Annotated in this window: 62 protein-coding genes and 2 riboswitches; of the genes, 44 read left to right on the top strand and 18 right to left on the bottom strand. The window is 36.3% G+C overall.

Features of this window, described 5'->3' with window-relative positions; translation table 11 throughout:
* The first annotated feature begins 127 nt into the window (after positions 1-127).
* Positions 128-289, top strand: coding sequence for a protein YkzP (ykzP, locus tag ACX9YW_RS17200; protein ID WP_460348692.1), 162 nt, complete (start codon positions 128-130; stop codon positions 287-289).
* Entirely contained in the window at positions 289-435 is a 147-nt protein-coding gene (locus ACX9YW_RS17195; RefSeq protein ID WP_460348690.1) for a hypothetical protein, read from the top strand. The genes ykzP and ACX9YW_RS17195 overlap by 1 nt, the downstream gene beginning before the upstream one ends.
* 22 nt (positions 436-457) lie before the next feature.
* Here the strand turns inward: ACX9YW_RS17195 and ACX9YW_RS17190 are convergent, their stop codons facing one another.
* A complete protein-coding gene (locus ACX9YW_RS17190; RefSeq protein ID WP_460348688.1) occupies positions 458-2,200 on the bottom strand; it encodes a B12-binding domain-containing radical SAM protein in 1,743 nt (580 codons plus the stop codon).
* Positions 2,201-2,531: 331 nt separating this feature from the next.
* Here ACX9YW_RS17190 and ACX9YW_RS17185 point away from each other — a divergent pair, with 331 nt between their 5' ends.
* The 4 genes from ACX9YW_RS17185 to ACX9YW_RS17170 all read left to right on the top strand — a co-directional run bounded on the left by ACX9YW_RS17185 (position 2,532) and on the right by ACX9YW_RS17170 (position 7,738).
* Entirely contained in the window at positions 2,532-3,545 is a 1,014-nt protein-coding gene (locus ACX9YW_RS17185; RefSeq protein WP_460348686.1) for a 2-oxoacid:acceptor oxidoreductase family protein, read from the top strand.
* The gene (locus tag ACX9YW_RS17180) at positions 3,545-5,839 is read left to right on the top strand and encodes a thiamine pyrophosphate-dependent enzyme (protein WP_460348684.1); all 2,295 of its coding nucleotides are present in this window, start codon (positions 3,545-3,547) and stop codon (positions 5,837-5,839) included. The genes ACX9YW_RS17185 and ACX9YW_RS17180 overlap by 1 nt, the downstream gene beginning before the upstream one ends.
* A 166-nt stretch (positions 5,840-6,005) precedes the next feature.
* A complete protein-coding gene (locus tag ACX9YW_RS17175) occupies positions 6,006-7,076 on the top strand; it encodes an ATP-binding protein (protein WP_460348682.1) in 1,071 nt (356 codons plus the stop codon).
* An 83-nt stretch (positions 7,077-7,159) separates the two neighbouring features.
* Positions 7,160-7,738: a DUF2087 domain-containing protein gene (locus tag ACX9YW_RS17170; RefSeq protein ID WP_460348680.1), complete on the top strand. Its 579-nt coding sequence runs from the start codon at positions 7,160-7,162 to the stop codon at positions 7,736-7,738.
* Between the two features lie 113 nt (positions 7,739-7,851).
* Here ACX9YW_RS17170 and mtnK read toward each other — a convergent pair whose 3' ends face one another.
* Positions 7,852-9,018: an S-methyl-5-thioribose kinase gene (gene mtnK / locus ACX9YW_RS17165; RefSeq protein ID WP_460348678.1), complete on the bottom strand. Its 1,167-nt coding sequence runs from the start codon at positions 9,016-9,018 to the stop codon at positions 7,852-7,854.
* 94 nt (positions 9,019-9,112) lie between these two features.
* A riboswitch (SAM riboswitch) is annotated at positions 9,113-9,264 on the bottom strand.
* Positions 9,265-9,341: 77 nt separating this feature from the next.
* Positions 9,342-10,130, bottom strand: a complete 789-nt coding sequence (locus tag ACX9YW_RS17160) for a carbon-nitrogen family hydrolase (protein ID WP_460348676.1) — start codon at positions 10,128-10,130, stop codon at positions 9,342-9,344.
* 102 nt (positions 10,131-10,232) lie between these two features.
* On the opposite strand from ACX9YW_RS17160, the gene ACX9YW_RS17155 reads away from it, so the two are divergent.
* The 11 genes from ACX9YW_RS17155 to ACX9YW_RS17105 all read left to right on the top strand — a co-directional run bounded on the left by ACX9YW_RS17155 (position 10,233) and on the right by ACX9YW_RS17105 (position 19,547).
* Positions 10,233-11,405 (top strand): pyridoxal phosphate-dependent aminotransferase, encoded by a 1,173-nt coding sequence (locus ACX9YW_RS17155; RefSeq protein WP_460348674.1) that lies wholly within the window; start codon positions 10,233-10,235, stop codon positions 11,403-11,405.
* Positions 11,406-11,509: 104 nt separating this feature from the next.
* Positions 11,510-11,619: riboswitch (SAM riboswitch) on the top strand.
* Positions 11,620-11,700: 81 nt separating this feature from the next.
* Positions 11,701-12,921, top strand: coding sequence for a 2,3-diketo-5-methylthiopentyl-1-phosphate enolase (gene mtnW / locus ACX9YW_RS17150; RefSeq protein WP_460348672.1), 1,221 nt, complete (start codon positions 11,701-11,703; stop codon positions 12,919-12,921).
* Complete coding sequence (locus tag ACX9YW_RS17145) at positions 12,914-13,588, top strand: 2-hydroxy-3-keto-5-methylthiopentenyl-1-phosphate phosphatase (protein ID WP_460348670.1); 675 nt, start codon at positions 12,914-12,916, stop codon at positions 13,586-13,588. The genes mtnW and ACX9YW_RS17145 overlap by 8 nt, the downstream gene beginning before the upstream one ends.
* The gene (locus ACX9YW_RS17140) at positions 13,578-14,207 is read left to right on the top strand and encodes a methylthioribulose 1-phosphate dehydratase (protein WP_460348668.1); all 630 of its coding nucleotides are present in this window, start codon (positions 13,578-13,580) and stop codon (positions 14,205-14,207) included. The genes ACX9YW_RS17145 and ACX9YW_RS17140 overlap by 11 nt, the downstream gene beginning before the upstream one ends.
* Before the next feature lie 12 nt (positions 14,208-14,219).
* Positions 14,220-14,753 (top strand): cupin domain-containing protein, encoded by a 534-nt coding sequence (locus tag ACX9YW_RS17135; RefSeq protein ID WP_460348666.1) that lies wholly within the window; start codon positions 14,220-14,222, stop codon positions 14,751-14,753.
* 199 nt (positions 14,754-14,952) lie between these two features.
* Positions 14,953-15,219 carry a Spo0E family sporulation regulatory protein-aspartic acid phosphatase gene (locus ACX9YW_RS17130; protein ID WP_460348664.1) on the top strand — a complete coding sequence of 89 codons (267 nt, stop codon included), beginning with the start codon at positions 14,953-14,955 and terminating at the stop codon, positions 15,217-15,219.
* A gap of 313 nt (positions 15,220-15,532) precedes the next feature.
* A complete protein-coding gene (locus ACX9YW_RS17125) occupies positions 15,533-16,357 on the top strand; it encodes an electron transfer flavoprotein subunit beta/FixA family protein (RefSeq protein WP_460348662.1) in 825 nt (274 codons plus the stop codon).
* A 34-nt stretch (positions 16,358-16,391) separates the two neighbouring features.
* Complete coding sequence (locus ACX9YW_RS17120) at positions 16,392-17,423, top strand: electron transfer flavoprotein subunit alpha/FixB family protein (protein WP_460348660.1); 1,032 nt, start codon at positions 16,392-16,394, stop codon at positions 17,421-17,423.
* The gene (locus ACX9YW_RS17115) at positions 17,416-18,714 is read left to right on the top strand and encodes an FAD-dependent oxidoreductase (protein WP_460348658.1); all 1,299 of its coding nucleotides are present in this window, start codon (positions 17,416-17,418) and stop codon (positions 18,712-18,714) included. Before ACX9YW_RS17120 ends, ACX9YW_RS17115 begins: the two co-directional genes overlap by 8 nt.
* Positions 18,714-18,998, top strand: a complete 285-nt coding sequence (locus ACX9YW_RS17110) for a ferredoxin family protein (RefSeq protein ID WP_460348656.1) — start codon at positions 18,714-18,716, stop codon at positions 18,996-18,998. Before ACX9YW_RS17115 ends, ACX9YW_RS17110 begins: the two co-directional genes overlap by 1 nt.
* A 135-nt stretch (positions 18,999-19,133) precedes the next feature.
* On the top strand, positions 19,134-19,547 hold the full coding sequence (locus ACX9YW_RS17105) for a hypothetical protein (protein ID WP_460348654.1): 414 nt from the start codon (positions 19,134-19,136) through the stop codon (positions 19,545-19,547).
* A 158-nt stretch (positions 19,548-19,705) separates the two neighbouring features.
* On the opposite strand, the gene ACX9YW_RS17100 is transcribed toward ACX9YW_RS17105, so the two are convergent.
* Positions 19,706-20,056, bottom strand: coding sequence for a hypothetical protein (locus ACX9YW_RS17100; protein ID WP_460348652.1), 351 nt, complete (start codon positions 20,054-20,056; stop codon positions 19,706-19,708).
* A gap of 243 nt (positions 20,057-20,299) precedes the next feature.
* Here ACX9YW_RS17100 and ACX9YW_RS17095 point away from each other — a divergent pair, with 243 nt between their 5' ends.
* Together ACX9YW_RS17095 and ACX9YW_RS17090 are read left to right on the top strand one after the other, a co-directional pair.
* Positions 20,300-20,737: a MarR family winged helix-turn-helix transcriptional regulator gene (locus tag ACX9YW_RS17095; protein ID WP_460348650.1), complete on the top strand. Its 438-nt coding sequence runs from the start codon at positions 20,300-20,302 to the stop codon at positions 20,735-20,737.
* Between the two features lie 111 nt (positions 20,738-20,848).
* The gene (locus tag ACX9YW_RS17090; protein WP_460348763.1) at positions 20,849-22,543 is read left to right on the top strand and encodes a M3 family oligoendopeptidase; all 1,695 of its coding nucleotides are present in this window, start codon (positions 20,849-20,851) and stop codon (positions 22,541-22,543) included.
* Between the two features lie 98 nt (positions 22,544-22,641).
* Here ACX9YW_RS17090 and ACX9YW_RS17085 read toward each other — a convergent pair whose 3' ends face one another.
* Positions 22,642-24,777 (bottom strand): ATP-dependent Clp protease ATP-binding subunit, encoded by a 2,136-nt coding sequence (locus tag ACX9YW_RS17085; protein WP_460348647.1) that lies wholly within the window; start codon positions 24,775-24,777, stop codon positions 22,642-22,644.
* Positions 24,778-24,991: 214 nt separating this feature from the next.
* Between ACX9YW_RS17085 and ACX9YW_RS17080 the strand changes: the two genes are divergently transcribed.
* The gene (locus tag ACX9YW_RS17080; RefSeq protein WP_460348644.1) at positions 24,992-26,035 is read left to right on the top strand and encodes a YkvI family membrane protein; all 1,044 of its coding nucleotides are present in this window, start codon (positions 24,992-24,994) and stop codon (positions 26,033-26,035) included.
* A gap of 40 nt (positions 26,036-26,075) precedes the next feature.
* Here ACX9YW_RS17080 and ACX9YW_RS17075 read toward each other — a convergent pair whose 3' ends face one another.
* Both ACX9YW_RS17075 and ACX9YW_RS17070 read right to left on the bottom strand, forming a co-directional pair.
* Positions 26,076-26,705: a DUF8580 domain-containing lipoprotein gene (locus ACX9YW_RS17075; protein WP_460348642.1), complete on the bottom strand. Its 630-nt coding sequence runs from the start codon at positions 26,703-26,705 to the stop codon at positions 26,076-26,078.
* Positions 26,706-26,786: 81 nt separating this feature from the next.
* On the bottom strand, positions 26,787-27,398 hold the full coding sequence (locus ACX9YW_RS17070; RefSeq protein ID WP_460348640.1) for a CPBP family intramembrane glutamic endopeptidase: 612 nt from the start codon (positions 27,396-27,398) through the stop codon (positions 26,787-26,789).
* Between the two features lie 131 nt (positions 27,399-27,529).
* On the opposite strand from ACX9YW_RS17070, the gene ACX9YW_RS17065 reads away from it, so the two are divergent.
* Positions 27,530-27,649 carry a DUF6254 family protein gene (locus ACX9YW_RS17065; RefSeq protein ID WP_460348638.1) on the top strand — a complete coding sequence of 40 codons (120 nt, stop codon included), beginning with the start codon at positions 27,530-27,532 and terminating at the stop codon, positions 27,647-27,649.
* A gap of 30 nt (positions 27,650-27,679) precedes the next feature.
* On the opposite strand, the gene ACX9YW_RS17060 is transcribed toward ACX9YW_RS17065, so the two are convergent.
* Entirely contained in the window at positions 27,680-27,868 is a 189-nt protein-coding gene (locus tag ACX9YW_RS17060; RefSeq protein ID WP_460348636.1) for a YkvS family protein, read from the bottom strand.
* 270 nt (positions 27,869-28,138) lie between these two features.
* On the opposite strand from ACX9YW_RS17060, the gene ykzS reads away from it, so the two are divergent.
* The 5 genes from ykzS to ykzE all read left to right on the top strand — a co-directional run bounded on the left by ykzS (position 28,139) and on the right by ykzE (position 30,933).
* Positions 28,139-28,333: a protein YkzS gene (ykzS, locus tag ACX9YW_RS17055; RefSeq protein WP_460348634.1), complete on the top strand. Its 195-nt coding sequence runs from the start codon at positions 28,139-28,141 to the stop codon at positions 28,331-28,333.
* Between the two features lie 276 nt (positions 28,334-28,609).
* A complete protein-coding gene (locus tag ACX9YW_RS17050; protein WP_460348632.1) occupies positions 28,610-29,212 on the top strand; it encodes a cell wall hydrolase in 603 nt (200 codons plus the stop codon).
* A gap of 160 nt (positions 29,213-29,372) precedes the next feature.
* Positions 29,373-29,741: a cytochrome-c oxidase gene (locus ACX9YW_RS17045; RefSeq protein WP_460348630.1), complete on the top strand. Its 369-nt coding sequence runs from the start codon at positions 29,373-29,375 to the stop codon at positions 29,739-29,741.
* Positions 29,742-29,821: 80 nt separating this feature from the next.
* Positions 29,822-30,694, top strand: coding sequence for an NAD(P)-dependent oxidoreductase (locus ACX9YW_RS17040; protein WP_460348627.1), 873 nt, complete (start codon positions 29,822-29,824; stop codon positions 30,692-30,694).
* Positions 30,695-30,756: 62 nt separating this feature from the next.
* Entirely contained in the window at positions 30,757-30,933 is a 177-nt protein-coding gene (ykzE, locus tag ACX9YW_RS17035) for a protein YkzE (protein ID WP_460348625.1), read from the top strand.
* A gap of 11 nt (positions 30,934-30,944) precedes the next feature.
* Here ykzE and ACX9YW_RS17030 read toward each other — a convergent pair whose 3' ends face one another.
* On the bottom strand, positions 30,945-32,114 hold the full coding sequence (locus ACX9YW_RS17030) for an aminotransferase A (protein WP_460348623.1): 1,170 nt from the start codon (positions 32,112-32,114) through the stop codon (positions 30,945-30,947).
* A gap of 135 nt (positions 32,115-32,249) precedes the next feature.
* Between ACX9YW_RS17030 and ACX9YW_RS17025 the strand changes: the two genes are divergently transcribed.
* Entirely contained in the window at positions 32,250-32,714 is a 465-nt protein-coding gene (locus ACX9YW_RS17025; RefSeq protein WP_460348621.1) for a DinB family protein, read from the top strand.
* A gap of 37 nt (positions 32,715-32,751) precedes the next feature.
* On the opposite strand, the gene ACX9YW_RS17020 is transcribed toward ACX9YW_RS17025, so the two are convergent.
* The 4 genes from ACX9YW_RS17020 to ACX9YW_RS17005 form a co-directional block, all read right to left on the bottom strand.
* A complete protein-coding gene (locus ACX9YW_RS17020; protein WP_460348619.1) occupies positions 32,752-32,931 on the bottom strand; it encodes a small, acid-soluble spore protein, H family in 180 nt (59 codons plus the stop codon).
* A gap of 112 nt (positions 32,932-33,043) precedes the next feature.
* Positions 33,044-33,523, bottom strand: a complete 480-nt coding sequence (locus tag ACX9YW_RS17015) for a YkyB family protein (protein ID WP_460348761.1) — start codon at positions 33,521-33,523, stop codon at positions 33,044-33,046.
* 113 nt (positions 33,524-33,636) lie between these two features.
* A complete protein-coding gene (locus ACX9YW_RS17010; RefSeq protein WP_460348617.1) occupies positions 33,637-34,512 on the bottom strand; it encodes a metallophosphoesterase in 876 nt (291 codons plus the stop codon).
* 110 nt (positions 34,513-34,622) lie between these two features.
* On the bottom strand, positions 34,623-35,393 hold the full coding sequence (locus ACX9YW_RS17005; protein WP_460348615.1) for a C39 family peptidase: 771 nt from the start codon (positions 35,391-35,393) through the stop codon (positions 34,623-34,625).
* Positions 35,394-35,529: 136 nt separating this feature from the next.
* On the opposite strand from ACX9YW_RS17005, the gene ACX9YW_RS17000 reads away from it, so the two are divergent.
* The 12 genes from ACX9YW_RS17000 to ACX9YW_RS16945 all read left to right on the top strand — a co-directional run bounded on the left by ACX9YW_RS17000 (position 35,530) and on the right by ACX9YW_RS16945 (position 47,023).
* Entirely contained in the window at positions 35,530-36,741 is a 1,212-nt protein-coding gene (locus tag ACX9YW_RS17000; RefSeq protein WP_460348613.1) for an EAL domain-containing protein, read from the top strand.
* A 138-nt stretch (positions 36,742-36,879) separates the two neighbouring features.
* Positions 36,880-37,389, top strand: a complete 510-nt coding sequence (locus ACX9YW_RS16995; RefSeq protein WP_460348611.1) for a DUF3993 domain-containing protein — start codon at positions 36,880-36,882, stop codon at positions 37,387-37,389.
* Positions 37,390-37,572: 183 nt separating this feature from the next.
* On the top strand, positions 37,573-37,809 hold the full coding sequence (locus ACX9YW_RS16990) for a YkuJ family protein (RefSeq protein ID WP_460348609.1): 237 nt from the start codon (positions 37,573-37,575) through the stop codon (positions 37,807-37,809).
* A 149-nt stretch (positions 37,810-37,958) separates the two neighbouring features.
* The gene (gene cbpB, locus ACX9YW_RS16985; RefSeq protein ID WP_460348759.1) at positions 37,959-38,393 is read left to right on the top strand and encodes a cyclic-di-AMP-binding protein CbpB; all 435 of its coding nucleotides are present in this window, start codon (positions 37,959-37,961) and stop codon (positions 38,391-38,393) included.
* Between the two features lie 80 nt (positions 38,394-38,473).
* Positions 38,474-39,358, top strand: a complete 885-nt coding sequence (ccpC, locus tag ACX9YW_RS16980; protein WP_460348607.1) for a transcriptional regulator CcpC — start codon at positions 38,474-38,476, stop codon at positions 39,356-39,358.
* A gap of 77 nt (positions 39,359-39,435) precedes the next feature.
* Positions 39,436-40,146, top strand: a complete 711-nt coding sequence (dapD, locus tag ACX9YW_RS16975) for a 2,3,4,5-tetrahydropyridine-2,6-dicarboxylate N-acetyltransferase (RefSeq protein WP_460348605.1) — start codon at positions 39,436-39,438, stop codon at positions 40,144-40,146.
* 54 nt (positions 40,147-40,200) lie between these two features.
* Positions 40,201-41,322: an N-acetyldiaminopimelate deacetylase gene (locus ACX9YW_RS16970; protein ID WP_460348603.1), complete on the top strand. Its 1,122-nt coding sequence runs from the start codon at positions 40,201-40,203 to the stop codon at positions 41,320-41,322.
* Between the two features lie 124 nt (positions 41,323-41,446).
* A complete protein-coding gene (locus ACX9YW_RS16965; protein ID WP_460348601.1) occupies positions 41,447-41,995 on the top strand; it encodes a peroxiredoxin in 549 nt (182 codons plus the stop codon).
* 54 nt (positions 41,996-42,049) lie between these two features.
* Positions 42,050-42,505, top strand: coding sequence for a TlpA family protein disulfide reductase (locus ACX9YW_RS16960; protein WP_460348599.1), 456 nt, complete (start codon positions 42,050-42,052; stop codon positions 42,503-42,505).
* A gap of 146 nt (positions 42,506-42,651) precedes the next feature.
* Entirely contained in the window at positions 42,652-44,406 is a 1,755-nt protein-coding gene (locus tag ACX9YW_RS16955) for an ABC transporter ATP-binding protein (RefSeq protein ID WP_460348597.1), read from the top strand.
* A 22-nt stretch (positions 44,407-44,428) separates the two neighbouring features.
* Entirely contained in the window at positions 44,429-46,249 is a 1,821-nt protein-coding gene (locus ACX9YW_RS16950; RefSeq protein WP_460348595.1) for an ABC transporter ATP-binding protein, read from the top strand.
* A 114-nt stretch (positions 46,250-46,363) separates the two neighbouring features.
* Positions 46,364-47,023 (top strand): potassium channel family protein, encoded by a 660-nt coding sequence (locus tag ACX9YW_RS16945; RefSeq protein ID WP_460348593.1) that lies wholly within the window; start codon positions 46,364-46,366, stop codon positions 47,021-47,023.
* A gap of 42 nt (positions 47,024-47,065) precedes the next feature.
* Here the strand turns inward: ACX9YW_RS16945 and ACX9YW_RS16940 are convergent, their stop codons facing one another.
* From ACX9YW_RS16940 to def, 4 genes are all read right to left on the bottom strand, one after another.
* Entirely contained in the window at positions 47,066-47,494 is a 429-nt protein-coding gene (locus ACX9YW_RS16940; protein ID WP_460348591.1) for a cell wall hydrolase, read from the bottom strand.
* Positions 47,495-47,609: 115 nt separating this feature from the next.
* A complete protein-coding gene (rnjA, locus tag ACX9YW_RS16935; RefSeq protein ID WP_460348589.1) occupies positions 47,610-49,280 on the bottom strand; it encodes a ribonuclease J1 in 1,671 nt (556 codons plus the stop codon).
* A gap of 3 nt (positions 49,281-49,283) precedes the next feature.
* A complete protein-coding gene (locus ACX9YW_RS16930) occupies positions 49,284-49,496 on the bottom strand; it encodes a DNA-dependent RNA polymerase subunit epsilon (RefSeq protein ID WP_460348587.1) in 213 nt (70 codons plus the stop codon).
* A 467-nt stretch (positions 49,497-49,963) separates the two neighbouring features.
* Positions 49,964-50,518: a peptide deformylase gene (gene def, locus ACX9YW_RS16925; RefSeq protein ID WP_460348585.1), complete on the bottom strand. Its 555-nt coding sequence runs from the start codon at positions 50,516-50,518 to the stop codon at positions 49,964-49,966.
* 107 nt (positions 50,519-50,625) lie between these two features.
* Between def and ACX9YW_RS16920 the strand changes: the two genes are divergently transcribed.
* The 5 genes from ACX9YW_RS16920 to lpdA all read left to right on the top strand — a co-directional run bounded on the left by ACX9YW_RS16920 (position 50,626) and on the right by lpdA (position 56,598).
* Positions 50,626-51,297 (top strand): YkyA family protein, encoded by a 672-nt coding sequence (locus tag ACX9YW_RS16920; protein WP_460348583.1) that lies wholly within the window; start codon positions 50,626-50,628, stop codon positions 51,295-51,297.
* Positions 51,298-51,691: 394 nt separating this feature from the next.
* Positions 51,692-52,807: a pyruvate dehydrogenase (acetyl-transferring) E1 component subunit alpha gene (gene pdhA, locus ACX9YW_RS16915; protein ID WP_460348581.1), complete on the top strand. Its 1,116-nt coding sequence runs from the start codon at positions 51,692-51,694 to the stop codon at positions 52,805-52,807.
* A gap of 2 nt (positions 52,808-52,809) precedes the next feature.
* Entirely contained in the window at positions 52,810-53,787 is a 978-nt protein-coding gene (locus ACX9YW_RS16910; RefSeq protein WP_460348579.1) for an alpha-ketoacid dehydrogenase subunit beta, read from the top strand.
* A gap of 68 nt (positions 53,788-53,855) precedes the next feature.
* Positions 53,856-55,181 carry a dihydrolipoamide acetyltransferase family protein gene (locus ACX9YW_RS16905; protein WP_460348577.1) on the top strand — a complete coding sequence of 442 codons (1,326 nt, stop codon included), beginning with the start codon at positions 53,856-53,858 and terminating at the stop codon, positions 55,179-55,181.
* Positions 55,182-55,185: 4 nt separating this feature from the next.
* Positions 55,186-56,598 carry a dihydrolipoyl dehydrogenase gene (gene lpdA / locus ACX9YW_RS16900; protein ID WP_460348575.1) on the top strand — a complete coding sequence of 471 codons (1,413 nt, stop codon included), beginning with the start codon at positions 55,186-55,188 and terminating at the stop codon, positions 56,596-56,598.
* A gap of 65 nt (positions 56,599-56,663) precedes the next feature.
* On the opposite strand, the gene ACX9YW_RS16895 is transcribed toward lpdA, so the two are convergent.
* A partial coding sequence (locus ACX9YW_RS16895) for a hypothetical protein (protein WP_460348573.1) occupies positions 56,664-56,971 on the bottom strand: 308 nt, incomplete at its 5' end.

The raw sequence follows: 56,971 nt of genomic DNA, 5'->3' as shown, positions 1-56,971 counted from the left end.
TTTACGATTATTGTGGGAACAGAAGAATTTTTTTATGTCCGAAAAAATTTAGCAATCTAAAACGAGTATCTTTTTCATAAGAAATGAAACAATAATATGGACTTCAAATTTTATGGAGGGAAAAAATATGGCCAAACGCAAAGCGGAATTTGATGCAGTTGATAAATATAGTAAGACTCCTAAGAAAAATCTTGCAGAATCGGAGTTCTCGGCAGAATTTAGCGAAGGTGAAAACCCAATGAAAGGCGCAAACCGAAATTCAAAGCAAGGACGAGCAGGTAGGGCATAATGGGTAACAAAAGAAATAAAGAAATTACCAATGTTGAATTCGGAATTGAATTTGGTGATTTAAATAATGCTAAACTTTATGAATTAGCTTTTTCAAACCAATCCGATAAGCAACGAGAAAATAATAAAAAAAAGCAAAAGAAATAATCCAAGGAGAAATCTCCTTGGATTATTTTTTAAAGCTAAAGATTTTTGTCTTTTGATTAGCAGGTGAAAAGTAAGCCAATAAAATTGAATTTGTACGATTGATTTTGCGATTGATTAGGTAATTTTTTAAGTCAAACGACAGATTTTCGAGCAGGGTATGTTTGTATAATTCTTTTTCATTTAATTTTAGTGAATGAAATTGTTCACCAAATACCAATGGTTCTTCAAGAATTTTGCGATAGATGGCTGACCGATCACTTTTATCTAACCGTGTTTCCCACCAAGGTTTGCGCGGGTTAAACTTTTGATTAAGCAAGTAGTCATATTTCATTAATCCTTCGATAATGTCCAAATCCTCTATCTGTTTGGCTGCTAGAAATTGATAAAGTCTAGTAAAAAGATCTTCTAGTTGATGGCCAATTCTCGACCAGCCTTGTTCATCCCAAAATGTTCCAAAATCCTGGAAAAAGTCAAATGGTGTTGGAAAGACATTTGAAACCAAGTATTCAACTGTTTCATCCATTCGATGGTCATTCCAGTACTTTTCTAACACATCTTCAACTTGTTTAATACGAATAATATCCTCGAAGGAAAGAACATTATTCCCTAAAATCTCGTAGGGAGAATGATCCATGTAAATATAATCATGTTTATCGGCCGTTAATCTAACACCTGTGCCCCGAAGCATTTTTAAAAAACCAAGTTGAAGCTCCTCAGGTCGTAGTTCAAACACATCATTAAAGGTTTTCTTAAATGAAGTGTAATCTTCTTCTGGCAGACCGGCTATTAAATCAAGATGCTGGTCAATTTTTCCGCCTTCTTTTACTAAAGTAACTGTACGTGTTAGTTTGGTAAAATTTTGTTTTCGTTTCACAAGTTCATTTGTGTAATCATTTGTAGATTGAACACCAATTTCAAAACGGAATAATCCCTCAGGGGCGTTTTCGTTTAAAAATTCTATAACCTCAGGACGCATTATATCGGCGGTGATTTCAAATTGAAAAACCACACCAGGTAAATGTTCATCGATTAAAAATTGGAACATTTCCATTGCATAGCTTCTACTTATATTAAAAGTTCTGTCGACAAACTTGATCGTTTTTGCTCCATTAGCCATTAAATATCGGATGTCATTTTTAACCTTTTCGCGGTCAAAATACCTTACCCCCACTTCGATTGAGGAGAGGCAAAATTGACAACTAAACGGACAACCACGACTTGTTTCAATATAAGTCACACGTTTGGCTAGATAGGGAATGTCTTCGGCAAAACGGTATGGACTTGGTAAATCTCTTAGATCTAGTTTATTTTGCTGTGGGTTAATTTTGATTAGTCCATTTTCACGATAAGCAATTCCAGGTACTTTATGAAACTGTTTGTTGAGGGAAATCTGTGTCAAAAGCTGTTTGAAGGTGGATTCACCCTCACCAATGACGATAAAATCGAATTCTGGAATCGTTTCCATCCATTCATAGACATCATAGGTGACCTCCGGACCACCAATAACAAGGTGAATACCAGGATTTATTTTTTTAATCATTTTGATGACTTTAATGGTCTCTTCAATATTCCAGATGTAACAACTAAAGCCGATGACATCGGGGTTTTTTCTGATTAAGTCGGTAACGATGTTCATCACAGGATCCTTGATTGTATATTCGGTTAATTGAATGTTAAATTCAGGTGAGGCATAGGCCTTTAAATAACGTATAGCAAGATTTGTATGTATATATTTAGCGTTTAATGTTGTACAAATGATATTCATTTCTTTAACTCCTTAAAAAACATTTATGAATCAACAGTCTATTTTACTTTATTTTCAACCAAAAAGATAGAATCTATAAAGGATCCAATCAAAAAAGGGAGAAAAAAAGTAATTTCTTTTCTGTTATACTATAAAAATTAATTCTGTTATATATTGATGTATCCGATTTCAATTCAATTATATAAAGGGTTTTTGGTGAAAAAAATAAAGTGTTATATATTTTTTTGTGAAACTATGATGTTTGTCACGGCAAAAATATTAAAAACCTCCTAAAATAACAAAAGAGAAAGTTTTTTATACTTTTTGGTTAGTAAAAATGGGAGGGAGACAATTGTCTATATTACCGCAAAAAAATGAACTGGGATTTTTTGAAATCCGCTTAGAATCGATTGGGGGATTAGGGGCTAATTTAGCTGGAAAAATGTTAGCCGAAGCCGGAGTATTGGGCTTAGGGTTAAATGGTTCAAACTTTTCATCTTACGGTTCCGAGAAAAAAGGCTCTCCAGTCAAAAGCTTTATTCGCTACTGTGACCCTGATGTGGAAATTCGAGACCATAGTCCAATCGAAGAACCACATGTTATTGGGGTATTTCACGAGGCATTATATAAAATGGTGAACGTTGTAAGTGGATTAAGACCCGATGGAATCGTTCTTGTCAACTCCACTAGAGACTTTGATGACATTAAACGAGATTTAAAAATAGAATATGGAACCGTTGCAATGGTAGATGCATTAAGTATTGCTGTAGAAGAAAAAACAAAGGTCAATACAGCGATGCTAGGTGCATTATTCCGAATTTGTGATTTCCTTGAACCAGAAATCATGCGGAATGTTATCCGTAAAACGTTTGAGAAAAAGTACCCACATTTAGTGGAACCAAATATCCGCACCTTCGATCGTGGATACAACGAAGTGAAATTTAAAAAATACGAAGTTCCAGAAGATGCAGTAGGAAAAAAGTTTGAACGCCCACAACCTCAGTTAGGTTATTTAACTCAAGAAATTGGTGGTGTTATTACTACCCAGGCTAACAGCATCCTTAAAGATTTAAGTGGATCACGTCAAGGATTCCTGCCTCAGCTTGAACAAGAAAAATGCATCCATTGTGCTGCTTGTGATACGGTTTGCCCTGACTATTGCTTTGTTTGGCAGGCAGGCGAGGACAAAAAAGGCCGCAAACAATTATTTTTAAAAGGGATTGACTATCAATATTGCAAAGGTTGCTTAAAGTGTGTCGAGGTATGTCCAACGTCCGCCTTAACAGAACTGCGTGAAATGATTGGTTATGCAGAAAAGAATCGTGTTCAACAAAACTTTCCTTATTTAGTAGGAGGGATTTCCTAATGGCAATTTTAGAAGAAAACTTAAAAACGGTTAATATCGCAGAACAAACGACTACTTTTGAATCAGGTAATGAAATGGCAGCAATGGCTGCGGCACAAATCAATTACCATATTATGGGTTATTTTCCGATCACTCCCTCAACAGAGGTTGCCCAATACTTAGATCAAATGAAGGCTCGCGGAGAGCATGATATTAAATTAATACCAGCCGATGGTGAGCATGGTTCCGCAGGGATTTGTTATGGTGCATCGGCAACTGGGGCTCGCGTCTTTAATGCCACAAGTGCCAATGGATTTTTATATATGATTGAACAATTACCGGTCCAAGCAGGGACGCGTTTCCCGATGGTAATGAATCTAGTTACTCGCGCAGTAAGCGGACCATTAGATATCCGAGGAGACCACTCTGACCTTTATTATGGTTTAAATACGGGCTGGGTAATCTTAACAGCGAGAACACCTCAGGCTGTTTATGATATGAATATTATGGCTTTAAAAATTGCCGAGCACTCAAAGGTTCGTTTGCCTGTTATTGTAGCATACGATGGATTCTTTACTTCTCATCAAAAGCGTAAGGTTGATTATTTTACTGACCGTCGTGTTGTACAACAATTTGTTGGCGAATGTCCTACTGATTATCATTTTGCTCGTGATCCAAAAAAACCGGTAACGATTGGTGCGCATATGAATGGCGAGGATTTAATGAATAATCATTTCCAACAATCAGAAGCCATTTATGCAGCTGGAGAAGTTTATCAAGAAGTAGCGGCCGAATACGCAAGAGTTTCTGGACGTAAGTATTCAGTATTAGATTTATACGGTATGGAAGATGCAGAAGTAGCCGTTTTCCTACTGAATTCTGCAGCCGAATCTGCCAAGGATGTTGTCGACCGTTATCGCGAAAAAGGCATCAAGGTTGGCGTAATTAGTCCTAATATTATTCGTCCATTCCCTGCTAAAGAGATTCGTGAAGCATTAAAAAATGTGAAAGCTTTACTAGTTGGAGAACGTGCAGATTCATACGGTGCAAACGGTCCTAACTTAACTCATGAAGTGAAGTCAGCCCTTCAAGATGATAAGAACAATAAAACGATTGTTTTAAGCCGTGTTTTTGGCTTAGGCGGTAAAGATTTCTATGCAGATGATGCCGAAAAGTTTTTTGATATGGCAGTTGAGGCAGCAGAAAAAGGCTATGCTGAAAAGCCGTTTGATTACTATGGGCACATTCCAGGTAATCCGGAAAAAATCCTAAAGCCTGTTATTACACCTCAACATGGCGATGTTTATAAAACAGGTCTGATTGATGTCAAAATGGATGAAGAAACGAATAAATTGAAAGTGAAAATTCCTCCATTAAGAAATTTAACAAATAAACCAAAACGAATTGCTTCTGGTCATGGGGCATGTCCAGGATGTGGGATTTTTGCTGGTTTAGAATTATTTTTTAAAGGAATTGAAGGGGATATTGTTGTTTTGTTCCAAACAGGCTGTGCCTATGTAACTACGACATCATATCCATATAGCTCTCATAAACAAACAATGATGCATAATCTATTTCAAAATGGTGCAGCGACACTTTCTGGTACTGTTGAAGCGTTCCTTGAATTAAAACGTCGAGGCGAAATTGAAGTTGCAGAAGATGCCACCTTTGTTATGATTACTGGTGACGGCGGTATGGATATTGGGATGGGCTCTGCAATTGGTACTGCCCTTCGTGGTCATAAGCTTATTATGCTGGAGTACGACAATGAAGGATATATGAATACAGGTTCACAAATGTCCTATTCTACTCCAATTGGTCATATGACAAGTACTTCCGGAGTTGGAAAAAAACAAAAAGGGAAAGCCTTCCATCATAAAGATACGGCTCAAATTATGGCTGCTACCAATATTCCATATGTATTTACGGGGTCTGAGGCGTTTCCTCAGGACCTAATTAAAAAGGGTGCAAAGGCTCAGTGGTATGCGCAAAATGTTGGTACGGTTTATGGAAAGATTCTCATTACCTGTCCGTTAAACTGGAAATCTGAAGACCGCTACGGTGAGGTAATCCTCCAGCAAGCCGTTAATTCTTGTTTCTTCCCTTTATATGAGGTTGAACAAGGTGTAACAACGATTACTTATAACCCTGAGGAGAAAAATAAGCGTGTTGCTCTTTCAGAGTGGTTGAAATATATGGGGAAGACAAAGCATCTACTAAAAGAAGAAAATAAAGAGATATTAATGGATTTCGAAGCCGAAGTGGAAAAGAGATGGCATCGACTTAAAGCCAAACACGAAAATCCATATCTATAAAATAATTATTAAACCAGTTCTAATTATAGGGCTGGTTTTATTTTTGACAAAAAAACGAATTTTGTATTACCATAAATTGTATAAAGGATATTTATCTAGGTATAGAGAAATAATTAGGTAATATTTTTGATTTATTGTAGGTAGATGGGGAGGTAAAGAGTACCGGATGATTACAAGCAAAACAAACGAACAAACCCCAGATCAAATACTAAGTATGATATATCGACTTGTTTTTGAGAAATCACTTGAAGGACTTATATTATGGAATGATTATTTCGAAATAATTGAATTAAATCAAACAGCTTGCGAATTATTTCAAATATCAAGAGATGAATTAGTTGGTAAATCATTGATTACCTTAATTCCTGATAGCAATAAACAAGTGCTAATGAATTTACTTGAAAACATTAAAAATAAAAGGAAGCAAAAAGGTACTTTTAAAGTATTTGAAAGTGAAGATACATTTCGTTGCTATGAATATAGTGCTATTCATCATATTTATAAGAATATTAACTTCCTTGTCGTAAAAGATATAACGGAGAAAATTGAAATGGAAAACCGCTTAAAAAAGTCAGATACTCTCAATGTTGTTGGAGAACTTGCCGCAGGAATTGCTCACGAAATTCGGAATCCGATGACTGCATTAAAAGGCTTTATTCAACTTTTGCAGGGAGAATTTAATGAAGACCGTAGTCTTTACTTTCAAGTTATTCTCTCAGAACTTAATCGGATTGATTCAATCATTAATGAGTTTCTAATTTTAGCGAAGCCCCAAGTAGTTAAATACTCACTAGCAGATTTAACACAAATCATGAAGGAGACTGTTGAATTACTATCTGCACAGGCCGTTTTATTCAACGTTCAATTTGAAGTTTACTATGAAAGTTCTTTGCCATTTGTCTATTGTGAACCGAATCAATTGAAAAAAGTCTTTGTTAATTTAATAAAGAATGCGATTGAAGTGATGCAACAAGGTGGTCAGATTCGAATTCGAATTGAAAAAGAGGGAGAACACTCTGTACATATTTCGATTCAAGACCAAGGTAGTGGAATTTCTGCTGAAAAGTTAAAAAAACTAGGTGAACCTTTTTATACAACAAAAGAAAGAGGAACAGGCTTAGGGTTAATGGTTTCCTATAAAATTATAGAGGAACATAGTGGACGTATTGAAGTAGAAAGCAAGGAAATGGTCGGTACAACTTTTCATATCTATGTACCTGTCAAAAGTAATCCATAAAAGGGTTACTTTTTTTATTGCAAATGATCACGAATTAGATTACTATCTAATTAGATAGTAATCTAATTTAAAAGGATGATAACATGCAATTAAATAAAATGGTTGATTTTCACAAAACAATGGGTGATCCGACTCGTTTAAGAATTCTTTCTTTATTGTCGAAGGGACCACTTCATGGGCAGGCGTTGGCAGGAAAATTAGGGCTAACCCCTCCTACGATTACACATCATCTTAGAAAACTGAGGGATATCAATGTTGTAAGTGAACGAAGGGACAAGAACATCATCTATTTTTATTTAAATCAAAAAGTAATTCAGCAGTATTTGGACGCACAACTAAAATTAATGGAAGGAAAGGAAACGAGTATGAACGAGCAAAATGAAGAGATATTGAAGGTAATAGAAAACTTCTTTACAAAGGATGGGAAATTAAAAACGATTCCTGCTCAAAGAAAGAAAAAATTAATCGTTTTTGAGCATATCCTAAAAGGTTTGGAAAAAGGTAAAAAATATCCTGAAAAAGAGATAAATGAGTATATTCTCAAATATCATGAAGACTATGCAACGATTCGACGTGAATTCATTATGAACCACTACATGTACCGTGAAAACGGCATATACGAACTAAACCCAACCGAAATGTGGGCAAAAATCGAAAACTAAACACAAGCCACTTTAAAGCATTTATCTATTAAGCACTAAAGCACTTTAGTGCTTTAGTGCTTTAAAAGATTCGGGGACAGTCCCGCTATGCTTTAAAGTGCTTAAGTGTTTGGTTATATGGTGGTTTGGATGGTTGTGAGTAGTTGTTGGATTGTTTTGATTTGGTTTCTTGATTTGATTAGTTTTTTTCCTAATTCAAGGGATTTTTGTTTGGCTTCAATTCTTTTGGCTTCGTCTTGTATACGATCAAGATCTGCTACATGAGCCAAGCCGATGGTTCGACGAATTAACTCACAGCCGGCGAAACCTAGTGAATCCAAGAAAAACTTTGCTAAAACTGCTTCTAATAGGCCAGGTGTTTTAGCAAGTAGCTCCTGATTATCGCCATTCCAAGCAGTGGAATAGTTTTCAACAAATGTATTCCAAAAGGTTTCTACCTGCTGGTAAATTTCAGGTTGTTTTTCCTTATTTGCGATTGCTTGAAATAGTAAATTTGCCATTACTTGGCCAATATCAAATCCACCTGGTCCATAAAAGGCAAATTCCGGGTCAATGACCTTGGTTTCATTTGGTCCAGCAAATACACTACCGGTATGCAAATCACCATGAAGCAAGCTTTCTGCCTCGGTTAAGAAGCTTTTTTTTAACAACGCGACGTGGAAAATAAGCTCTGAATCATTCCAAAGTTCTTCAACAGTTGGTCGCAGTGATTCCTCAAATGAATTGGTTTCCGCATCATAAAAAGGATCAGTAAAGATTAAATCCTCGGTAATTTTACATAATTCAGGATTAATGAATTCTCGTTGAAGTTCTTTCTTCGCAGATTGATTCATTCCAAAATCAGAGGTGTAAAAAAGCGTTTTAGCGACATATTCACCAAGGTGTTTCGCTAATAATGGATATTTTTCTCCGCGGATAAGCCCAGTTCTAGCTATTGAAAGATGCGAGAGATCCTCCATGACGGTAATGGCCAATAGGTCATCTGTAAAATGGACGACTGGAACATAATCAGGAACAATTTTTCCAAAAAGTTTAAGAGCATCCGCTTCAATTTTGGCTCTCTTTAAGGTTAATGGCCAGCTCTCGCCAACGACCTTTGCGTAAGGCAGAGCTTGTTTGATAATAATTCCTTTACCGGTCGATCCATCAGTTATTCGGAAGACAAGATTTAAATTCCCGTCTCCTATTTCAGAGCAAGTTAGTAACGCATTTTCAGGGAAAATTCTCATTTTTACCGCTAAGGCAATAGCGGAACTTTCAGATAGTGGTTGATAGGTCATGTTGTTGTTCCTCCTTTTAGTTTCGGAGGCTTTTTATAAAAATGAAAAAGCCTCTTTCTCATGTGAAAGAGGCTTGAAGAAACAGTCTTCGCACCTCTTATCTTTCAGAAAGCAATGATACCTTCTGTTGGAATTAGCACCGTGCCATTTAATTAATAGTATGGCGCAAAATGCGCACTGTTTACTAATTTTGGTCGGTTGCTGGGCTTCAAAGGGCCAAATCCCTCAGCCATCTCTTGATAAGAGAGTTATTGAACTATTTAGTTTTTTGCATGTGATTTGAATTCTAAAACGAGAAAATTGTTTTGTCAATATCCCAAAAATTAATTTTGATAAGTATTTGGCCGCCGATCTTCGAAAATAGGAATCGTTTTTCTAACAGTGCTTACTTTCTCCAAATCAATTTCACCATAAATAATTTCTTCCGCTTCTGAACCTTCAGCAATTATTTCTCCCCACGGATCTATGATGAGTGAATGTCCGGCAAACAAATTATCTGGATTAGACCCAGAACAATTACATGCGATGACATAACATTGATTTTCAATGGCACGTGCCGTTAACAAGGTTTTCCAGTGATGAAGTCTCGGTAATGGCCATTCCGCCACAACAAAAATCGCTTCAGCCCCTTTCAGTACATGCGTTCTAAACCATTCAGGGAAACGAATGTCATAACAAATTTGACCTGCAAAGATGTGATTCTCCAAGGAAAATACGCCTTGATCCTTGCCTTCGTTCAAATAAAGATGTTCATCCATTAACCGAAACAGATGCAGCTTATCGTATTGATGAACAAGATCACCTTGATTGTTAATCACAAGCAATGTGTTATAAACACCATCATCTTTGCGATTTGCAACCGACCCACCGATGATATGAATATGATGTTTTTTAGCCTCTGATTGCAAAAACTTGATCGTCGTTTCGGCATGGATGTCTGCAATTTTATCTAAATTCCTTAAAGCATAACCTGTCGTCCACAATTCAGGTAAAACGATAACCTGAGGTTTTTTTTTCATCGCACTAGCAATCAGCTCCGAAGCCTTTTGAAAGTTTCCATTCGGATTTCCAAATTCAATATCCATCTGAATCAACGCAATTGAGAATCTCATTTCTTTCCCTCACAATGAAAATTTATATTTTTCTTTACAATCTGATAATAACGATATATCATTTGTGACTAGATTTTCAAATAAAATTTCTAGGTGATTACGATGAAAAATTTTCCACAGGCAGAAATTTTAAATAAATTACCCAAACAATTTTTTGCCTCGCTAGTTAAAAAGGTGTCCCGTTATGTTGCCGAGGGCTATGATGTGATAAATTTAGGTCAAGGAAATCCAGATCAGCCGACTCCTGACCATATTGTCAAAAAGTTGCAAGAGGCTGCTGCCAATCCAGTGAATCACAAATATTCTCCCTTTCAAGGTTATAAATATTTTAAAGAAGCGGCAGCAGAATTTTATCGGCGTGAGTACGGGGTTGAAATAGACCCGGAGTCAGAAGTAGCCATCCTTTTTGGCGGAAAAGCAGGGCTGGTTGAGATACCCCAATGCTTATTAAATCCGGCGGATACGATTTTGGTCCCAGATCCGGGCTATCCGGATTATTGGTCAGGAGTTGCACTTGCTGGGGCCAAAATGGTGACAATGCCTTTACTCGAAAAAAATGGGTTTTTACCCGATTATAAAACGATTGATCCAACCATTTTAGAAAAGGCGAAATTGATGTTTTTAAATTATCCTAATAATCCTACAGGGGCTACAGCAACTCCAGAGTTTTTCGGTGAGACAGTACGATTAGCTAACCAGCATGATCTATGCGTTGTTCATGATTTTGCTTATGGAGCGATAGGATTTGATGGGCAAAAACCGCTAAGCTTTATGCAAACACCTGGAGCAAAAGATATTGGTATTGAAATTTATACGTTATCTAAAACGTATAATATGGCTGGATGGCGCGTCGGTTTTGCTGTCGGCAATAAGAGTGTGATTGCCGCTTTAGAGCTCCTTCAAGATCATTTATATGTTAGTCTATTTGGTGCTGTTCAAGAAGCTGCCGCTGAGGCATTAACTGCTTCACAGGATTGCGTGAAAGAATTAAATGCACTTTATGAGGCTCGTCGAAATGTCCTGATAAATGGTCTACAATCGATTGGTTGGGAGGTTCAAGCACCTAAGGGCTCATTTTTTGCATGGTTAAAGGTTCCTCAAAGGTTTACCTCAGAAGAGTTTGCTGATTTATTATTAGATAAAGCACAAATTGCTGTCGCACCTGGCATCGGTTTTGGGGAATATGGCGAAGGGTATGTCAGGGTTGGGCTTTTAACATCGGAAGAGCGAATGAGGGAAGCAATTAGAAGAATGAAAGCATTAGAAATTTTCTAAAAGTCGATTGACAATCAAAAAAAATCATGTCATAATCCAAATTAATTTGAAAAAACAAAACATTTCACTATAAAAATACTAATAATAATATTAATAATAATAATTTCTTATCAAGAGCAGGTGGAGGGACTAGCCCGATGAAACCCGGCAACCGACTTTATTACAATATAAAGCACGGTGCTAATTCTTGCAGCTTAATGCTGAAAGATAAGAGGATTGTATTTTGCTGTGCAAACCAACCTCTTCTTTCGTGAAGAGGTTTTTTATTTGAATTTTTTAGAAAGGGTATTACAACATGAATGAATTAATTGCAACGTACTTACTTAAAGACTTAAAGGGAAATGCATTAAAAAAAGCGGAGGAAATAGCTCTTGGATTAACGATTGGCTCATGGACAGACCTGCCAACCCTTGAGCAGAATCAATTAAAAAAACATAAGGGTAAAGTGGTTTCCATTGAGGAGGATTCGGAGAGAAGAGGGGAAGCAATTATTAAAATTGCTTATCCACATGTTAATTTCTCATCCGATCTACCTGCTGTTCTCGTAACTACTTTCGGAAAGCTCTCTTTAGATGGCAAGGTAAAATTATTAGATTTAAATTTTCCGGCCGCATTAAAAAAGGCTTTCCCGGGTCCGCGATTTGGAATAGAGGGTATTAGGGAAAAGCTGAATGTTTTTGACCGTCCACTATTGATGAGTATTTTTAAAGGAGTTATCGGCAGGGACATAGCTTATTTAAGCAATCAACTTACGCACCAAGCATTAGGTGGTGTTGACATTGTTAAGGATGATGAAATCCTCTTTGAAAACGAGTTAACCCCGTTTCTTGGTAGAATTATAGCTGGAAAAAATTTACTAGATTTGACATATGAGGAAACAGGTCATCGGACATTATACGCGGTTAACCTAACTGGCAGAACATCATCATTAAGGGATAAGGCCCGGAAGGCAGCCGAACTAGGCGCAGATCTATTACTTTTTAATGTCTTTGCCTATGGTTTGGATTGTTTACAAGAATTGCGCGAAGATGACCAAATTGGCATTCCAATCATGGCCCATCCTGCTGTTAGCGGCGCATTCGCATCAGCAACAGATTACGGCTTTGCCCATTCACTCATTTTAGGGAAATTATTGCGCTACGCTGGGGCAGATTTTTCATTATTTCCATCACCTTATGGCTCGGTAGCATTAGAAAAAGAAAAAACACTATTAATCAAAAACGAATTGTTAAAAGAAGATGAGTTCTATAAAACGGCCTTCCCTGTTCCATCTGCAGGAATTCACCCGGGACTTGTACCACTCCTAATCAATGATTTTGGAATCGATTCAGTCATTAATGCAGGGGGCGGTGTTCACGGACATCCGGGTGGAGCAATTGCTGGTGGAAAAGCTTTTCGTCAAGCGATTGATGCTCATTTAAAAGGTCAATCTCTTTTAGAAGGAGCAAACGGTTATCCCGAATTAAAGGCTGCGATTGAGCTATGGGGCTACAAGGAGGTCCTCCCAAATGGCTAGAATAGTAATCTATTGTGATTTTGACGGGACGATTACCGAAAAGGATAATATCATTGCCATTATGAAAGAATTTGCTCCTCCTCAATGGGAAGAATTGAAGGAAGATATTTTGGGGCAGAAAATAAGTATTCAAGAGGGAGTTGGAAAGCTGTTTCGGTTACTTCCTACTTCCTTAAAAAATGACATAATCCAATTCACAGTAAAGCATGCTAAGGTTCGGATGGGATTTAGAGAACTGTTAGCGTTTGCCAAACAAGTAGATATACCATTTTATATCGTAAGCGGTGGGATTGACTTTTTTGTAGATCCCATTTTAGCTCCATATGGTCCTGTCTCTGACATTTACTATAATCGAGCAGATTTTTCCAATGAAAAAATGGAAATTTTATGGCCAAATGCTTGTGATGAGCAATGTCAAAATGGCTGTGGTTGCTGTAAGCCGAGTGTGATGAGGAAAGTAAGCCAGCCCAATGATTTCAAAATTGTAATCGGTGATTCGATAACCGACTTAGAGGTTGCTAAACAAGCTGATTACGTTTTCGCAAGAGAATTTTTAGCTGAAAAATGTGGAGAATTAGCGATTAAGCATCACAGATTTGAGACATTTTTTGACTGCATAGATGAAATTAAACGGTTAAAAGGGGTTGAAGTAACTAGTGCTAAATGAAAAGTGGAAGGAATTGGCTGACGTCAAGGATGAGCTTGCAGAACGGGATTGGTTTATGGGGACAAGTGGAAATTTAGCCATTAAAGTCCTGGATGAGCCACTACAATTTCTAGTCACGGCTAGTGGCAAAGATAAACGAAAGAGAACAGATGAAGATTTTTTATTAGTCGATGGATTTGGCCAACCAGCCATTCCAACTCACTTAAATCCGTCTGCTGAAACCTTATTACATGTTGAAATTTACCAAAAAACAAATGCTGGTTGCAGCCTGCATGTTCATACCATAGACAACAATGTTATTTCCGAAATTTACGGTGATCTTGGGGAGGTTACTTTTATGGGGCAAGAATTAATAAAGGCTTTTGATAAGTGGGAGGAAGATGCGATTCTTACTATCCCGATTATCCATAATCATGCACATATTCCGACTCTAGCAAGAGAATTTTCGGAACATATTCATAGTGATTCAGGTGCCGTCCTAATTCGGAATCATGGAATAACGGTATGGGGAAGAACCTCGTTTGAGGCAAAAAAAATCCTCGAAGCATCTGAGTTTCTATTTCGTTACCAACTTCGGCTTTTAGAACATAAACCATTTCAATTAGATAAAGTAGTATAAAGGAGAGTTAATATGGCCTATATTCAATTTCAAGAAAATGGTACACAAATTCACAGACAAGAAGAAGTTTTAGCATTTTTAACTAGTCAGGAGGTAATCTATGAGCAGTGGGATATAACAAGGCTCCCAGTTGCATTGCAAGAAAAATACTTACTTTCCGATGAAGAAAAAAATGAAATCCTTGCTATTTTTAGTGCAGAGATAAAAGCCATTTCTGAAAGAAGGGGCTACAAGGCACAGGATGTGATTTCCCTTTCAGAAAACACGCCAAATTTGGAAACACTTTTAGTCAATTTTCAGAAGGAGCATCATCATACAGATGATGAAGTAAGATTTATCGTTAGTGGTCACGGTGTATTTATTATTCAAGGTAAAGATGGTAACTTCTTTGAGGTCCATTTAAACCCCGGGGATCTTATTTCCGTGCCGCCTAACATCCGTCATTATTTTACCTTAGAAGAGGACCGTAAAGTTGTATCGATTCGAATTTTTGTCACAACTGAAGGTTGGGTACCGATTTACGAGAAGGAAGAAACTAGTGTTTGATCATTAAAACCGTTCCCAATTGGAACGGTTTTTTTTATAGGTAAATGGGATGAAAAAATGTCGAAAAAACAGATATTTCTAGAACTTTTGTCTATTAAAATCGAATCTATTTACAATCTACCAATTTCTTGGCATAATCTTTCAATACAGGTTAATCTAAAAATTTTTATCGCAAATGGAAGGAAGATTAGGGGGAAAAATGTTGCACCAGATTGATGTAAATGGCTATCCAAATCGTATGCTAGATGAAATAAATGTAAAAAGAGACTTGATGATGCAGTCTGCTGAAAAAACAGGACTTACTAGCAAGGAAACAATTTATTACAGTCAAGAGTTAGATAAATTAATTTATGAATACCAACGTACCTTTCGCAATAAATCGAAACAAACAAAATCGATAGACGGTTACTTCCATCAACTCGTCTGGCCAACTGTGCCCTTAAAGTCTAAAATCCTATATTCATGAAAAATGAGAGCTAAAGTAAAACTTTGGTTCTTTTTTTTTGCTACTATGACTTTTGATTCTAAATCTCCATAATTTGTTCACAAGATCACTTAAAAATACCGTAGTTGTGATTTTTATCATTGTTTATATCTCCATATTTTTTATAGTAGAATTAAAGATTATTTTTCAAAAACATGAGATTATTTCCATCATTAGATTAATCGTTTGTACTATGCTTATATTATGAATCATACATTCGTAATAAAAGCATTTTCAATATAAAAGAAAGCAAACGCTTTCAAGGATTACCTACAATAAGGAGGTTAACTTTCAAATGCACATTGTCGTTTGTGTCAAGCAAGTACCAGACACCAAAATTATTAAAATCAACCCTAAAACGAACACTCTTGACCGCCGCAGTGCTCCAGCCATCTTAAACCCATATGATGCGCATGCAGTTCAAGAGGCAGTTAGATTGAAAAAGTTAATTGGTGGTACCGTTTCAGTCCTTTCAATGGGTCCACCGCAAGCGACAGCTATTATAAAGAAAAGCATTGAGATAGGTGCAGACGAGGGCTATTTGATATCAGATCGTGCTTTTGCTGGAGCAGATACCCTAGCAACAAGCTATGCCTTATCAAAGGCTCTCGAAAGAATTGCGAAGGATAAACCAATCGATATGGTCATTTGTGGAAAGCATGCAATAGATGGAGACACAGGCCAAGTAGGTCCTGGGATTGCGAGACGTCTGGATATTCCACCGGTGACTAACGTGATTGAGGTTTCCGAAGTAAATGAAAAAGAAAAAAAGGTCATTATTAAAAGAAAGTTAACAAATGGATATGAGGTCATCCAAGCACAAATGCCTTGCTTATTAACTGTCGAAAAAGAAATTAACCAAGTGGATTATTCTCCTATGCCAAATATGATTAAGGCTGCCAGATATGAGTCGATTATTTGGACGGTAGCTGATTTGGAAAATGTAGACCGTGTACAGCTTGGATTAAAGGGATCACCAACGATTGTAGGAAAGATGTTTACTCCTCCTAAGCCAGAAGGTGGCAATCGACTAGAAGGTACAGCAAATGAACAAGTTAAACAGCTAATGGACCTTTTAATGGATAAAAAAGAGCTCTTTAGCGTACAAACAACTAAATAATCATTCTAATAATATTGAATGAGGAGGGTCCTCTATGAATCTGTCAGAATACCAAGGGGTTTGGGTATTCATTGAGCAAAATGAAGGAGTAATTGAAGGAGTGTCGCTTGAATTATTGGGTGCTGGACGAGAGCTGGCCGACAAATTGCAAGTGCCGCTTGCCGGGGTTTTATTAGGTGATGGGGTATTTCCATTAGCCAATCAAGTGATTTATGCCGGGGCAAACGAAGTTTATGTGATCGACCATCCTGTACTTAAAGACTATCGAACAGAGTCATATATGAAGGCTGTTATCCAACTTGCTGAAAAATATAAGCCGGAAATCTTCCTATATGGTGCTACCCCGAATGGGAAGGATTTAGCAAGTGCGGTAGCAACAGACTTAAGCACTGGTCTAACGGCCGATACAACGATGCTTGATATCGATTTGGAAAACCGTTTATTTGAAGCAAGCCGTCCAGCTTTTGGTGGAAACATTATGGCCACCATTCTATGTAAAAAACATCGCCCACAAATGGCGACGGTCCGTCCAAAAGTAATGAAAGCACTTGATTTGGATACAAATCGAGTAGGAAAGATTATTCAAGAAGATATCTTCTTAAAAGAAGAAGATATGCGTACAAAAGTGCTTGAAATTGTGAAAGATTTATCAAAGAAAGCTAGTTTAGCCGATGCTCATGTTATTGTTTGTGGTGGAAAAGGGTTGGGTGATCTTCAAAGTTTCCAATTATTGTATGAACTTGCTGATGCGATTGGCGCAAGTGTTGGTGGGACACGCGATGTCGTTGAAGCAGGCTGGATTCCACATGAGCTGCAAATTGGGCAGACAGGTGAAACTGTCACACCAAAGGTTTACTTCGCCATTGGACTAAGCGGCGCGATTCAACATGTCGTCGGTATGAAAAATTCAGAGATCATTATCGCTATTAATAAAGATCCAAATGCTCCAATCTTTGATGTAGCAACCTATGGAATCGTAGGAGATGCTATGGAGATTGTTCCAAAATTAATTGAACAATTTAAAGAGATGAAGAAACATACAGGTGGTGAATTGAGCTATGTCTGAAAAATTTGATGTCATCGTCGTTGGAGCTGGACCTGCTGGTACGGCATGTGCCCTTACATGTGCCAGAAGTGGATTAAAAGTATTATTAATTGAACGTGGTGAATATCCTGGAAGTAAGAACGTAATGGGTGGCGTTTTGTATCGCAAACAAATGGAGGAGCTTGTTCCAGAGTTTTGGAAAGAAGCACCACTTGAAAGACCAGTTATTGAACAACGTTTTTGGATGATGGATAAAGAATCAGTCGTTTCTTTTGGCTACAAAGGGTTAGAGTGGGGCGAGGAGAATAACTATAATAATTTCACCGTGCTTCGCGCTCAGTTTGACCAATGGTTTGCAAGTAAAGCTGTGCAAGCCGGAGCTCTTTTAATTAACGAAACAGTTGTATTAGAATGTATAGTTGAAAATGGTAAGGTTGTTGGTGTACGAACTGACCGTCCTAATGGAGAGGTGTATGCAGATGTTGTCGTTTTAGCGGATGGTGTAAATTCCTTGTTAGGTAAGCAATTAGGTTTCCATAAGGAATTTCGTCCAGATGAAGTAGCCTTAACGGTTATGGAGGTTATTAATTTACCAAAAGAAAAGATTAATGATCGCTTTAATCTCTCAGATAACCAAGGATGTACAATCGAAATTTTTGGGGATTCGACAAAAGGCAATCTAGGTACCGCCTTCCTTTACACTAATAAGGATAGTTTAAATATTGGTGTTGGAACAACACTTTCCAGTATGATTAATGCAAAATTAAAGCCATATGAGTTATTAGATTACCTAAAGAATCACCCAATGGTAAAACCACTTCTTGAGGGAGGCGAATCGGCAGAGTATTTAGCTCATCTTATCCCAGAAGGAGGTTACCGGTCAGTTCCGAAGGTAGCTGGGAACGGTGTAGTGGTGATTGGAGATGCGGCTCAGCTTGTTAATGCTATCCATCGTGAAGGTTCGAACATGGCCATGTCATCAGGTAAAATGGCTGCTGAAGCTATTATTGAAGCGAAGCACCGCAATGACTTTAGTGAATCTACATTAAATATTTATCGAGAAAAGCTGTATGATAGTTTTATTATGAAGGATTTAGAAAAATATAAGGACGCTGCCCATACGTTTGAAAAATACCCTCAGTATTTCAAAGAGTATGTACCGTTTATGAATAAAGCCATGAGTAAGTTCTTTACAGTTGACGGAACGCCTAAACGTGATAAGCAAAAAGAAATCATTAAGAGTATCACGAAGGAAAGAGGAACGATTAATGTGGTGAAAGATATGTATCGCGCATGGAAGGCGGTGAAATAATGTCTACAAAAACACTTGAAGAAAAACAGTATTTGATCCGTTTTAAATGTGATACAAAAAGTCATTTAACGGTGTTAGACCATGATGTTTGTATGACACAATGTCCCGATAAGCTTTGCACTGTATTTTGCCCAGCGGAAGTTTATAAATGGGAAGGCGCTAGAATGCAGGTAGGCTATGAAGGCTGTCACGAATGTGGAAGCTGCCGCATCGGCTGTCCATATCAAAACATTAAATGGGAATACCCAAAAGGCGGTCACGGAATTGTCTTCCGACTGGCATAGATGTCATGATTTAAGAAACAATGCTTGGATAAAGCGTTGTTTTTTTTTTACAAAAAGAAAAGTTCTCTAGGAGGAATTTTTTACCTTTATATTGAATCTAATTTAATGAAATGAAAAGTATAAGGGGGCATTTTTGTGAGTGGTATCAATGGTAAATTGTCGATAGGGAAATTAGTCACTTTAGGGTGCGTATCTATACTAATATTAATTTATGTCTATTACCATTTCATTTTCCTTAATCAACTACTAAGACCGGTGTCCGCTAGTGATATGACCGTAGAGGAAAGAAACACACAAGATGCCAGGCTCATTGAAAATATCCTCCTTGATAAATTTAATCATGTTAAAAGTGTAGAAGTAAATCATGAAATTAGTACCATTACTATTTATACGAATATCTTTCCAAGAGAAACCAGGGCTATTGAAATAACCGAAGATTTAAAGAAGGAAGTAAAGCATATTATCCGAGGCAATTCTTCCAAGCTTACTTTTGAAGAGTATTATCCTGTTATGGTATATTCTAAGGAAGGTGATATACTCGGTGAATAACTGAAAAATAAGCATTAAAAGAAGTACTTTAAAGGTGCTTCTTTTTTATTTTCTCGGCTCATAAAGGAAATAATCATGTGTAGGTATTAACAATATATGTATGTTTTTTCACAAAAGGGGATAAAAAAAGGTGAAGCATTAAAGAGGGGGATGGTAAATTAAATGATTTTCTCTTGTATAATGGAAGAAATTATTGCATCATCTCTTCCGTATATCTCTAACTCACAGGAGAGATCCATGGCTTTTTCAAGCGATTCCAGGCTCTCCGAAACATAGTACGGCCGCTCCCAAGTATATGTGCCTTCCATGTCGGTAGGAAATAGATAAACTTGCCACTGATAATTTTCATCAATGGAATTTCCTACCCTACCCTGTAGGGCAATTAGCCAATGAGTTGCTAAGAAAGTATCATTCGAATAATTTGGTTGGGACATTAATGCTTTACGGTCGTTCATTCCTATCTGAATTAATTTTTTTGGATAAAAATCGCGATATTCTGGTTGGTTCATATGAAAGCCTCCTTTAGAATGAATGATTCTATATCCATTATATGAGATAAAAGGTATTGATACATTCTATAATTGTTAAAATTTTTCGAAAAATTTATGACAAATTATATTAATAAAGTAACTGAAGGAAAATACAGAAACATCCTACTCTAACTTAATTGACAGCGCTAAAGACTTTCCATTATAATAACCTTGAATTCAAGATATTTATACAGATAGAATAATAAAAGGAAGTTGATTTAGATGTCTACTGAATCAAAGCATTCACTAAAATTATTTATTGTCCTTTCACGAGCTTATAAGGCGATTAATGAGCATGTAAATAAAGTGATCCAGGCAAAAGGACTTAATCCAACTGAGTTTGCAGTCCTAGAACTCCTTTATCATAAAGGAGATCAACCGCTCCAACAAATAGGTGGGAAAATATTGTTAGCTAGCGGAAGTATTACCTATGTCGTCGATAAATTGGAGGTCAAAGGTTTATTACAGCGGGCTGCTTGTCCAAAGGATCGTCGAGTAACTTATGCCCAAATTACCGAATCAGGGAAAAAATTTATTGATGATATTTTTCCTGAACATGAACTACGTATTCATGAATTAATGTCAAGCTTAACCCAAGATGAAAAAGAAACAGCGATTGAATTGTTAAAAAAACTTGGGTTATCTGTAGGTAAATACTAAAGTGCCAATAAATTCAGTCCTTTTTGGACTGTTTTTTTTATTTTAGAAGGATTTTTATTTTTAGTAGCGAAATAGTTATAGTATTTTTAATTGTAACGAGGAGGATATATGATGAGATTTGAAGATTATGTATATATAAGACCAAATATGGATGAAGTCAAGGAAACTTTTCAATTAGCATTAACTCAATTTACATCCGCAAGTCATATCGAAGAACAGAATAAGGCGATGAGCCAAATTAATTCCATTCGGGCAAATCTTAGCACCATGTTTAACCTTGTGTATATCCGTCATTCTATTGACACTAATGACGAGTTTTACAAAGCTGAACAGGATTATATTGATGAAATTTCTCCAGAGGTGGAAGGGCTTGTTTCAAAGTATTATGAGGCATTAGTTGTCTCTCCTTTCCGTGCTGAATTAGAGCAAAAATGGGGGCGTCAGCTATTTGATTTAGCTGAGGGGCAGTTAAAAACGTTCCACCCTGATATTATTCCGCTACTTCAAAAAGAAAATAAGCTTTCTTCCCAATATACAAAGTTAGTAGCATCTGCCAAAATCATGTTTGAGGGTGAAGAACGTACTCTTGCACAATTAACACCTTTCGCTGAATCAAAAGATCGTGACATGAGAAAGCACGCCAATGAAAAGAAATTTGGCTTTTTTAAAGAAAATGAAGAAAAATTTGATCAAATTTACGATGAGTTAGTAAAAGTTCGTACCGAAATTGCCCAAAAACTTGGCTATAAAAACTTCGTAGAGCTCGGTTATTACCGAATGAGTCGTACCGACTATAATGCGGAGATGGTTGCAAATTTCCGCAATCAGGTAAAGGAATTTATTGTCCCTATCGCAACTAAATTAAAAGAGCGCCAAAGACAGCGCCTAGGTGTTGCACAGTTAAAATATTATGATGAAGATTTCAAGTTTGAAAGCGGAAACGCGACCCCAAAAGGTAGCCCTGAGTGGATTATTGAAAATGGACAAAAAATGTACCAGGATCTTTCTAAGGAGACTGGGGAATTTTTTAACTTTATGCAAGAAAATAATCTAATGGACCTTGTTGCGAAAAAAGGAAAAGCTGGCGGCGGTTATTGTACCTACATCGATCAATATAAAGCACCGTTTATTTTCTCGAACTTTAACGGGACTTCTGGTGATATTGATGTATTAACACATGAAGCAGGTCATGCGTTCCAGGTATACTCTAGCCGTCATTTTGAAATCCCAGAATATATTTGGCCGACATATGAGGCTTGTGAAATTCATTCAATGAGTATGGAGTTCTTTACTTGGCCATGGATGGAGCTTTTCTTTAAAGAAGATACAGATAAGTATAAGTTTTCTCATTTAAGTAGTTCCTTGCTGTTTTTACCATATGGAGTTTCAGTTGATGAATTCCAGCATTGGGTTTATGAGAATCCTAATGCAACTCCGGCTGAAAGAAAACAAGCTTGGAGAGATATTGAGAAGAAATACATGCCACATAAAGATTATGATGGTAATGAGTATCTAGAAAGTGGTGGTTTCTGGCAACGTCAAGGCCATATATATAATTCACCTTTCTATTATATCGACTACACGCTCGCGCAGATTTGTGCCTTCCAATTCTGGAAAAAATCACGCGAGAACATGGAGCAGGCATGGGGAGACTATACTCATTTATGTGGATTAGGAGGAAGCCTTTCTTTCACTCATTTAGTAAAAGAAGCAGGGTTAATCTCACCATTTGATGACGGTTGTGTTGAGTCTGTAGTTGGTGAAATCGAAAACTGGCTCAACTCCGTCGATGATCAAAAATTGTAAAACACTAGCAAGCAATAATGCATGTGAGGTATGTTCACAAACGATTAAAAACACTAAAGCACTATAGTGCTTTAGTGTTTTTAAATAACATTTAAAATTTAATGTGTTTTTGTTAATCTGATTTCGTTGTCTTTTAATGATGCCTGGATGGTTTTAGTTTCTGGGTTGTCGATAAGACAGTCGGCAATTTTGTCATCGAGCTGTTCTTGGATAATGCGTCTAAGTGGACGGGCACCAAAGGCTGGGTGATAGCCAAGCTCAGCCAATTTTTCTTTTACTTCTTTGGTGACTTCCAGTGAAATATTTTGTTCGTTTAATGCAACTATTAATTCTTCAAGCATTAAATCAACGATCTCTAGTAGATGCTCTTTTCCAAGAGTTTCAAATTCGATAATGTGGTCAAACCGATTTAGAAATTCAGGTTTAAAATAGTGGCTTAACGAATCAAGAACACTTGACGAAGATAATGCATCATCATGACCAAAACCTACGGTAATATTTTTCACACCTACACCTGCATTACTTGTCATGACGATAACTGTGTCCTTGAAGCTTACAGTTCGTCCTTGACTATCCGTTAAGCGACCATCCTCAAGAATCTGTAAAAACATGTGTTGTACGTCTGGGTGTGCCTTTTCAATCTCGTCTAACAAAATAATGCTATAAGGATTTCTGCGTACTTTTTCGGTTAATTGACCAGCCTCTTCGTGGCCAACATATCCTGGAGGTGAACCAATGAGCTTTGATACACTATGTTTCTCCATATATTCACTCATATCTAAACGAATCATTGCTTCCTTAGTGCCAAACAATTCAAGAGCTAATGTTTTTGTTAACTCTGTTTTACCAACACCTGTTGGACCCACAAAAAGGAATGAACCGATAGGACGATTTTTAGACTTTAGGCCAGCACGACTTCTCTTTATTGCCTTTGCTACTTTTGAAACAGCATAAGCTTGACCAATTACTTTCTTACTTAAATTTTCCTCTAAAGATTTCATTTTTACCGTTTCGTCTGCCTGAAGTTTACCAACCGGTATTCCAGTTTTATTTTCAATAATCTCAATAATGTTTTTAGCATCAACAATGGAAGACGGTTCAGTTACCTCTGTGATTAATTTTTCTAAGCGTGTCTCCTCGTCACGTAATTTTGCCGCTAATTCATAATTTTCATTTACTAAGGCCGCTTGCTTTTTAGAAACAATTTGCTTTAAACGATTTTCAACTTGTCTATTATTGGTCTCCGTTATCGATAAATTCACTTTAGAGCCTGATTCGTCTAGTAGGTCAATCGCTTTATCCGGAAGATAGCGGTCTTGTATATATCGATGCGATAATTCTACACATGCTTTAATAGCATCTTCGGTATATTTTACTTCATGATATTTTTCATATTTGGACTGAATACCCTTTAAAATAGCTATAGCTTGCTCGGGTGTTGGTTCATGAACCTGAATCGGTTGGAATCGGCGTTCAAGTGCAGGGTCCTTTTCAATTTTTCGGTATTCCTTTAAGGTGGTGGCCCCAACTACCTGTAATTCTCCCCGTGCAAGAGCTGGTTTTAAAATATTGCCTGCATCCATTGATCCTTCCGCTGAACCCGCCCCAACTAACAAATGAATTTCGTCAATAAATAGGATAATGTTTTGTCGTTCTTGGATCTCGAGAATAAGCTGTTTCATTCGCTCTTCAAATTGACCACGAATACCAGTGTTGGCTACTATAGAAGCAACATCAAGTAAATATACCTTTTTGTTTAGCAACTTTTTTGGTACATCCCCTTGAGCAATTTTCAATGCTAACCCTTCTGCAATGGCAGTTTTACCTACCCCTGGCTCTCCAATTAAAACAGGGTTATTTTTATTGCGGCGGTTTAAAATTTCAATGACACGAAGAATTTCATTCTCTCTACCAATAACAGGGTCAATGAGGCCAGCATTGGCGAGGTGTGTTAAATCACGTCCAAATTGATCGATAAAACCGTTTGAAGTATCGCTTTGTTTTGATTGAGAATACGTTCCTTCTCTCGAAGGAGAGGGTTGGTCAAAGCTTTGAAACATATCATCTAAGGAAAATCCTTGAAACGGAAAACCTGAAATACCAAATGGTGTTTTCATGGATTGTTTTTGTTTTTGATAACAATAATGACAAAGTTGATATTTTTGAATTTGTCCATTGATATTAAAGCTTAAATTGATAGATGCTTGATTAACATGACATTTTTGGCAGTTCATATCTTATTCCTCCAGTCAAATTTTCATTTTCTCGTCAAGTTGACTATATTGACTTTGACTAACTTTGACCTTTTGTATCTTAAGTATAATTTGACCATCTTTGACTTTCAAGATTTTTTTACTGGGAATTAGCGGAAATATTTTAAAAATGAAAAGCTCGTCATTGTTTGTCCTTTCCTTCATATACATAGGAAGGAGAGGGAGGAGATTTTTGGTGAAACCGAATTGGGGAGCGGCCTTTCAAATTGCAGCTGTTTACGTTGGTACAGTTGTAGGTGCAGGCTTTGCAACAGGGAGAGAGATTGTAGAATTTTTTTCCCGATTTGGCTTTTTTGGCTTTATCAGTATTTTAATGAGTGGCTATTTACTCATTTTTTTAGGCTCAAAATTAATGCGTACTGCAGCGATGATTAATGCAACTTCCTATCAAGAATTTAATGAATATTTATTTGGAAAACCACTAGGCAGAATTATTAACTTTATTATGCTATTTATGCTTTTAGGGGTAGGGGCAGTGATGTTATCCGGGGCTGGCGCTATATTCGATGAGCAGCTTGGAATTAGTAAAGTGATTGGAATCGTCATTACAATTGTTTTATCACTTTTAGTGATGGTAGTTGGTGTTAAAGGAATTTTTGCGGTTAATACTTTTGTCGTTCCTTTAATGATTAGCTTTAGTTTTATTTTGATGATTTTATCGATTAAATTACCACATTTTTTCGATTCTTTTTTATATATTCCATTCTCCGAAGACGGATGGAAAACAGTACTTGCACCATTTTCATATACCGCATTTAATCTAGGATTATCACAAGCTGTCCTTGTACCAATTGCTACAGAAGTAAATGACGATATAACGATTAAGTGGGGTGGAATATTAGGTGGTACCGCTTTAACACTTATTTTAATATCAAGCCATAGCACACTTGTTATGCTCCCCAATTTGGAGACATATGAAATCCCAATGGCGGTTATTATGAAAAATCTTGCATCAGGCCTTTATTGGATTTATATCTTCATTATATATGGTGAAATATTTACATCCGTTATCGGTAATATTTTTGGACTTGAGCGGCAGCTGAAAAAATATTTATCATTACCAAGTATGCTAATCGTGTTGATTATTTTTATTATTACCTATTTCATTAGTCTTGTTGACTATGGGACGTTGCTCTCTTATTTATATCCACTTTTTGGATATATTAGTTTGCTTTTTATTATTCTATTATGGATGAAACCAATACCGAAACAAAAATAAAAAGCTGTGTTTTAAGGATATCCTAAAAACACAGCTTTTTTTATTGTATGGTCCTGTCCAGCATAATGGTATTAGCCATCTGAATAAAAGGATCGCGTAAATCTTCATTTCTGGGGGTGAAAATGGTAAGTTTAAGTTTCATTTCTGGAAAATGCAACAAGTAGGCACTGATTATCTTTTGATCATTAAAAATCTCTAGCCTTACGGATTCATCCAAATATTGGCTCTCCAAAGAGGATTCAAATATGATCCCGTTCGTTAGATTAGATAATTCCTTTTTCGTGTTATTTTTTATTAATGCTAAATGGACATGTTTTGGTATGAATTCTATCTTCATATAAATGTCTTTATTAGTAGTATAATACAAATAGTCAGCCCCGTCTTTACCTGGAACCAAGTGATAATCAGGTAAGATATACATGGAATAATGTCGAATATCATTATTTTTAAGAAAAGCTGTCTTTTCTATCACTCTATTGTGAATTTGATAATTGAGGCTTTGATCCATAAGGCGAACCAACTCTTTGTTTTTCGGAATCATCCTATTACCTGTTTCTTTGGCAGAGTTACTTACCACAGGAAAATGTTCCTTGTAATAGAATTCCCAACAACTAATAAGAAGTATAGTCACTATAACAAACATAATATATTTAGGTTTAACGAATTGCATTTCTTATCCCCCAACATTTTCAAAGGAACATAGTTATTCCATTAATTAGACGAAACATTTCTGGAAATGTTTCAAAAAATTTTAATGAAGTGGAAAAAGAATGAAAATAAATAAATTAAATATTAGATGAGAAACAATGACAAGTGGAATACTACGTTTCCATAAGAATAACCATCCCCAAAAAAGGCCAGCAAAAAAAGTACCAAGAATAAGATACCAGTCTCCTAAGTAGATATTAATAGACGCATAAAGGAGTGAGGAGAGAAGAATACTTTGCCATTTCCCAATTGCGTTTAGTAATCTTTTTAAAACAAATCCACGCCAAAATATTTCTTCTCCAGGAACAACAATTAGCATCAGAGTGAGATATTGCCAAAATAATGAGGGGGAATATAGTTTGTAAAGTTTTTTTATATCGCCCTGAATAGGTATTTCAAGATGATTAAATCCATACAGCGCCATTTTTATAATAATAAATAGAAATAACCCAGAGAGAACCCCATACGTTAAATAGAAGGGGATGCTCATTCGATCATCAAGTTCCTCTTTGATAATGGAATAACTGATCAAAATTAACATGCTTGCAGTGTACATATACCAAAAAACTTTATAATCTTGATAGGTAATATATAAAAGAATATGGGCCAACATTAATCCCAATATTAACCGCAAATCAGGTCTTATTTTTTTCATAAGAAATTCTCCTTTCCTTTTTAGCCACTTTAAATTGTAACAAAAAAAAATAGATAAAAAAATGATGATTAAACATCACTGTAATAGAAAATGCTAATACTGTTACAAAAAATAGAGGAGGATATACTCTAATGAGCAAAAATAAACGCGAACAAGAAAGAGCATGGACAGTTCGGAAACAGGACCAACATCCACACGGAAAAGTTAAATCATTTAAAGAACTAGCTAATGATGTTCAAACAAAAAAATAAAACAAGCAGCCAACAAGCTGCTTGTTTTAATTAAATGGCAGTTTCATTTATAATTTTATAGTTTTTATGATTAACAACAGTTCGTTGGTCTAACTCTAAATCTCGATAATTATCCATATAGGTAAGATCAACGATAACAGAGTTTTCATTTACCTTCTCGACAATCCCTCGTAAACCTTCTCTAAATTCAATGACATTTCCCACTTCTGCTTTTTTCAACCAATCTCTCTCCTTTATTAACTAGTTAAAATACTATTAGTTTGACCTACTTTTTCCTTTTAGTAAAGGAATTTACCAATAATTAATAAGGCTTTAGGGCAATTTTTGAAAAATTGTCAAAAGTTTTTAGCTTATTTTACCATAGGTATAAGATATTTTCATTAATTTGTCAGAAAATTTTTAATAAGAACGTAAATTTACCTTGCTAGACAGAATAAATTACATCTTATAAGATAATTTGTATCGTCAAGAAAGTGGGTGTTGATAAAAATGAATGAAAGTTTTATTAATGAGCAACTTGAAAGTTTAAAAAAGGGCATTTTATCAGAGTACCATGTCTCAAAAGAAGATTTTCTCAGCTTTCGGGAGGTGCTTGTTAACCGCAAAGATTTTAAACATTTTCGTGGAATTGCCGGCAGGGGAGGATCTGTTGTTTATCAATACCTTGAGAATCCAAGAAGTTAAGTCATAAATGAAAAGAACTAGTATGAAGGTAATATAATTAATCATTGTTACATGATTGAAACCTTTTGTAATAGTAATGGATATTTCTATTAATAATTGATATTTATGGTAGTTTTTAATTATTGGATAAATTTAACTCTAGCGGAGAGAAGTCATTCATAATAAGAGATAATACCCAATAATTTATCCTTCCATATTTTGTATCATGAACAGAAATATTACATTTGCTAGCCTAGTAGTAGAGACAACAGAGAAAATACTAGGAGGTAATCATTCATGAATAAATTTAAAAAACTACTAATTGCTACTTCATTAATATTTTCAGTAACAGCATTTACATTTAATTCAAAATCGGAAGCTGCCATTACAGGAACAACACATAAAGTACAATCTGGTCAGACCTATTGGAAAATTGCAACAGGGTTCGGTGTTCCTTTAAATAGTTTAATGGCTGCAAACAATAGTAAGTATCTCTATGCTGGAGACAATATCGTCCTCCCATATGCTATTTATTCACCCGCAGAAAAAGATCTTATGGCACGTCTTGTACGTGCAGAAGCACTTGGAGAACCATACAGTGGAAAGGTTGCTGTTGCGACTGTCATTTTAAATCGAGTTAAAAGTCCTGATTTTCCTAACTCGGTTCGTCAAGTAATCTATCAAATTTCAAATGGTCACTATGCATTTACCCCAGTTCAAAATGGACAAATTAATCAACCAGCGGATGCTGCTTCCTTAAAAGCTGTTAATGAAGCAATTGCTTTAATGGGAAAAGGAAAGGGATCCTTATTTTTCTATAATCCTAAAACGGCAAAAAGTAATTGGATTTTATCACGCCAGGTAACAGTTAGAATCGGCAATCATGTGTTCGCAAAATAATGAGACTATAAAGCACTAACCATAGGGTTGGTGTTTTTAGTTTATTATACCCACTAATAATGTTTTTATTTGGTTATTACCCATAGGGAAAAGGTTCTAGTTAAAGGAATATGTTCATATATTGTTATAGAAAAGTGAATATTTTCCAAGGAGTGATGAGATGGGAATTCGTTTAATAAAAATTTCAGTTGTATATTTTGCCATTGGTGTTTTGTTGGGTTATTATATGTCTATTGCTCATTCATATGAATTAAAAGGCGTACATGTGCATATAAATCTTCTTGGTTGGACAGCATTGACTTTAACTGGAATTATTTATCATCTATTCCCAAATCTAAGTTCTAATCGTTTAGGAACGGCTCACTTTTGGTTGCATAACATTGGCTTACCAATCATGATGATTGCCCTTGCTACATTGATTTTAACAGGAAATGAAGCTGTTTTACCTGGGGTGGCAGTAGGAGCAACGCTTACGGTTTTAGGAGTTCTAACCTTTGTTTGGAATGTATTAGCAAATTTAAAAAATTAGCTTGTTTAGGGGTGGCACATAGTGCCATCCCTTTTCTTTTAGTGGTAAAATAGGTTTACATGAAACGAGAGGTGTAAAAAATGCTGTCATTAAAAAATTCAATAATTGGATTTATTGGTTTAGGTGTCATGGGGCAAAGTATGGCAAAAAACTTAATAAATGCAGGCTATTCTTTAATTGTTTATACTAGGACAGAAGAAAAGGCCGAAAATCTTCTTGATTTAGGTGCTAAATGGGCAGACTCTCCAAAATCAGTAGCAGAATTGGCGAATGTTGTGATTACAATGGTTGGCTACCCTACTGATGTCGAAGAAGTATATTTGAGTAGTAATGGACTAATACATAATTGTCGTAGTAATGCTTACCTGATTGATATGACTACCTCAACCCCCTCTTTAGCAAAAAATATTTATGAAATAGCAAAGGAGAAGGGAGTATTTGCCCTCGATGCGCCAGTGTCTGGAGGAGATATCGGTGCAAGAGACGGTAAACTTACTATTATGGTCGGTGGTGACAAAGAAGCCTTTGAAGCCCTATTACCTATTTTTAACGTATTAGGTACGAATATTGTTTTTCAAGGCGAAACTGGTTCCGGGCAGCATACGAAAATGTGTAATCAAATTGCGATTGCCTCTAATATGATTGGGGTATGTGAAGCTCTGGTTTACGCAAAAAAGTCGGGTTTGGACCCTGAAAAGGTCCTACAGTCGATATCGGCTGGTGCAGCAGGAAGTTGGTCATTATCGAATTTAGCACCAAGAATTCTACAGGGGAACTTCGCACCAGGATTTTATATTAAACATTTTATAAAAGATATGAAAATTGCCTTGGATGAGGCTGAAAATCTAGGGATAAACCTTCCGGGGCTATCACTAGCTAAAAAGATGTATGAAGAACTTGCCGATAATGGAGAAGAAAATAGCGGTACACAGGCACTATATAAATATTGGTAAATGAATAATATCTGTCTCCTTTTTTCATAATAAAGATGATTGAAACGAAGGAGGCATTAAAGATGGCTAAAAAGACCAAAAAGAATGATGCTGATCAAAAGAATAAAAAAGGGTTTGATTCTGCAGTATTAAATGAAGAATTTGCCCATGAATTTGGTAGTGCAGCTACCAATAAAATTAAAAAAGATAAGGCTAAAAAAACCAATGCTGCAAAAAACAATGGTGAGTATAAAGGATAATAAAAATGCCCTTAAGATAAGGGCATTTTTTCATTTTTTAAAAAGGTTTCTAGACGATTTAATCCTTCTTTTAATGTTTCCATGGAGTAAGCATAACTTAACCTAAAATACCCTTCACCAAAAGCTGAAAAGGCACTTCCTGGTACTACTGCTAATTTTGCTTTTTCCACTAATGAAAGGCAAAAGTCAAATGAGTTCATTTCAGATGATACCTGGGGGATTTGGACAAAGAAATAAAATGCTCCTTCAGGCTTTACCACATTTAGCCCCATTTCTATAAGCCTAGCATAGACATAGTCACGTCTTTCCTTATATGACATCTTCATGGGAATGGCATCATTTATTCCATTCGTCAGAGCTTCTAATGCAGCTGCTTGTGAAATGGTTGTTGCGCATGTCACATTGTATTGATGAACTTTTAAAATATGATTAGCAATCTCTTTTGGTGCAAATAGGAGGCCAATTCGCCAACCAGTCATCGAATGGGATTTTGATAGTCCATTTATCACAATCGTTTGTTCGCGAATAAATCGTGCTATAGATTGATGATTTTGTTCATAATTCAATTCACTATAAATTTCATCTGCTAGAATAAAGATATCCTTGCCTCTAACTAGTTCGGCAATTTCTCTAAGTTCAGCTTCTGTTAGGCTGACACCAGTGGGATTAGAAGGATAGGGCAATATAATACAACGAGTTTTCTCGGTAATGAAAGGTTTTATTACCTCTGCCGTAAATCTAAATTGGTTACCTCGTATATCTGCTGTTACTGGAATTGCTCCACATAAACGGATAATAGGTTCATATCCAGGATAGACAGGTCCGGGTAAAATGACTTCAACGCCTTCTTGAAGAATGGTACGTAAAGCTATATCAATTGCTTCACTCGCTCCAGTCGTTACAATTACTTCTGATTCAGGTTGATAAATAAGTTGATATTTTTTTTTGACAAACTCACTGGCCGCTGTTCTTAATTCAAGTGTGCCGGCATTATGAGTATAGGAAGTAAAATTGGAGTCGATTGCTTTTTTTCCAGCCTCCTTTACATGGTCAGGTGTTGGAAAATCGGGTTGGCCAATAGTTAATGAAATCATATCTCTCGTTCCTGAAACAAGATTAAAAAATTTCCGTATGCCTGAGATCTCAATCTCTTTTACTCTGGAATTAATTAGATGTTCCACTTTTTAATATTCATCCTTTTCGAATTAATAATATCTTATTCTAACATGAGAAAGATTTAATTATGATAATTTTTTTAAAAAAAGGAAATACAAAAAATTTGTGGAATAGTTATGGTGAAAAAGGGGGGAAAGATAATGAATCTAATTGAGATAAGGCAACACCATAACAGTTTTAATGAATGGCTAGAGTCTCTGTTAAGTGTTGATGATCAAATTTGGTATGCACCTTTGTCAGCAGGAAAATGGTCGACCGCAGCTGTTATATCTCATATTTTGTATTGGGACAGATATTCACTAGGACAGCATTTTCCGTACTTCAGACAAGGTGCAACATTAGATGGGTTTCCTGATTTTCAACAGGTTAATAACGAGGCAGCAGCGTATGCACATAATGGCGTCACAAAAGAACAATTACTGGAAGAAATACTTGCAGTACGAGAGAAGTATAGCAAGGTTATTGATAGGTTACGAGAAGAGGATTTAGAAATATCCTTTTCGATTGGGGGACATACCTTAACAATCTGTGATTATTTTAAAGATTTTATCGGCCATGACCTTCATCATCAAAAACAAATTGTTGAAGTGTTAAAAGACGCATAATGGTAAAACAAAAGACGTGTCTATCCACGTCTTTTGCTTATTCTTCACTTAATTCTCCAATTTCAACGATAGTCCGTTCTTCAAGAGGTCCTCTTAGGTGTACTGTAACTGTTCTTCCATCTTCATTTAATCCGTCAATCCATACCGAAGTTCCATTATATTTCACCTCAATATCTGCACTAGATGATAGAATTTGTTTAACCCGATTAATATCCATTTTGTATCACCTCATTTTTAATTCATCTATAGTTTAGTGATAAACACATTTTTTATTCGTAAGCGCCAAGAAATGAAATAAGGAAAGCTATTAAAAGGTGTTCAATCACCTTTTAATAGCTTTCCCCTAGCTTCTTAAATATTGGTTTATGGTAATTCTTTTGGGTCTTTGTGAGGGTTTGTTGCTCTTTCATTCCAGTATAGTATTGTAGTAACTGTTTTGCTTGATTCAATGAAAGAGTTGATTTAGGGTTTCGTCGAGTATCATCTAATTTCCCTAGATGGGGCAATTCTGCAAAGTCTGATTTTGTAGGGGGAATGTGAAAGGTATATTCACCACAGACCACTAATACATCTGAACGTTGTTGACTATTGCCGGGATTTTGGGAGAAATGCAGACCTACTTTTTTAGCTTTCCCTTCTTTAAGCATTTTTTTTATAGCCTCATGCTTAAGTGAATACAGTTGTCTAGGATTTGGAGCTGTTTTTGCATGACGATTCACGGTGAAGATAGCCTGTGAGAGGTTGCTTTGAGTTGGCTCGAGTAGTATAGAGGATGTCTTTTTTCGATCCACAATTGAAACTCCTTTCATAAATCTATTAATTCTATTATATCTATTTTGGGGAAAAACAAAAACTAAAATATAAACTTTTTGAATGAAAACAAAATAAAAAAGGAAGGTCAATTGAAAGACCTTCCTCTTTATTACATTGATTTTAAGGTAAAAATGGTTAGTTCAGGCTTAGAGAGAAATCGAAATGGCATACGAGTTGTTCCAATCCCTCGATTAACATATAATGTTAATTGTTTCTCTAAATGACTAATTTCATAAATCCCTTCATGATATTTCTTAGCAAATGGGGGAGTTATTAGTGCACCAATAAAGGGTAATTTAATCTGCCCACCATGACTATGGCCACTTAGCTGGAGCTGTACCCCCAATTCAACCGAGTCGTCAGCAAGATCTGGAGCATGAGAGAGTAAAATTTTATAATGATGATTAGGGACGTTTTTTAAAGCCTCCCTATAATTTGGTTTACCTAACATGGCATCATCTATTCCAATAAGAGAAATGCTACTATTATCTACCATTTTTACTTGTCTAGACTGATTTAATAATAAATCAAAATCCGATAACTCCATAATAGAACGATAAATCTTGGAGCCATAACCCCCATGGTCATGGTTACCATAGATAGCATATTTTCCAAAGGGGGCTGAGAGGTTTTTTAAGTGTGGGATAATATCATCTGCAAAAGGGTATTCGTTAGGTGCATCCATTAAGTCACCTGTAAACAGAATAATATCTGGTTTCAATTGATTAATTTTTAACATTAACTCTTTAAATTGATTCAAATCATAATGAAAGCCTAGATGTGTGTCACTAAACTGAAGAATTCTAAGGCCGTCAAAGCTTTTGGGAATATCCGAATGTTCTATAGTTAATGAATTCACCTCAAGGGACCTAGGTTCTATCTGGTTAGCATAGAAATATCCCCCATAACCAGCACCAAAAAATGTTAATAATGTTCCAATCGTTCGTTTTAGGAATGATCTTCTTGAAACCTTCTTTTTTGTCATTCTTTACCCAACCTACTCTTGTTTATTCCTAATTAATACTAACAAAGAATGATATGAAAAAGAAGTAAAAAATCTCAGTTAAAAAATAACAAGGGACATAAAATCCCTTGTTATTGATAGGAGACCGCTCTAGATTTTAATGCTTCCCATGACTTAATAAACCTTTGTTTATTGACTTTAACATTCTTACGATTAGAAAGAGGATCATTTAAATAAACATTTTGCTGATCGAAACCAACTAAAACAACGGCATGTAAATCTAAAGGTGTTTTGATTGTTTGTGTTCCATGTCGCCAGGACTCCCATCGGTCAGGAAGGCGATAATCACCAGTGGTCCAAATAACAACTGGATAACCTTTTGAAACATGCTGTAGGACTTTGTCAAAGGGTTGATTCGTTAAATTTACGGATCTTCCCGGTAAATAATCATTAACTAACTGCGAAATAGGCTTATCAAATACCGCATAGCCTGCCCGCTTCCCGGTCATATCACCAACAAACCCTTGGTGAGGGTCCCCCCAATAAACAATATCGCCATTAGCTGCTCTTTTTATTGGGTCTGGGTCTTTTTTAACCTTTTTGTAAAGCTCTAGCTTACTAACTTTTACACCTGCAAATTGGAGAACCATCGCTAAACTTGTCACCTCACACCCATATCGTAATTCTGGATTTTGGTTTATTAAGGGGACGTTTAACAATTTAGAAACAGGCTGACTAAGAACAGTGATATTGTTATTTACTGGAGTATTCAATGAAACTTTTGTATATTGAGTATGATTATTATTTTCGAATTGATGTAGTACAGTAGCATTACTTACTTTTTCTGCAAAACAGAAACTTACTAAGGATAATACTGCCACAAAAAAATGGAGCCTTTTCAAGTCAACACATCCTTTCGAATGGCATTCATAGTATATGTTTGAACGTAGATTATTTAAATTAGTTTTCTTTTGGTTCAGAATGAAAAATATGATAAACATCATGAATATAATGTTAGGAAGATAAGGAGGTTTTTCGATGGATGCCCTGGATATCTTAACGGATTTAGATAATGTATTTCCTTATTTTCAAGCAATATTTAGTGCGGATGAACATCGTATTATCGGTTATGAAGTTTTTGGCAGGTATCAAAGTAAGCAGGATATTATTAGCATTGGTTATTTTTTTGGCGACAAACAAATACCGGAGGAGTATCGACTACTTGTCGATAATATTGTACTAAAAAAGGCTTTAAACCAAGCCATTCATTTAGATTACGAATGTTTATTATTTATTAATCGAAATGCGGAACTTTTACTTCATGATGAAGAGGAAAGTTTTCTAAATATTTTAAAGGAATATGAAAAATTAGGGATTAGTTTGGATCGTTATGTTTTAGAAATTTCAGGAAGTTTAGGGGTTGACGAGGTAGACCACCTAGAGCACATATTTAATTATTATCGAACCTATGGAATTAAAATCGCCATGGATAAAATTGGCGATGAAAGTGGTCAGTTAGATCGAGTTGGCCAGCTTTCTCCAGAAATCATTAAAGTGAATTTAAAAACATTACGGTCAACTGAAAATTCAAGATCCTTTCAGGACGTATTATTTACATTATCGATGTTAGCAAGAAAAATTGGTGCTACTCTTCTTTTTGAAAATATTGAAATGGTTCATCAACTTCAGTTTGCATGGAAAAATGGTGGCCGTTACTACCAAGGCTATTACTTACAAAAGCCAATTGACCACTTCAGTGATAGAAATCTTTTAAGAGATCAATTAAAAAAGGAAATACATGGGTTTGTTGTTTTTGAAAAGAAAAAATTATTATCATTAATGGAATTAAGGGATTCTTTACAGCATAAAGTGCAATTAATTTTAAACAAAAATAAAAAATTCGATACTTATGACGAGTGGTTAACAATCCTTAGTAAAGAATTCGATGAAATGGCCTTTCGTTTATATGTTTGTGATGAGGATGGTTTTCAAAAATCTGCCAATATAATAAAGCAAAATCAAAAATGGATTTTGCAAAAGGAATACATTAATAAAAATTGGAGCTGGCGGCCATTTTTTTTGGAAAATATTATCTATATGAGAAAGGAGCAAAAAGGAATTTTATCTGATCTTTATAGTGATATTGAAACGGGGGAACAAATTCGTACTTTTTCTTATATCCTAAATGAAAGAGATTTTATTTTTGTGGATATTAGTCATGACTATTTATACGATCAATTAAAATTTTAAGAGTCGCTATTCGACTCTTTTTTTATTTTTTCTGTCTAATACTGCCACTATTTAACGAACGCTTTATTGAATATTTGGACTAATTTATTGTTAAAATGAATATACTAGTTAGTTAAAAAACTTAAAGAGGGGGAAAAAATGCAAAAATTAATCATGCCATTTTTATTGATCACTGCCATTATCATTTATTTTTTACCAGACTCCCCTCAAGCTAACGAAGAAGTTATTCCATCACGAGAGATGGTATTTCAATTACTGGAGTCTGCCTTTAGGGCACAAATCTCCTTAAGTGAAGAAGATCGATCGATAGAGGAGATTAATTCCATCCTTGATCCTTATTTTTCTAAAGATTATAGTCAAAAATTTTTAGATGTAAATCTTCATGAGGAAAACGGTAAATATTTTACTTATGGAACAGATTTTGGGGAATATTATATTCCGTTTTTTCATTATTCAGAGTACACAAAGATCGTTATTGAACCAAAGGAAATTTATGTATTTGAATATTTTCCGCAAAAACAGCAAGGTCCAGTTGGGTATGATTCCCATTATGAAGGTATTTTGTTATCAAAAGATGGGGATAAGTGGAAAATTTCTAATTATCTTATGAATCAAATCCCTGAAAGAATTATAAGGATGGCCCTTTAACAATCCCTCGATTTTAAAAAAAATGGCTCCTTTCAAAATTTTTACTTGTACAAACATACCTAATTAATTTATTCTGTTAATATTGGCATGTTGGTTGGTAAATCTTGAAAAAGATATATTAGGATAAAAACATGTTAAGGGAAGAAACCTAAAGGTACTGGTCGGTATGAAAGGAGAGAGAGTATGTCACAACTTCAAGGGATTTTGACACGTTTAAAAAACCTACAAGAACAAGCAAGTGGAGGAGAATCCACTCAAAGATATTTTGAAGTAAATGGGGAAAAGAAATGTCAGGTTACATTTCATCCTAAAACTTCCACCTTTGAATTAGAAATATATAATGAAAAGGAAAAACCAAAACGTTATCAATTCGATAATATTGATATGATTACTATTGAAATTTTTGATTTAATTCAATAATAAAGAGACCTTATTTACCGGTCTCTTTTTTGCTTTTTAAAAAATAAACTTGAAAAGGAACATGTTTTAATCATTTATTTAGCCCCATTAACTAGGTTTCTATGTTAAAATGAAGGCGGTTTAGTTTATATGAAAAATGGGGTATTATGATGAACAACCTATATGAAAGTGAATTTTTTCAATATAAAATACAGGAATTAATGATCCCTTCTGAAAAAGTAGCTCATGTGCAGATGGGGAATACTCTTGAGCATGCATTGCTAGTTCTAACAAAGAGCGGTTATACGGCAATACCTGTCTTGGATACAGATTATAAATTAAAGGGATTAATCAGTACACCAGTTATTTTAGACTCTATATTGGGCCTTGAACGCATTGAATTTGAAAAACTCGAAAAAAATAGAGTAGAACATGTCATGAATGCTTCAATCCCACGAATACCGTTACATGGTTCCCCTATAGACGGACTAGAACTATTAATTAACCATCCATTTGTCTGTGTAGAAAATCAAGATGGATATTTTGAAGGGATTTTAACGAGAAGGGCTTTCTTAAAATTACTTTTCAAACAAGCAAAGTATTAAAAACGCCATAGATGATTGCTTCAAAGACTCCGTTCGTAGAAACGGAGTTTTTTTAAAATATTTAATAATGAGGGGATTAAATGTCATCTCTTTCTGAATTTCAATTATTAGCTGTACTTGCCCAGGAAATGAATATGAGAAAAGCGGCTGAACGTCTTTTTGTTACCCAACCTGCCCTATCACAGCGCCTGCAAAATATTGAGAAGGAATGGGGAGCCAAGCTGTTTATTCGCTCTCAAAAAGGCTTATCATTAACACCTGAGGGAGAGCATGTGATTAATTTTGTAAAAGTTACTTTAAAAAGGGAAGAAGAGGTACGTGAGGCACTGTATGCTCTTCAAAATGAGGTTCATGGAACCTTGAAAATTGCCGTCGCTTCCATAGTTGGTCAAAACTGGTTACCACAAGTCCTGAAGATGTTTATACAACGGTATCCACAAGCAAAAATATCGTTAATAACCGGGTGGAGTAGTGAAATATTAAAAGCCATGTATGAGGATCAAGTACATATCGGTATTATTAGAGGTACTCCAGATTGGAAGGGAGTAAAAATACATCTGTTTAAAGATGGCCTTTATTTGGTTGACACTGAAATATCGAATCCAGAACAAGTTTTAGAAACAGATCGGCCATTTATCCAATTTAAAAGTGATTCCAATTATTATCAGGAAATCCAGGACTGGTGGCATCGTAAGTTCCAATCCACACCAAAACGCACTGTTATTGTTGACCAAATTGAAACTTGTAAACAAATGACTTTTAATGGAATCGGATATGCTATTTTACCTGCCATTACCCTAAATGGAGCCGAAAAAGATATCTTTAAGGTACCATTGTTGGATGAACACGGAGAACATTTAAGTCGTGATACATGGCTACTGGGCTATGAATCCGCCTTTGAATTAAAGCAGGTTAAAGCCTTTGTCGAAGTTATTCAAGAATTTATTGCACTGGCTAAAGAATAATAAAATTATTTACTTGTCTAAAAAATCGATGTTTGTTAAAGTATGAACTAGTAAAACACCATAGGGAGGAATATGAATTGAAAATGATGGATGCAAACGAGATTATCTCGTTTATTCAAAATAGCAAAAAAGCAACACCAGTAAAAGTTTACATAAAAGGAAATCTTGATGATATCGATTTTGGCACTGCATCAAAAACGTTTATTACTGGAAATACAGGAGTTGTTTTTGGTGAATGGGCAGAAATTAACATAGCTTTACAAGAACATAAAGATAAAATTGAAGATTATGTGGTGGAGAATGACCGTCGTAATTCGGCAATTCCTTTATTAGATACAAAAAATATCAAAGCGAGAATCGAGCCTGGTGCAACAATCAGAGATCAGGTTGAAATTGGTGATAATGCTGTCATTATGATGGGGGCTACAATAAATATCGGTGCCGTTATTGGTGAAGGTACAATGATTGATATGAATGTGGTATTAGGCGGGCGCGCAACCGTTGGTAAGAATTGCCATATTGGTGCGGGTACGGTTTTAGCAGGGGTAATTGAACCACCTTCTGCAAAGCCAGTAATTGTTGAAGATGATGTTGTTATTGGTGCTAATGCAGTTGTTTTAGAAGGCTGTACAGTAGGAAAGGGTGCAGTTGTGGCTGCAGGTGCTGTGGTTATTGAAGACGTTCCACCGTACACAGTTGTCGCAGGTACTCCGGCTCGTGTCATTAAACAAATTGATGAAAAGACCAAATCAAAAACAGAAATCAAACAAGAGTTAAGACAACTTTAAAGTTAACTAACAAAAGCGTGGAGCCTTCCACGCTTTTCTAATAGGAGGTAGAAAATGAATCCTTTTATCGCCATAAGAAGAGATCTGCATCAAATTCCTGAACTAGGATACCAGGAATTTAAAACTCAAAGTTATTTATTACAATACCTATCAACATTGCCAAATGAAAGATTAGCCATAAAAAAATGGAAAACTGGACTTTTTGTCAAAGTAAAGGGATTGCAACCAAAGAAAACAATTGGGTATCGTGCAGACATGGATGGGTTGCCAATTAAAGAAGAGACAAATTTTGCGTTTCAGTCTACTCATGAAGGCAAAATGCATGCTTGTGGTCATGATTTCCATATGAGCATTGCTTTAGGAGTCTTAACACATTTTGTACAAAATCCTATCAATGATAATTTATTATTTATTTTTCAACCGGCAGAAGAAGGACCGGGTGGGGCAGAACCTATGTTAAATTCTGATATTATGCAGGATTGGCTACCCGACATGATTTTTGCCCTTCATATCGCGCCTGAATATCCTGTCGGTACAGTTGCGGTAAGGGAAGGTCTCCTATTTGCTAATACATCTGAATTGTTTATTGATTTAAAAGGAACGGGTGGACATGCCGCTTATCCTCATAACACAAATGATATGGTCGTGGCAGCTTGTGCGTTAGTTACACAGTTACAAACGGTAATTGCCAGAAATATTGACCCTCTCGATAGTGCTGTTATTACAATTGGAAAAATTACTGGTGGGACAGTACAAAATATCATTGCTGAAAATGCTCGTTTAGAAGGTACAATACGGACGTTATCAGTTGAATCAATGAAAAAAGTAAAAAAACGGGTTGAAGCAATTGTCAAAGGGATTGAAGTAGGATTTGAATGTACTGCCACAATCGATTTTGGTTGTATGTACCATCAGGTATATAATCATGAGGAAATGACAAAAGAGTTTATGGAATTCACCAAACAGCACAGTGAAATGACCCTTTTTGAATGTCGCGAGGCAATGACAGGGGAAGATTTCGGATATATGATAGAACGAATCCCTGGTTTTATGTTTTGGCTAGGTGTAGCATCCGATTATGGGCTTCACCATGCTAAGCTCAACCCCAATGAACTAGCCATTGATAAAGCGATTACCTTTATTAAAGAATACCTTCAATTTAAAGATGGTAAATAAATAATTAATTAAAGTAATTATTACCTAACATTGACTCAAATGTAAACATCCTCTATAATGGAAAATGTTGAGGGGAAAATAAATACATAATAGCTCAATTATTTTTTATTTGGAGGGATTAGATATGCCAGAACGTATGGTAGGAAAACAAGCACCGCGTTTTGAAATGGACGCAGTATTAGCTGACAAAAAATTTGGAAAAGTAAGCCTTGAAGAAAACATGAAAAACGATAAATGGACTGTTCTTTTCTTCTATCCAATGGATTTTACTTTCGTTTGCCCAACTGAAATCACAGCTCTTTCTGATCGTCATGATGAATTCGAAGATTTAGATGCAGTAGTAATTGGCGTATCAACTGATACAATTCATACTCACCTTGCTTGGATAAACACAGATCGTAAAGACAATGGTCTTGGTGATTTAAATTACGCATTAGCGGCTGATACAAATCACGTGGTTTCTCGCGAATATGGTGTTTTAATTGAAGAAGAAGGTATTGCGCTTCGTGGATTATTCATCATTAGCCCGAAAGGCGAATTAATGTATTCTGTTGTCAACCACAACAATATCGGCCGTGATGTGGACGAAACACTTCGCGTGTTACAAGCACTGCAAACTGGTGGACTTTGCCCAGCTAACTGGAAGCCAGGTCAAGCAACTTTAAAAGTATAAATATTATTTAGACCTAACTCTTAAGTTAGGTCTTTTTACAAGGGAGAGATAAAGATGAAATTACGCGAGCCAATGCCGGAATTAACTGGGGCAACCGAATGGTTAAATGCCGAAGTAACAAAAGAGCAATTGGTTGGTGAAAAACCAACTTTAATTCATTTCTGGTCTGTAAGTTGTTACTTATGTAAGGAAGCAATGCCACAAGTTAATCAGTTCCGTGATCAATATCGTGACAAGCTTAATGTAGTTGCTGTCCATATGCCAAGATCTGAGGAAGATCTAAACCTCGAAGAAATTAAAAAGACTGCTGCAGAACACGGAATTACTCAACCAATTTTTGTTGATAGCGAACATAAGTTAACAGAAGCATTTGAAAATCAATATGTTCCAGCCTACTATGTGTTTGATAAGGACGGGAATCTCCGTCACTTCCAAGCGGGTGGAAGTGGGATGAAAATGTTAGAAAAGCGTGTCAATCGTGTACTTGATGAATTAGATAAAGCTGAATAAAGAAAAAACCGACAATACTTCTTGTCGGTTTTTTCTTTTTCAATATTTTTTAAACAAAATACTGGTAAATTACTTCGAAACCCGATATATTTATATTTATGTTCTTATTTTTAAAATTAAAAAATTTCTAACAAAGGAGGGCCATCATGGATACATTTAAGAAATTAAAACCCTACTATTTGCCGTTTTTAAAGTATTTTATATGGTCGATTGTATTTTTACTATTGTTAACTGTCATTACAACGGTTTACCCGATTATTTTGCAATTAACAATAGATGAAGTTGTACTGGGGCAAAAATATAACTGGGTTCCATATTTGGCAATTGGCTTTATTCTACTAATGGTCATTAAAGGGGTCGCAACATACATAAATCAATATTACGGTGATTTATTTGGAATAAAAGCTGTTTTTTCGCTTCGAAATGCATTATATAAAAAATTGCAGTTTTTACCATTTCGTTACTATGATAATGCTAAAACTGGAGACTTAATGTCACGATTAACAGCCGATGTCGAAGGATTTCGCTTTTTTCTTTCCTTTGGGATCTCTGAACTAATCAGACTAGTTTTATTAATTGCGATTAGTTTTGGTGTTATGTTCTATTATTCTATCGCTTTAACGTTTGTGACATTGATAACTTTACCTTTCTTAGGAATAGTTGTTTATAAATTCGATCGAGCCGTTCACCCAGCCTTTCGGGGGATTCGAAAATCTTTTGGGAAATTGAATACAAAGGTTCAGGAAAACATTAGTGGAATCAATACAGTTAAATCATTATCTCGGGAAGAATTTGAAATCGGTAAATTTAATAACTCCAATGGTGATTATAAGGATAGTTATTTATCAACCTCAATTATTTGGGCTAAGTATTTCCCGTTAATGGAGTTTTTAGGAAATTTGAGCGTCGTTTTCTTATTATCATTTGGTGGTTATTTAGTTATTAATGGCAGCTTAAGACCAGGGGAATTGGTTGCTTTTTATAGTCTTGTTTGGTATATCATTTGGCCAATTGTTAACTTAGGTTTCGTTATTAATATGTTTTCTCAAGCTAAAGCTTCCGGTGAAAGGTTGTTAGAGGTTTTAGAAGAGGAGAAACAAATTGTTGAGCGACCAGGAGCTGTAGAAATCGACAAACTGCATGGGGAAGTAGAATTTCGTAATGTGACTCTAAGCTATGCTGAGGACACTGAAGACGCTCTTTACGATATATCCTTCAGTGCACACCAAGGAAAAGTGGTAGGTTTAATTGGTTCGACAGGTGCAGGGAAAACAAGTTTAACCCAACTGATGACACGTTTTTATGAACCTGTGAGTGGGGAAATCTATATTGATGGTCGTGCAATAACTGAATATAGTCTATTATCTTTACGGAAAAATATTGGCTTTGTTTTACAGGAATCATTTTTATTTTCTTCATCCATCAAAGCAAATATCTCTTATGGTAATCCGGATGCTCCAATGGAACAAATTATCGATGCCGCCAAACGTGCTCAAGCTCATGACTTTATAATGGAGCTCCCTGATGGATACGATACGATCCTTGGTGAACGGGGAATGGGGCTATCAGGTGGCCAAAAACAACGGATTGCGATTGCTAGAGCGATTTGTGTAGATCCAAGTATTTTAGTCCTTGATGATGCAACAAGTGCAGTTGATATGGAGACTGAACACAAAATCCAAAAGGCTTTAGTGGAGGTAATGAAAAATAGAACTACGTTTATTATTGCCCATCGAATTTCTTCCCTGAAGCATGCAGATGAAATTTTAGTATTAGAAAACGGCCGGATCGCTGAAAGAGGTACTCATGACACGCTCGTTAACAATCAAGGTTTATACCAACGTATTTACGAAATTCAATATAAGGATCAACTAGTCAATCTACCAACACAAGCAGGATGAATAAAAGGAGGTGCAATGTGTAATGCAAAAGAAAAAAATTAACGAAAACGTCTTAAAACGATTTCATTATTCTACAGATCAAGTCATTGATAAGCCTTTTAACTGGAAACAAATGCTTCGCTTATTCAGTTATATGAAACCATACCGCAAAAACCTATTACCTTTATCTATTGCAATGGTTATCATTACCACGCTAGTACGTTTAGCGATACCAACCCTTATCGGAGTATATACTTTTGATAAAGCAATTGTTCAAAAGGATGTAGGATTGTTAACTGTCTTAATTGCCATCATTGGCTCTTTATACGTTGCCAATTACGTAGCCAATATCTTTCGAATCAAATGGATGAATGAGCTCGGACAAAGTGTCATTTTTGACCTTAGAAAGCATTTATTTACCCATGTACAAGGCTTATCTCACCGGTTCTTTGATCAGCGTTCAGCTGGGTCAATTTTAGTGAGAATCATGAATGATATTAACTCGTTGCAGGAATTGTTTACAAATGGAGCAATCAATCTGCTAATGGATATTGTTTTGCTAGTTGGAATCATTATTATCTTATTTAGCTTAAGTCCTTCACTTGCAATTGCTGTCCTACTCATTCTGCCAATTATGTTCTTCATTTCGACGAGTTTGCGAAAAAATATTCGTAGGGCATGGCAGCTAGTTCGTTTGAAACAAGCAAAAATGAATTCACATTTGAATGAAAGCATCCAGGGGATAAGAGTGACACAATCTTTTACTCAAGAAAGAGAAAATATGTCCTTTTTTGATGGGGTGAATTGGGAAACGTACGAATCTTGGCGAATTGCCTCACAAAAAAATGCGATGTTTAGACCGTTTGTAGAAATGACCAATGCTCTTGGCACAGCTGTGTTAATTTGGTTTGGAGCTAGTCTAATTCAGGATAACTCTCTTTCCATTGGGGAATTTGTTTCTTTTGCTTTTTATTTAGGGATGTTTTGGGAGCCAATTTCAAGGCTTGGACAGGTTTATAACCAACTACTAATGGGTATGGCTTCTTCGGAAAGGATTTTTGAGTTTTTAGATGAGAAACCATTAGTAGCAGAAAAGGAAAACCCACTTCATTTGGATCAAATTAAAGGACAAATAGAATTTGAAGATGTCGTCTTTTCTTATGATGAAAAACGTTCCGCGTTAAAAGGGATTAACCTTGCGATAAAGGCTGGTCAAACCATTGCCTTAGTCGGACATACTGGATCTGGGAAGACGACGATTGCCAATCTAGTTAGTCGATTCTATGACGCAACTAGTGGTGTAGTAAAAATAGATGGTGTAAATATTAAAGATATTTCTTTAAAAAGTCTGCGTCACCAAATCAGTGTTGTATTACAGGATACATTTATTTTTTCCGGAACTATTATGGAAAATATCCGTTTTGGTAAGCCGGATGCAACGGATGAAGAGATCAAAAGGGCAGCTGAGGCTGTTGGTGCAAATTTCTTTATTGAAAAGCTTCCAAATGGCTATTTGACGGAAGTAGAAGAACGTGGAAATGTGTTATCTGTTGGTGAGAGACAATTATTATCATTTGCTCGTTCCTTATTAGCTGATCCAAAGATATTAATATTAGATGAGGCGACGGCAAGCATTGATACAGAAACGGAATTAAAGATTCAAAATGCCTTACGTACACTATTAAAGGACAGAACAGCCATTATTATTGCTCACCGATTATCGACGATTCGTGATGCTGACCATATTTTTGTGTTAGACCATGGGGAGATTATCGAAAGTGGAAATCATCAGCAGCTGATGCAGCTTGGTGGGGAATATAGCCAACTTGTAAATGCTCAATTCCAAGTCTATAATGCAAGTTAAATTATTTGGACGTGTGATTAGATTTGTTTTCACACGTCTTTTCTTATGGGGTTGTTTGTGTTTTTATATATGCTAAAATGAATACATATTGCTTAATTAGCTGGAGGAATAAACGTGAAAAAGGAATTTGCGGTAATTGGGTTGGGGCGATTTGGGGGAAGCATCTGCCGGGCGCTTTCAGAGCAAGGGGCTGAAGTAATGGCGATCGATAGTAATGAAGACCGTGTTAACCAGTTTACCATGATTGCTTCTCATGCTGTGGTTGGAGATACAACCGATGAAAACGTACTTAAGAGCCTTGGAATCCGTAATTTTGACCATGTGATTGTTGCTATTGGTGACGATATTCAATCAAGTATTTTGACCACGCTCATTTTAAAGGAATTAGGTGTTAAAAATATTACAGTCAAGGCACAAAATGATTATCATGAAAAGGTACTTCTTAAAATAGGAGCCGACCATGTCGTACATCCTGAGAGAGACATGGGGAGAAGAATTGCCAATAACATCATATCCAACAGTGTTCTTGACTACTTGGAACTTTCAGACCAACATAGCATTGTTGAGATTGTAGCTAGCGATAAATTAGACGGACATTCTCTCATTGATCTTGACATCCGCGCGAAATACGGTATCAATATCGTAGCGATGAAAAGAGGTGAGGATATTTTAGTTTCACCTCAAGCAAGCGAGGTCATCCGTAAAGGGGACATATTAATTGTAATCGGTGCAGATGCCGATATAAACCGTTTTGAGAAGAAAGTCATTCAATAAATAAAGAAGGTACATGCAAAGATTAGCATGTACCTTCTTTATTTAAAACGTGTTATAGACGTTTTCACACTCGGCACCTGTCGGTTCATAGAAACAATGTCGTTTAAATCTTCCGACATGAGGTTGATTATACCAGGTTGGCGGACAATCCCCTGGTGGGCGAAAATACCATAAACTGAATCTTGCTGGCCAGATTCTTTCGCCTTTTATTACTCTTCTAGCTAACTGTTTTTCATTTTCTCTTGCCCGCTGATAAAAATAACCTTTAGTAGTTGCCTCAAAAGCTTTAGGCTGATAAATCATTTGTGGAATAGTACGAATCCCTTTAAAATCGGAGCAGTTGGCCCGGATTCGATTAATTCCAACGTTCCCGACCATTAGCATACCCTGATTGCCCTCACCCTCTGCCTCTGCTCTAAGCAGCCTTGCTAATAAATCGATATCGGCTTCTCTTGCACTTACAACCGCCATACAATCACCCTTTCGTGATACTTCCCTTTTATCATATTGCTCTTAAGTGGCGTTGTTTCCATCGTTTATTTGCAAATAATAAAACCCAGCATGAAGTTGCTGGGTAGAGTCGTGATTAAACCTCCATAATAATAGGGAGAATCATTGGACGACGTTTCGTTTTTTCATATAAAAATGGCGATAGCGTATCGCTAATTTCATTTTTGATTTCAGACCATTGGGTAGTTTTTCGGTCAGCAATTACTTTTGTTAAATGTTTCGACAATAAATTTTGTGCTTCATTAATTAAATCTCCAGATTCGCGCATATAGACAAATCCACGAGAGATAATATCTGGTCCTGAGGCAATTTTTGATTCTTTCATATTAACACTTACAACAACAACAACTAATCCCTCTTCAGAAAGGATTCTCCGATCTCTTAAAACGATATTTCCAATGTCACCAATACCGCTACCATCGATATAAACTACGCCGGATGGGACTTTTCCTGCGATTTGTGCGCTATCTTCGGAAAGTGCTAAAACTTCCCCATTATCCATGATAAAGCAATTTTCTTCAGGAACTCCACAGTCAATAGCTAATTTTGAATGCATTTTTTGCATCCGATATTCCCCATGAATTGGCATAAAAAACTTCGGTTTAATTAATCTTAACATTAGTTTTTGTTCTTCTTGACCACCGTGTCCAGAAGTATGAATATCGCTTAAAGGACCATGGATGACATCCGCTCCCGCTTTAAAAAGCATATTAATGGTACGGCTTACACTAATCGTATTTCCAGGAATCGGTGAAGATGAGAACACAACCGTATCACCAGGAATAATTTGAATTTGACGATGTGTCCCACTTGCAATCCTTGAGAGGGCAGCCATTGATTCACCTTGGCTACCAGTGCATAATATCGTCACTTGGTTAGCGGGAAGACGATTAATCTGCTGTGCATCGATAAATGTATCTTTAGGAGCGACAATGTAACCTAAATCTTGTCCAATTGTAATGGCCGCTTCCATACTTCTCCCAAAAACAGCTATTTTTCTACCATTTTGCACAGCAGCTTCTACTACTTGCTGAAGGCGGTGGATATTAGAGGCAAAGGTCGCAAAAATAATTCTTCCTTCGACTTTACGGAAGATATCTTGAATACTTTCACCAACCCGACGCTCTGACATAGTGAAATTCGGAATTTCACTATTCGTACTATCAGAAAGAAGACAAAGCACTCCTTCTTTACCGATTTCTGCCATTTTAGTTAAGTTGGCTGGTTCACCAACTGGGGTAAAATCAAATTTAAAATCCCCAGTGTGAACAATTTGCCCATTTGGTGTTTTGACAACAATTCCATAAGTATCTGGAATACTATGTGTAGTTCTAAAAAAGGATACTGAGGTTTTTCGAAATTTTATAACATCCTCTTCTTTGATTTCGATTAACTTTGCATTTCTTAAAAGACCATGCTCTTCCAATTTATTGCGAATAAAACCGAGGGCAAGCTTTCCACCGTAAATCGGGATATTAACTTCCCTTAATAAATAGGGAATTCCGCCAATATGATCCTCATGGCCATGTGTGACGAATAATCCCTTGATTTTATCTTCGTTTTTAACTAAATAAGAATAATCAGGAATGACATAGTCTATCCCCAAAAGCTCATCTTCTGGAAATTTAATACCTGCATCTATCACAATTATTTCATCCTGAAATTGAACTGCATAGGTATTTTTACCGATTTCTCCTAGACCACCTAATGCAAATACAGCTGTTTGGTCATTCTTTACAAATTTCATAAATTATCCGATCTCCAATACGTTAAAATCTTCATTTTCTTTTTCATATTTTAAATAGGCACCTTGAACCGCCTCGATGAACTCGATGTTATAACCGCGGTCTGCCAGCTTACTGCGTACTTCCCTTTCAAAGTTTGCTTCAACATAAAGTGTTTTTGTCTTTTCACGAACAGGTACTTCTGTTACGGCTTCTTGATAGTAAACTTTATAAATCATTTTATTCGCTCCTAACTCCAATTAAACTTTTTCTATTATATAAGAAAATACCTTCTTTTTCATGTATTTTCTTTTATTGGTTGATTTTTCATTTAAATAGTCTGATTTAATTTACAATAAGGAAGGAGCCCTTCGCAAGTTTGAAGGGCTCAACTAAGAAAAATTCTTTTTTAAGCAATTGTTTTTTTTCTCAATAAATCTTTCCACTGTTTTAAAAGCTTTTCACGTAGCTTCTTTAACATGGTGGATCATCTCCTTACTTCCTATTTTAAACAATCCTTGTCCAATGTAAAGAAGGGGATGCTAGTTAAATGAAAATTTGTTTGAAATCGACCTTCTCTCTTTACTATATTATATGATAGTTTGACAATTTTTTTCACTCTTGCTGGTGGAATTAATTGGAATGTTGAAATTCAGACAAAAATAAAAATAAAAGACTGACGAATCGTCAATCTTTTCGAAAACGTCTATCTGTCAATGGCAATAGCATTTTCAATTTCTTTAAATTTGTCTGTTTTATCAATATAATCATAAAACATAATTCCGTTTAAATGATCAATTTCATGTTGGAAAACTATAGCTGGTAGGCCTTTTAGTCGCAATTTAACTTCGTTACCATCCTCATCATAACCTTTAACTGTAATTCTCGCGTAACGAGGAACATAACCAGGTATATTTTCATCAACAGAAAGACAGCCTTCCCCTGATGTCAAATAAGACTTTTCAACAGAATGACTAATGATTTTGGGATTTATAAGTGCGTAACTATATAGCTGATCTTTTTCATCTTTTACATGAACAGCAATCATTCGTTTTGAAACATTAATTTGCGGCGCTGCTAATCCAATCCCGGGACGAAGGTTATATTGAAGAGCGATTTCAAGGTCTTGACTATTTTTTACATATTCTAAAAGGCTGTGGAGAATTTGTTTATCCTCATCCGAGACAGGGAATTTGACCTCTTCAGCAATTTTTCTTAAAGTCGGATGGCCATCACGAATGATATCTTTTGTTGTTAACATGCGAGTAATCACTCCTCATCTTGCATTATCTCCATATAGTTTATCAAACAATACGATAATTGTTAACTGACTATTGGTATGTAATAATTATATTAGGGGGGATCATAATGGTTCAAATGAAAAAAAGTCTTGCTATTTTCTTTATTTTATTAAGTAATCTTATGCTACTTAGTGGATGCTTTAATCAAAAAGCAATACCAGAAAAAATCTATGAGATAATGGAAAAGGTGGTTATTGCTGAGAAAACGTTTGAAACACAACAGCTTCCTTTAGTACAAGCTGAAAAAAAGGAAAAACAATTATATGATCAAATAATTTCATTAGGTATGAAGGAATCAGAACAAATTGCTCAATTAGCTGACGTGGCCTTGAAGTCAGTTGAGAACCGAGCAGCATTGATGGATTCTGAAACAGAAAGCATCGAACAATCCAAACAGCAATTTGAAGAAGTAAAGCCGTTAATTGAAAAGTTAAATGAACCAGAGTTGCAACAGAGTGCGGTACAATCGTATGATGTGATGATGGAAAGATATGCTCTCCACACAGAATTGCAATCGGCTTATTCAAAAGCATTAGATTTAGACAAAGAATTATATAATCTTTTTAAAAATCAAGATGTGACAATGGAAAAGTTAGAAAGCCAAATTAATGAAATTAATGCAAATTATAAGAAAATTCATAAAATAAATGATCAATTTAATGCAAAGACAGAGGAATATAATCAATTAAAATTAATCTTCTATCAAAAAGCAGGTCTAAATATTGAATCAAAGAAATAGGACAGATACCATCTGCCCTATTTCTTTTTTTAATTATAATACAGATACTATAAAATAAATAATACAGATATAAAATATTATATGTTTATAAACTATATATCCATAGTGAAAAATTAAAAACACTAAACAATTGACGATATTTCTTACTTAATGTAAACTTAAAATCGTAGAAAAAATTGTACTACTTTAATATCAAAAACCATTAATACAGAATAGGATATACATATATAATTGAAAATGTATTAGTTTTAATTGTTCTGTGGAAAACTAGGGTGTCGCATAAAAATGATTCAATCATTTCGTTTCTAATTAAATGGTTTCTTGGGTAATCTAAGTAGGAAATTCGTATTATAAAATTTATTTTTTCTTAATAGAAAGGAAGAGGTGACGTAATATGGCTTCTAACGTAAAAAAAGCATTATTTGATGCAGCTGCCCAGTCCGACAATGTGAGTCAACAATTTCAAACACTTCAAATATTGAATGAACAAGGCGAAATCGTTAATGAAAGTGCAATGCCTGATTTAAATGATGAACAACTCCAGGAATTAATGAGAAGAATGGTCTATACACGTATTTTAGATCAGCGTTCTATTTCTTTAAACCGTCAAGGGCGTTTAGGGTTTTATGCGCCAACGGCAGGGCAAGAAGCTTCTCAGTTAGCATCCCAGTATGCTTTAGAAAAAGAAGATTATATTCTCCCAGGCTATCGTGATGTTCCTCAAATGATTTGGCATGGCCTACCGTTAGCAAAAGCGTTCCTGTGGTCAAGAGGTCATTTTGAAGGCGGACAAATTCCTGAGGGAGTAAATGCATTACCGCCACAAATTATTATCGGAGCTCAATATATTCAAGCAGCAGGCGTTGCTCTAGGTATGAAGAAGCGTGGAGTAAAAGCTGTTGCCATTACTTATACAGGTGATGGAGGCTCCTCGCAAGGTGATTTCTACGAAGGTATTAATTTTGCCGGCGCCTACAAAGCACCAGCCATTTTCGTCGTTCAAAATAATCGTTTTGCCATTTCAACCCCTGTAGAAAAACAATCAGCGGCTAATACCATTGCCCAAAAAGCTGTTGCAGCAGGAATTCCGGGAATTCAAGTTGATGGAATGGACCCACTAGCAGTATATGCAGCTGTACGTGAAGCGCGTGAACGTGCAATTAATGGTGAAGGTCCTACCTTAATCGAAACATTAACCTATCGTTATGGTCCTCACACTATGGCTGGAGATGATCCAACACGATATCGTACAGCAGAATTAGATAATGAATGGGAAAAGAAAGATCCACTTGTAAGATTCCGTAAGTTCCTAGAGAAAAAAGGAATTTGGAATGAACAAATGGAAAATGACGTAATTGAAAAAGCAAAAGAAGATATTAAGGAAGCCATCGCGGAAGCAGATAAAGCTCCGAAGCAAAAGGTAACTGACTTAATTTCGATTATGTATGAAGAAATGCCACAAAATCTAAAAGAACAATATGAAATTTACAAAGAGAAGGAGTCGAAGTAGACATGGCGCAAATGACTATGATTCAAGCCATCACCGATGCGTTAAGAACCGAACTAGCTAATGACCCTAATGTATTAATTTTTGGGGAAGACGTAGGGGTTAATGGTGGGGTGTTCCGTGCTACTGAAGGCCTTCAAAAGGAATTTGGAGAGGAACGAGTATTTGATACTCCACTTGCAGAATCTGGAATCGGTGGATTAGCGATTGGTCTTGCATTACAAGGATTTCGTCCGGTACCCGAAATTCAATTCTTTGGCTTTGTATATGAAGTAATGGATTCCATCAGCGGACAGTTGGCCCGTATGCGTTATCGTTCAGGGGGACGTTATAATGCTCCTGTTACAATCCGTTCCCCATTTGGCGGCGGTGTACATACACCGGAAATGCATGCAGATAGTCTTGAAGGGCTTATGGCTCAGCAACCTGGTTTAAAAGTAATTATCCCTTCAACACCATATGATGCTAAAGGCTTATTAATTTCAGCTATCCGTGATAATGATCCAGTTATTTTCTTAGAGCATATGAAACTATACCGTTCTTTCCGACAGGAAGTTCCAGAGGGAGAATACACCATCCCTATCGGAAAGGCAGAAGTGAAGCGTGAGGGAACAGATCTAACTATTGTCACATATGGTGCAATGGTTCACGAGTCATTAAAAGCTGCAGAAGAGCTAGCTAAAGAAGGGCGTTCAGTAGAGGTTATAGATTTACGTACTATCGCTCCACTTGACATTGAAACAATTATTACATCTGTCGAAAAAACTGGACGTGCAATTGTGGTACAGGAAGCACAGAAACAAGCGGGTATTGCTGCACAAGTAGTTGCTGAAATCAATGATCGTGCGATTCTAAGTTTGGAAGCACCAGTATTGCGTGTTGCTGCACCAGATACTGTATTTGCCTTCCCACAAGCAGAAACAGTTTGGTTACCAAACTTCAAAGATATCATTGAAACAGCGAAAAAGGTTCTCGAGTTTTAATTTAAAGGGCAATTATTGCCCTTTTCTTGTAAAAGTTTTCATACTGACTGAATTAAGGAGGAAAAACCGTGTCATTCCAATTTAAACTACCGGATATCGGTGAAGGTATCCATGAAGGTGAAATAGTTAAATGGTTTGTAAAAAAGGGCGACAAAGTAAAAGAAGATGATGTCCTGTGTGAAGTTCAAAACGATAAAGCTGTTGTGGAAATTCCATCACCAGTAGCAGGAACTGTAGAAGATGTATTAGTACCCGAAGGAACCGTTGCAACCGTTGGACAAACCTTAATTACCTTTGATGCACCTGGGTACGAACATTTAAAGTTTAAAGGTGATGATCACCATGACGATGCTCCAAAGCAAGAAGAGGTAAAACCAGAACCTCAAGCAACGACAACTCTAAGTAACGAAAGCACTACAGGAGCTGCCATTGCCCAAACACAGGAGACAGTTGACCCAAATAGACGAGTTATTGCGATGCCTTCAGTAAGAAAGTATGCCCGTGAAAAAGGTGTCGATCTTCTCCGTGTTCAAGGTTCAGGTAAAAATGGCCGTATCTTAAAAGAAGATATTGATAGCTTCTTAAGTGGCGGTGCAGCTCAAGTCGTTGCAGAAGATAAAACAGTAGACCAAGTTGCTTTAGCATCAACAGAAGAGAAAACACCAGTTGTAGCAACGATTCCACAAGGACAATATCCGGAGACTCGTGAGAAGATGTCTGGAATCCGTAAGGCTATTGCGAAGGCGATGGTTAATTCCAAGCATACAGCACCACATGTGACTTTAATGGATGAGGTTGATGTGACAAAGTTAGTTGCTCATCGTAAAAAATTCAAAGAAGTGGCTGCAGCCAAAGGAATTAAGTTAACTTTCTTACCTTATGTGGTCAAAGCTTTAACTAGTGCATTAAGAGAGTTCCCAGCATTAAATACTTCATTAGATGATGCTGCTGGTGAAATTATTCATAAGCATTACTACAACATTGGAATTGCAGCTGATACTGAAAAAGGTTTATTGGTGCCAGTAGTAAAGGATGCCGACCGGAAATCTGTTTTTACGATTTCAAATGAAATCAATGAGCTTGCTGGAAAAGCTCGTGATGGCAAGTTAGCTCCAGATGAAATGAAAGGTGCATCTTGCACGATTTCCAATATTGGATCTGCAGGTGGACAATGGTTTACACCGGTTATCAATCATCCTGAAGTGGCAATTCTAGGTATTGGTCGCATCGCAGAGAAACCAATTGTGAGAGATGGCGAAATTGTAGCAGCTCCAGTACTAGCATTATCATTAAGCTTCGATCACCGTATGATTGATGGAGCTACTGCTCAAAACGCATTAAATCATATTAAGCGACTATTAAACGATCCTGAATTATTGCTAATGGAGGCGTAAACAGATGGTTGTAGGAGATTTTCCAATTGAAACCGATACACTTGTCATTGGTGCGGGACCTGGAGGTTATGTTGCGGCAATTAGAGCTGCACAACTAGGTCAAAAAGTAACCATTGTAGAGAAAGGGAATTTAGGCGGGGTTTGCTTAAATGTCGGCTGTATCCCTTCAAAAGCACTAATTGCCGCAGGTCATCGTTATGAAGTGGCTAAACATTCTGATGATATTGGTATTACAGTAGAAAATGTTAAAGTTGATTTTTCCAAGGTACAGGAATGGAAAGCTGGCGTTGTCAAAAAGCTAACTGGCGGAGTAGAAGGCCTTTTAAAAGGGAATAAAGTTGATATCGTTCGCGGAGAAGCTTATTTTGTCGATGCAAATACGTTGCGGGTAATGAATGAAAACTCGGCACAAACGTACAATTTTAAGCATGCGATTATTGCAACAGGCTCACGTCCTATTGAATTACCTGCTTTTAAATACACTAAGCGTGTTCTTGATTCAACTGGAGCTCTTGCGCTCACTGAAATACCAGGTAAGATTGTTGTCATTGGCGGAGGCTATATTGGTACCGAATTAGGCGGGGCCTATGCTAGCTTTGGTACACAGGTGACCATTTTAGAAGGTACAGATGAAATCTTGGGTGGATTTGAAAAGCAAATGTCCGCACTTGTAAAGCGTAACCTAAAGAAAAAGGGTGCTGAGATTATTACCAAGGCCCTTGCTAAAGGTGTTACTGAAACGGAAACAGGTGTTACCGTAACTTATGAGGTTAATGGTGAAGAAAAGTCAGTTGATGCAGATTATGTTTTTGTCATGGTCGGCCGTAAACCGAACACAGATGAACTAGGGTTAGAGCAAGTTGGTATTGAAATGGCAGAGCGCGGTATTATTAAGACTGATAACCAATGCCGTACAAGTGTAAACAATATTTTCGCGATTGGCGATGTTATTGCTGGTCCACCACTTGCTCACAAAGCATCTTATGAAGGTAAAATTGCTGCAGAAGCCATCGCAGGACATCCTGCACAAATTGACTACTTAGCCATTCCAGCAGTTGTGTTCTCAGATCCGGAATTAGCTTCTGTTGGATATACAGAAGCACAAGCAAAGGAAGAAGGGATCGAGGTTACTGCTGCAAAGTTCCCATTTGCTGCTAATGGCCGTGCCTTAGCCTTAAATGCGACAGACGGATTTGTTAAACTTGTAACCCGTAAGGAAGACGGTTTAGTGATTGGTGCTCAAATAGCGGGACCAAGTGCCTCAGATATGATTGCTGAGCTTGGACTAGCTATTGAGGCAGGTATGACGGCAGAAGACTTAGCCATGACCATTCACGCTCATCCAACCTTAGGTGAAATCACGATGGAAGCCGCAGAAGTAGCCATCGGAAGTCCAATTCATGTGATAGTGAAATAATGTCTAATTGGCTATGGCCCTCTCAATCTGAGAGGGTTTTTTTGTTCCCGATGATATGTGAATTTTTACTTTCTTAGATGCATGCGGTAGGAAGAAGGGGATCGGTAGCCAAGAGCTAGTCTTGTCGCCCGATTTTTGTGTGAAAAGTTGAAATCGGTAGCCAAGGACCTGTCTTGTCGCCCGATTTTAAATAGGAGATTCGAAATCGGTAGCCAAGAGCCAGTCTTGACGACCGATTTTTGTGTGAAGAGCTGAAATCGGTAGCCAAGATCCTGTCTTGTCGCCCGATTTTTGTGTGAAGAGTTGAAATCGGTAGCCAAGAGCCAATCTTGTCGCCCGATTTTAAGTGGGAGAGTCGAAATCGGTAGCCAAG

The sequence above is a fragment of the Pseudoneobacillus rhizolycopersici genome (genome assembly GCF_054786815.1).
The sequence above is the reverse complement of the archived record's forward strand: the minus strand, read 5'-3'. Positions and strand labels throughout refer to the sequence as shown.

Excerpts from the sequence above, each read along its gene's own strand:
- lpdA (WP_460348575.1), top strand. The coding sequence starts at position 55,186 with ATGGTTGTAGGAGATTTTCCAATTGAAACCGATACACTTGTCATTGGT.
- ACX9YW_RS16965 (WP_460348601.1), top strand. The coding sequence starts at position 41,447 with ATGCCAGAACGTATGGTAGGAAAACAAGCACCGCGTTTTGAAATGGAC.
- ACX9YW_RS16995 (WP_460348611.1), top strand. The coding sequence starts at position 36,880 with ATGCAAAAATTAATCATGCCATTTTTATTGATCACTGCCATTATCATT.
- ACX9YW_RS16940 (WP_460348591.1), bottom strand. The coding sequence starts at position 47,494 with ATGGCGGTTGTAAGTGCAAGAGAAGCCGATATCGATTTATTAGCAAGG.
- ACX9YW_RS17170 (WP_460348680.1), top strand. The coding sequence starts at position 7,160 with ATGCAATTAAATAAAATGGTTGATTTTCACAAAACAATGGGTGATCCG.
- ACX9YW_RS17020 (WP_460348619.1), bottom strand. The coding sequence starts at position 32,931 with ATGGATATTAATCGGGTTAAACAAATTCTATCATCTAGTGCAGATATT.
- ykzS (WP_460348634.1), top strand. The coding sequence starts at position 28,139 with ATGAATGAAAGTTTTATTAATGAGCAACTTGAAAGTTTAAAAAAGGGC.
- mtnW (WP_460348672.1), top strand. The coding sequence starts at position 11,701 with ATGAATGAATTAATTGCAACGTACTTACTTAAAGACTTAAAGGGAAAT.
- pdhA (WP_460348581.1), top strand. The coding sequence starts at position 51,692 with ATGGCTTCTAACGTAAAAAAAGCATTATTTGATGCAGCTGCCCAGTCC.
- ACX9YW_RS17155 (WP_460348674.1), top strand. The coding sequence starts at position 10,233 with ATGAAAAATTTTCCACAGGCAGAAATTTTAAATAAATTACCCAAACAA.
- ACX9YW_RS17090 (WP_460348763.1), top strand. The coding sequence starts at position 20,849 with ATGAGATTTGAAGATTATGTATATATAAGACCAAATATGGATGAAGTC.
- ACX9YW_RS16950 (WP_460348595.1), top strand. The coding sequence starts at position 44,429 with ATGCAAAAGAAAAAAATTAACGAAAACGTCTTAAAACGATTTCATTAT.
- ACX9YW_RS17065 (WP_460348638.1), top strand. The coding sequence starts at position 27,530 with ATGAGCAAAAATAAACGCGAACAAGAAAGAGCATGGACAGTTCGGAAA.
- ACX9YW_RS17070 (WP_460348640.1), bottom strand. The coding sequence starts at position 27,398 with ATGAAAAAAATAAGACCTGATTTGCGGTTAATATTGGGATTAATGTTG.
- cbpB (WP_460348759.1), top strand. The coding sequence starts at position 37,959 with ATGAACAACCTATATGAAAGTGAATTTTTTCAATATAAAATACAGGAA.
- ykzP (WP_460348692.1), top strand. The coding sequence starts at position 128 with ATGGCCAAACGCAAAGCGGAATTTGATGCAGTTGATAAATATAGTAAG.
- ACX9YW_RS17040 (WP_460348627.1), top strand. The coding sequence starts at position 29,822 with ATGCTGTCATTAAAAAATTCAATAATTGGATTTATTGGTTTAGGTGTC.
- ACX9YW_RS17025 (WP_460348621.1), top strand. The coding sequence starts at position 32,250 with ATGAATCTAATTGAGATAAGGCAACACCATAACAGTTTTAATGAATGG.
- ACX9YW_RS17015 (WP_460348761.1), bottom strand. The coding sequence starts at position 33,523 with ATGAAAGGAGTTTCAATTGTGGATCGAAAAAAGACATCCTCTATACTA.
- ACX9YW_RS17190 (WP_460348688.1), bottom strand. The coding sequence starts at position 2,200 with ATGAATATCATTTGTACAACATTAAACGCTAAATATATACATACAAAT.
- ACX9YW_RS16955 (WP_460348597.1), top strand. The coding sequence starts at position 42,652 with ATGGATACATTTAAGAAATTAAAACCCTACTATTTGCCGTTTTTAAAG.
- ACX9YW_RS16990 (WP_460348609.1), top strand. The coding sequence starts at position 37,573 with ATGTCACAACTTCAAGGGATTTTGACACGTTTAAAAAACCTACAAGAA.
- ykzE (WP_460348625.1), top strand. The coding sequence starts at position 30,757 with ATGGCTAAAAAGACCAAAAAGAATGATGCTGATCAAAAGAATAAAAAA.
- ACX9YW_RS17130 (WP_460348664.1), top strand. The coding sequence starts at position 14,953 with ATGTTGCACCAGATTGATGTAAATGGCTATCCAAATCGTATGCTAGAT.
- ACX9YW_RS17075 (WP_460348642.1), bottom strand. The coding sequence starts at position 26,705 with ATGCAATTCGTTAAACCTAAATATATTATGTTTGTTATAGTGACTATA.
- ACX9YW_RS16930 (WP_460348587.1), bottom strand. The coding sequence starts at position 49,496 with ATGATTTATAAAGTTTACTATCAAGAAGCCGTAACAGAAGTACCTGTT.
- ACX9YW_RS17095 (WP_460348650.1), top strand. The coding sequence starts at position 20,300 with ATGTCTACTGAATCAAAGCATTCACTAAAATTATTTATTGTCCTTTCA.
- ACX9YW_RS16960 (WP_460348599.1), top strand. The coding sequence starts at position 42,050 with ATGAAATTACGCGAGCCAATGCCGGAATTAACTGGGGCAACCGAATGG.
- ACX9YW_RS17125 (WP_460348662.1), top strand. The coding sequence starts at position 15,533 with ATGCACATTGTCGTTTGTGTCAAGCAAGTACCAGACACCAAAATTATT.
- ACX9YW_RS17100 (WP_460348652.1), bottom strand. The coding sequence starts at position 20,056 with ATGAACCAACCAGAATATCGCGATTTTTATCCAAAAAAATTAATTCAG.
- ACX9YW_RS16970 (WP_460348603.1), top strand. The coding sequence starts at position 40,201 with ATGAATCCTTTTATCGCCATAAGAAGAGATCTGCATCAAATTCCTGAA.
- ACX9YW_RS17115 (WP_460348658.1), top strand. The coding sequence starts at position 17,416 with ATGTCTGAAAAATTTGATGTCATCGTCGTTGGAGCTGGACCTGCTGGT.
- rnjA (WP_460348589.1), bottom strand. The coding sequence starts at position 49,280 with ATGAAATTTGTAAAGAATGACCAAACAGCTGTATTTGCATTAGGTGGT.
- ACX9YW_RS17110 (WP_460348656.1), top strand. The coding sequence starts at position 18,714 with ATGTCTACAAAAACACTTGAAGAAAAACAGTATTTGATCCGTTTTAAA.
- ACX9YW_RS17000 (WP_460348613.1), top strand. The coding sequence starts at position 35,530 with ATGGATGCCCTGGATATCTTAACGGATTTAGATAATGTATTTCCTTAT.
- ACX9YW_RS16910 (WP_460348579.1), top strand. The coding sequence starts at position 52,810 with ATGGCGCAAATGACTATGATTCAAGCCATCACCGATGCGTTAAGAACC.
- ACX9YW_RS17085 (WP_460348647.1), bottom strand. The coding sequence starts at position 24,777 with ATGAACTGCCAAAAATGTCATGTTAATCAAGCATCTATCAATTTAAGC.
- ACX9YW_RS17180 (WP_460348684.1), top strand. The coding sequence starts at position 3,545 with ATGGCAATTTTAGAAGAAAACTTAAAAACGGTTAATATCGCAGAACAA.
- ACX9YW_RS16920 (WP_460348583.1), top strand. The coding sequence starts at position 50,626 with ATGGTTCAAATGAAAAAAAGTCTTGCTATTTTCTTTATTTTATTAAGT.
- ACX9YW_RS17195 (WP_460348690.1), top strand. The coding sequence starts at position 289 with ATGGGTAACAAAAGAAATAAAGAAATTACCAATGTTGAATTCGGAATT.
- ACX9YW_RS17160 (WP_460348676.1), bottom strand. The coding sequence starts at position 10,130 with ATGAGATTCTCAATTGCGTTGATTCAGATGGATATTGAATTTGGAAAT.
- ccpC (WP_460348607.1), top strand. The coding sequence starts at position 38,474 with ATGTCATCTCTTTCTGAATTTCAATTATTAGCTGTACTTGCCCAGGAA.
- ACX9YW_RS17050 (WP_460348632.1), top strand. The coding sequence starts at position 28,610 with ATGAATAAATTTAAAAAACTACTAATTGCTACTTCATTAATATTTTCA.
- ACX9YW_RS17120 (WP_460348660.1), top strand. The coding sequence starts at position 16,392 with ATGAATCTGTCAGAATACCAAGGGGTTTGGGTATTCATTGAGCAAAAT.
- def (WP_460348585.1), bottom strand. The coding sequence starts at position 50,518 with ATGTTAACAACAAAAGATATCATTCGTGATGGCCATCCGACTTTAAGA.
- ACX9YW_RS17010 (WP_460348617.1), bottom strand. The coding sequence starts at position 34,512 with ATGACAAAAAAGAAGGTTTCAAGAAGATCATTCCTAAAACGAACGATT.
- mtnK (WP_460348678.1), bottom strand. The coding sequence starts at position 9,018 with ATGACCTATCAACCACTATCTGAAAGTTCCGCTATTGCCTTAGCGGTA.
- ACX9YW_RS17045 (WP_460348630.1), top strand. The coding sequence starts at position 29,373 with ATGGGAATTCGTTTAATAAAAATTTCAGTTGTATATTTTGCCATTGGT.
- ACX9YW_RS17175 (WP_460348682.1), top strand. The coding sequence starts at position 6,006 with ATGATTACAAGCAAAACAAACGAACAAACCCCAGATCAAATACTAAGT.
- ACX9YW_RS17145 (WP_460348670.1), top strand. The coding sequence starts at position 12,914 with ATGGCTAGAATAGTAATCTATTGTGATTTTGACGGGACGATTACCGAA.
- ACX9YW_RS17135 (WP_460348666.1), top strand. The coding sequence starts at position 14,220 with ATGGCCTATATTCAATTTCAAGAAAATGGTACACAAATTCACAGACAA.